Source organism: Nocardiopsis sp. FR4 (genome assembly GCF_009830945.1).
Classification (GTDB): domain Bacteria; phylum Actinomycetota; class Actinomycetes; order Streptosporangiales; family Streptosporangiaceae; genus Nocardiopsis.
The window spans coordinates 1-56,457 of record NZ_VWVV01000014.1; the positions used below are offsets into that span (position 1 = coordinate 1).

Annotated in this window: 56 protein-coding genes (1 of these 56 only partly in view); 37 read left to right on the forward strand and 19 right to left on the reverse strand. The window is 73.3% G+C overall.

The window, feature by feature from the left end; genetic code table 11:
• Positions 1–39: 39 nt before the first annotated feature.
• Entirely contained in the window at positions 40–2,232 is a 2,193-nt protein-coding gene (locus FYW95_RS14765) for a S9 family peptidase (RefSeq protein ID WP_160050427.1), read from the reverse strand.
• 150 nt (positions 2,233–2,382) lie between these two features.
• Here FYW95_RS14765 and mshB point away from each other — a divergent pair, with 150 nt between their 5' ends.
• A complete protein-coding gene (gene mshB / locus FYW95_RS14770; protein WP_201294874.1) occupies positions 2,383–3,249 on the forward strand; it encodes an N-acetyl-1-D-myo-inositol-2-amino-2-deoxy-alpha-D-glucopyranoside deacetylase in 867 nt (288 codons plus the stop codon).
• Positions 3,250–3,285: 36 nt separating this feature from the next.
• The gene (locus FYW95_RS14775) at positions 3,286–3,783 is read left to right on the forward strand and encodes a hypothetical protein (RefSeq protein ID WP_201294875.1); all 498 of its coding nucleotides are present in this window, start codon (positions 3,286–3,288) and stop codon (positions 3,781–3,783) included.
• Here the strand turns inward: FYW95_RS14775 and FYW95_RS14780 are convergent.
• The 3 genes from FYW95_RS14780 to FYW95_RS28230 all read right to left on the reverse strand — a co-directional run bounded on the left by FYW95_RS14780 (position 3,750) and on the right by FYW95_RS28230 (position 6,722).
• Positions 3,750–4,784, reverse strand: coding sequence for a site-2 protease family protein (locus FYW95_RS14780; protein ID WP_159945579.1), 1,035 nt, complete (start codon positions 4,782–4,784; stop codon positions 3,750–3,752). The two genes, FYW95_RS14775 and FYW95_RS14780, sit on opposite strands and share 34 nt — an antisense overlap.
• Before the next feature lie 93 nt (positions 4,785–4,877).
• The gene (locus FYW95_RS14785) at positions 4,878–6,239 is read right to left on the reverse strand and encodes a hypothetical protein (RefSeq protein ID WP_159945578.1); all 1,362 of its coding nucleotides are present in this window, start codon (positions 6,237–6,239) and stop codon (positions 4,878–4,880) included.
• 225 nt (positions 6,240–6,464) lie between these two features.
• Positions 6,465–6,722 (reverse strand): putative acetyltransferase, encoded by a 258-nt coding sequence (locus FYW95_RS28230; protein ID WP_159945577.1) that lies wholly within the window; start codon positions 6,720–6,722, stop codon positions 6,465–6,467.
• Positions 6,723–6,905: 183 nt separating this feature from the next.
• Here FYW95_RS28230 and fdxA point away from each other — a divergent pair, with 183 nt between their 5' ends.
• Both fdxA and dapC read left to right on the forward strand, forming a co-directional pair.
• Positions 6,906–7,226: a ferredoxin gene (fdxA, locus tag FYW95_RS14795; RefSeq protein ID WP_159945576.1), complete on the forward strand. Its 321-nt coding sequence runs from the start codon at positions 6,906–6,908 to the stop codon at positions 7,224–7,226.
• A gap of 155 nt (positions 7,227–7,381) precedes the next feature.
• Complete coding sequence (gene dapC / locus FYW95_RS14800) at positions 7,382–8,488, forward strand: succinyldiaminopimelate transaminase (protein ID WP_159945575.1); 1,107 nt, start codon at positions 7,382–7,384, stop codon at positions 8,486–8,488.
• 83 nt (positions 8,489–8,571) lie between these two features.
• Here the strand turns inward: dapC and FYW95_RS14805 are convergent, their stop codons facing one another.
• Entirely contained in the window at positions 8,572–9,453 is an 882-nt protein-coding gene (locus FYW95_RS14805; protein WP_159945574.1) for a hypothetical protein, read from the reverse strand.
• 202 nt (positions 9,454–9,655) lie between these two features.
• Between FYW95_RS14805 and FYW95_RS14810 the strand changes: the two genes are divergently transcribed.
• From FYW95_RS14810 to FYW95_RS14840, 7 genes are all read left to right on the forward strand, one after another.
• Positions 9,656–10,492: a 2,3,4,5-tetrahydropyridine-2,6-dicarboxylate N-succinyltransferase gene (locus FYW95_RS14810; protein WP_159940356.1), complete on the forward strand. Its 837-nt coding sequence runs from the start codon at positions 9,656–9,658 to the stop codon at positions 10,490–10,492.
• A 238-nt stretch (positions 10,493–10,730) separates the two neighbouring features.
• Positions 10,731–11,795, forward strand: a complete 1,065-nt coding sequence (gene dapE / locus FYW95_RS14815) for a succinyl-diaminopimelate desuccinylase (protein ID WP_159940358.1) — start codon at positions 10,731–10,733, stop codon at positions 11,793–11,795.
• A 123-nt stretch (positions 11,796–11,918) separates the two neighbouring features.
• Positions 11,919–12,704 carry an LOG family protein gene (locus FYW95_RS14820; protein ID WP_159940360.1) on the forward strand — a complete coding sequence of 262 codons (786 nt, stop codon included), beginning with the start codon at positions 11,919–11,921 and terminating at the stop codon, positions 12,702–12,704.
• 99 nt (positions 12,705–12,803) lie between these two features.
• Positions 12,804–13,355, forward strand: a complete 552-nt coding sequence (locus tag FYW95_RS28235; protein ID WP_236567600.1) for a hypothetical protein — start codon at positions 12,804–12,806, stop codon at positions 13,353–13,355.
• A gap of 209 nt (positions 13,356–13,564) precedes the next feature.
• Complete coding sequence (locus tag FYW95_RS14830; RefSeq protein ID WP_159940362.1) at positions 13,565–14,161, forward strand: hypothetical protein; 597 nt, start codon at positions 13,565–13,567, stop codon at positions 14,159–14,161.
• A gap of 477 nt (positions 14,162–14,638) precedes the next feature.
• On the forward strand, positions 14,639–14,806 hold the full coding sequence (locus FYW95_RS14835; protein ID WP_017570816.1) for a DUF3117 domain-containing protein: 168 nt from the start codon (positions 14,639–14,641) through the stop codon (positions 14,804–14,806).
• Positions 14,807–14,899: 93 nt separating this feature from the next.
• A complete protein-coding gene (locus FYW95_RS14840; protein ID WP_159940364.1) occupies positions 14,900–16,384 on the forward strand; it encodes a leucyl aminopeptidase in 1,485 nt (494 codons plus the stop codon).
• Between the two features lie 109 nt (positions 16,385–16,493).
• Here the strand turns inward: FYW95_RS14840 and FYW95_RS14845 are convergent, their stop codons facing one another.
• Positions 16,494–17,081, reverse strand: coding sequence for an O-methyltransferase (locus tag FYW95_RS14845; RefSeq protein ID WP_159940863.1), 588 nt, complete (start codon positions 17,079–17,081; stop codon positions 16,494–16,496).
• A gap of 326 nt (positions 17,082–17,407) precedes the next feature.
• On the opposite strand from FYW95_RS14845, the gene sigE reads away from it, so the two are divergent.
• The 4 genes from sigE (at position 17,408) to FYW95_RS14865 (ending at position 21,263) form a co-directional block, all read left to right on the forward strand.
• Complete coding sequence (sigE, locus tag FYW95_RS14850) at positions 17,408–18,007, forward strand: RNA polymerase sigma factor SigE (RefSeq protein ID WP_159940366.1); 600 nt, start codon at positions 17,408–17,410, stop codon at positions 18,005–18,007.
• Positions 18,004–18,660, forward strand: a complete 657-nt coding sequence (locus FYW95_RS14855; protein WP_159940368.1) for an anti-sigma factor family protein — start codon at positions 18,004–18,006, stop codon at positions 18,658–18,660. The genes sigE and FYW95_RS14855 overlap by 4 nt, the downstream gene beginning before the upstream one ends.
• Positions 18,657–19,724: a LolA-like protein gene (locus tag FYW95_RS14860; protein ID WP_159940370.1), complete on the forward strand. Its 1,068-nt coding sequence runs from the start codon at positions 18,657–18,659 to the stop codon at positions 19,722–19,724. The genes FYW95_RS14855 and FYW95_RS14860 overlap by 4 nt, the downstream gene beginning before the upstream one ends.
• Positions 19,725–20,198: 474 nt before the next feature.
• On the forward strand, positions 20,199–21,263 hold the full coding sequence (locus tag FYW95_RS14865; protein ID WP_236567601.1) for a S1C family serine protease: 1,065 nt from the start codon (positions 20,199–20,201) through the stop codon (positions 21,261–21,263).
• Positions 21,264–21,350: 87 nt separating this feature from the next.
• Here FYW95_RS14865 and FYW95_RS14870 read toward each other — a convergent pair whose 3' ends face one another.
• A complete protein-coding gene (locus tag FYW95_RS14870; protein WP_159940372.1) occupies positions 21,351–22,490 on the reverse strand; it encodes an Mrp/NBP35 family ATP-binding protein in 1,140 nt (379 codons plus the stop codon).
• A 340-nt stretch (positions 22,491–22,830) separates the two neighbouring features.
• Here FYW95_RS14870 and FYW95_RS14875 point away from each other — a divergent pair, with 340 nt between their 5' ends.
• Entirely contained in the window at positions 22,831–23,898 is a 1,068-nt protein-coding gene (locus FYW95_RS14875) for a CPBP family intramembrane glutamic endopeptidase (protein ID WP_201294876.1), read from the forward strand.
• A gap of 32 nt (positions 23,899–23,930) precedes the next feature.
• On the opposite strand, the gene FYW95_RS14880 is transcribed toward FYW95_RS14875, so the two are convergent.
• The gene (locus tag FYW95_RS14880) at positions 23,931–24,395 is read right to left on the reverse strand and encodes a GtrA family protein (protein ID WP_159940374.1); all 465 of its coding nucleotides are present in this window, start codon (positions 24,393–24,395) and stop codon (positions 23,931–23,933) included.
• 227 nt (positions 24,396–24,622) lie between these two features.
• On the opposite strand from FYW95_RS14880, the gene FYW95_RS14885 reads away from it, so the two are divergent.
• Together FYW95_RS14885 and purE are read left to right on the forward strand one after the other, a co-directional pair.
• Positions 24,623–25,783: a 5-(carboxyamino)imidazole ribonucleotide synthase gene (locus FYW95_RS14885; protein WP_159940376.1), complete on the forward strand. Its 1,161-nt coding sequence runs from the start codon at positions 24,623–24,625 to the stop codon at positions 25,781–25,783.
• On the forward strand, positions 25,780–26,349 hold the full coding sequence (gene purE, locus FYW95_RS14890; protein ID WP_370462346.1) for a 5-(carboxyamino)imidazole ribonucleotide mutase: 570 nt from the start codon (positions 25,780–25,782) through the stop codon (positions 26,347–26,349). The genes FYW95_RS14885 and purE overlap by 4 nt, the downstream gene beginning before the upstream one ends.
• A 7-nt stretch (positions 26,350–26,356) precedes the next feature.
• Here purE and FYW95_RS14895 read toward each other — a convergent pair whose 3' ends face one another.
• The 4 genes from FYW95_RS14895 to FYW95_RS14910 form a co-directional block, all read right to left on the reverse strand.
• Positions 26,357–26,962, reverse strand: a complete 606-nt coding sequence (locus FYW95_RS14895; protein WP_159940378.1) for a TNT domain-containing protein — start codon at positions 26,960–26,962, stop codon at positions 26,357–26,359.
• A gap of 160 nt (positions 26,963–27,122) precedes the next feature.
• Positions 27,123–28,454: a UDP-glucose dehydrogenase family protein gene (locus FYW95_RS14900; protein WP_159940380.1), complete on the reverse strand. Its 1,332-nt coding sequence runs from the start codon at positions 28,452–28,454 to the stop codon at positions 27,123–27,125.
• 231 nt (positions 28,455–28,685) lie between these two features.
• On the reverse strand, positions 28,686–29,351 hold the full coding sequence (locus FYW95_RS14905) for a YIP1 family protein (protein ID WP_160050446.1): 666 nt from the start codon (positions 29,349–29,351) through the stop codon (positions 28,686–28,688).
• A 15-nt stretch (positions 29,352–29,366) separates the two neighbouring features.
• On the reverse strand, positions 29,367–30,851 hold the full coding sequence (locus FYW95_RS14910) for an LCP family protein (RefSeq protein ID WP_160050428.1): 1,485 nt from the start codon (positions 30,849–30,851) through the stop codon (positions 29,367–29,369).
• A 349-nt stretch (positions 30,852–31,200) separates the two neighbouring features.
• On the opposite strand from FYW95_RS14910, the gene FYW95_RS14915 reads away from it, so the two are divergent.
• From FYW95_RS14915 to FYW95_RS14925, 3 genes are all read left to right on the forward strand, one after another.
• Positions 31,201–31,440 (forward strand): TM2 domain-containing protein, encoded by a 240-nt coding sequence (locus FYW95_RS14915; RefSeq protein WP_159940384.1) that lies wholly within the window; start codon positions 31,201–31,203, stop codon positions 31,438–31,440.
• A 118-nt stretch (positions 31,441–31,558) separates the two neighbouring features.
• Positions 31,559–32,554, forward strand: coding sequence for a glycosyltransferase family 2 protein (locus tag FYW95_RS14920; protein ID WP_159940386.1), 996 nt, complete (start codon positions 31,559–31,561; stop codon positions 32,552–32,554).
• Positions 32,555–32,631: 77 nt separating this feature from the next.
• Positions 32,632–33,552 carry a DUF4429 domain-containing protein gene (locus FYW95_RS14925; protein ID WP_159940388.1) on the forward strand — a complete coding sequence of 307 codons (921 nt, stop codon included), beginning with the start codon at positions 32,632–32,634 and terminating at the stop codon, positions 33,550–33,552.
• Positions 33,553–33,574: 22 nt separating this feature from the next.
• Here the strand turns inward: FYW95_RS14925 and FYW95_RS14930 are convergent, their stop codons facing one another.
• Complete coding sequence (locus tag FYW95_RS14930) at positions 33,575–34,384, reverse strand: glycerophosphodiester phosphodiesterase (RefSeq protein ID WP_160050429.1); 810 nt, start codon at positions 34,382–34,384, stop codon at positions 33,575–33,577.
• The gene (locus tag FYW95_RS14935) at positions 34,381–35,130 is read right to left on the reverse strand and encodes an IspD/TarI family cytidylyltransferase (RefSeq protein ID WP_160050430.1); all 750 of its coding nucleotides are present in this window, start codon (positions 35,128–35,130) and stop codon (positions 34,381–34,383) included. Before FYW95_RS14935 ends, FYW95_RS14930 begins: the two co-directional genes overlap by 4 nt.
• Positions 35,131–35,588: 458 nt before the next feature.
• On the opposite strand from FYW95_RS14935, the gene FYW95_RS14940 reads away from it, so the two are divergent.
• From FYW95_RS14940 to FYW95_RS14980, 9 genes are all read left to right on the forward strand, one after another.
• Complete coding sequence (locus FYW95_RS14940; RefSeq protein ID WP_159940394.1) at positions 35,589–36,437, forward strand: ABC transporter permease; 849 nt, start codon at positions 35,589–35,591, stop codon at positions 36,435–36,437.
• Positions 36,437–37,291 (forward strand): ABC transporter ATP-binding protein, encoded by an 855-nt coding sequence (locus FYW95_RS14945; RefSeq protein WP_160050431.1) that lies wholly within the window; start codon positions 36,437–36,439, stop codon positions 37,289–37,291. Before FYW95_RS14940 ends, FYW95_RS14945 begins: the two co-directional genes overlap by 1 nt.
• Before the next feature lie 218 nt (positions 37,292–37,509).
• Positions 37,510–38,364, forward strand: a complete 855-nt coding sequence (locus FYW95_RS14950) for a hypothetical protein (RefSeq protein ID WP_160050432.1) — start codon at positions 37,510–37,512, stop codon at positions 38,362–38,364.
• Positions 38,361–39,104 (forward strand): DUF5941 domain-containing protein, encoded by a 744-nt coding sequence (locus FYW95_RS14955; protein ID WP_201294877.1) that lies wholly within the window; start codon positions 38,361–38,363, stop codon positions 39,102–39,104. Before FYW95_RS14950 ends, FYW95_RS14955 begins: the two co-directional genes overlap by 4 nt.
• Before the next feature lie 33 nt (positions 39,105–39,137).
• The gene (locus FYW95_RS14960) at positions 39,138–39,869 is read left to right on the forward strand and encodes a phosphocholine cytidylyltransferase family protein (protein ID WP_159940400.1); all 732 of its coding nucleotides are present in this window, start codon (positions 39,138–39,140) and stop codon (positions 39,867–39,869) included.
• A gap of 5 nt (positions 39,870–39,874) precedes the next feature.
• The gene (locus FYW95_RS14965) at positions 39,875–40,924 is read left to right on the forward strand and encodes an iron-containing alcohol dehydrogenase family protein (protein WP_159940402.1); all 1,050 of its coding nucleotides are present in this window, start codon (positions 39,875–39,877) and stop codon (positions 40,922–40,924) included.
• Positions 40,902–41,672: a CDP-alcohol phosphatidyltransferase family protein gene (locus tag FYW95_RS14970; RefSeq protein WP_159940404.1), complete on the forward strand. Its 771-nt coding sequence runs from the start codon at positions 40,902–40,904 to the stop codon at positions 41,670–41,672. The genes FYW95_RS14965 and FYW95_RS14970 overlap by 23 nt, the downstream gene beginning before the upstream one ends.
• 322 nt (positions 41,673–41,994) lie before the next feature.
• The gene (locus FYW95_RS14975; RefSeq protein ID WP_159940406.1) at positions 41,995–42,861 is read left to right on the forward strand and encodes a glycosyltransferase family 2 protein; all 867 of its coding nucleotides are present in this window, start codon (positions 41,995–41,997) and stop codon (positions 42,859–42,861) included.
• 174 nt (positions 42,862–43,035) lie between these two features.
• A complete protein-coding gene (locus FYW95_RS14980; protein ID WP_159940408.1) occupies positions 43,036–43,395 on the forward strand; it encodes a hypothetical protein in 360 nt (119 codons plus the stop codon).
• A gap of 366 nt (positions 43,396–43,761) precedes the next feature.
• Here FYW95_RS14980 and FYW95_RS14985 read toward each other — a convergent pair whose 3' ends face one another.
• Positions 43,762–44,187 carry a MarR family winged helix-turn-helix transcriptional regulator gene (locus FYW95_RS14985; RefSeq protein ID WP_159940410.1) on the reverse strand — a complete coding sequence of 142 codons (426 nt, stop codon included), beginning with the start codon at positions 44,185–44,187 and terminating at the stop codon, positions 43,762–43,764.
• 285 nt (positions 44,188–44,472) lie between these two features.
• Between FYW95_RS14985 and FYW95_RS14990 the strand changes: the two genes are divergently transcribed.
• The 6 genes from FYW95_RS14990 (at position 44,473) to FYW95_RS15015 (ending at position 50,327) form a co-directional block, all read left to right on the forward strand.
• Positions 44,473–45,588: a PP2C family protein-serine/threonine phosphatase gene (locus FYW95_RS14990; RefSeq protein WP_236567602.1), complete on the forward strand. Its 1,116-nt coding sequence runs from the start codon at positions 44,473–44,475 to the stop codon at positions 45,586–45,588.
• Positions 45,589–45,876: 288 nt separating this feature from the next.
• The gene (locus tag FYW95_RS14995) at positions 45,877–46,764 is read left to right on the forward strand and encodes an STAS domain-containing protein (RefSeq protein WP_159940414.1); all 888 of its coding nucleotides are present in this window, start codon (positions 45,877–45,879) and stop codon (positions 46,762–46,764) included.
• A complete protein-coding gene (locus FYW95_RS15000; protein WP_236567603.1) occupies positions 46,761–47,177 on the forward strand; it encodes an STAS domain-containing protein in 417 nt (138 codons plus the stop codon). The genes FYW95_RS14995 and FYW95_RS15000 overlap by 4 nt, the downstream gene beginning before the upstream one ends.
• A complete protein-coding gene (locus tag FYW95_RS15005; protein ID WP_159940416.1) occupies positions 47,174–47,608 on the forward strand; it encodes an anti-sigma regulatory factor in 435 nt (144 codons plus the stop codon). Before FYW95_RS15000 ends, FYW95_RS15005 begins: the two co-directional genes overlap by 4 nt.
• The gene (locus FYW95_RS15010; protein WP_159940418.1) at positions 47,605–48,654 is read left to right on the forward strand and encodes an ATP-binding SpoIIE family protein phosphatase; all 1,050 of its coding nucleotides are present in this window, start codon (positions 47,605–47,607) and stop codon (positions 48,652–48,654) included. The genes FYW95_RS15005 and FYW95_RS15010 overlap by 4 nt, the downstream gene beginning before the upstream one ends.
• Entirely contained in the window at positions 48,651–50,327 is a 1,677-nt protein-coding gene (locus tag FYW95_RS15015) for a PP2C family protein-serine/threonine phosphatase (RefSeq protein ID WP_159940420.1), read from the forward strand. The genes FYW95_RS15010 and FYW95_RS15015 overlap by 4 nt, the downstream gene beginning before the upstream one ends.
• Positions 50,328–50,411: 84 nt before the next feature.
• Here the strand turns inward: FYW95_RS15015 and FYW95_RS15020 are convergent, their stop codons facing one another.
• The 4 genes from FYW95_RS15020 to FYW95_RS15035 all read right to left on the reverse strand — a co-directional run bounded on the left by FYW95_RS15020 (position 50,412) and on the right by FYW95_RS15035 (position 55,832).
• Positions 50,412–51,017, reverse strand: a complete 606-nt coding sequence (locus FYW95_RS15020) for a malonic semialdehyde reductase (RefSeq protein ID WP_159940422.1) — start codon at positions 51,015–51,017, stop codon at positions 50,412–50,414.
• A gap of 106 nt (positions 51,018–51,123) precedes the next feature.
• Entirely contained in the window at positions 51,124–52,293 is a 1,170-nt protein-coding gene (locus tag FYW95_RS15025; protein ID WP_160050433.1) for a glycosyltransferase, read from the reverse strand.
• A gap of 290 nt (positions 52,294–52,583) precedes the next feature.
• Positions 52,584–53,954, reverse strand: coding sequence for a nucleotide sugar dehydrogenase (locus tag FYW95_RS15030; RefSeq protein WP_159940426.1), 1,371 nt, complete (start codon positions 53,952–53,954; stop codon positions 52,584–52,586).
• Between the two features lie 126 nt (positions 53,955–54,080).
• Positions 54,081–55,832, reverse strand: coding sequence for a glycosyltransferase family 4 protein (locus FYW95_RS15035; RefSeq protein ID WP_236572192.1), 1,752 nt, complete (start codon positions 55,830–55,832; stop codon positions 54,081–54,083).
• A 287-nt stretch (positions 55,833–56,119) separates the two neighbouring features.
• Between FYW95_RS15035 and wecB the strand changes: the two genes are divergently transcribed.
• Positions 56,120–56,457, forward strand: partial view of a non-hydrolyzing UDP-N-acetylglucosamine 2-epimerase gene (gene wecB / locus FYW95_RS15040; protein ID WP_159940428.1) — the beginning only. It continues 775 nt past the right edge of the window; only the first 338 of its 1,113 coding nucleotides appear in the window; its start codon is at positions 56,120–56,122; its stop codon lies beyond the right edge, outside the window.

The window sequence follows — 56,457 nt, forward strand, 5'->3', positions numbered from 1 at the left end:
GCGCGGTCCACCGCGCACGGCACCGGTCGCGGGAGCGGGTCACTCGCCCCGGAGGTTGTCCTTGAGGAACCGCACCTGCAACAGCATGAGGTTCTCCGCCACGGTCGGGTCCGAGGGGGAGTGCGTCACCCCCGACAGCGGCAGCACCGTGTGCGGGCGGCCCGCCGCCATCAGCGCCGACGACATCCGCTGCGTGTGCGCGAAGGCCACGTTGTCGTCCGCCAGACCGTGGATCATCATCAGGGGCCGTTCCAGCCCGGCCGCGTCCTCCAGCAGGGAACTGCGCTCGTAGGCCTTCGGCTCGGCCTCGGGCGTGCCCAGGTAGCGCTCGGTGTAGTGGGTGTCGTACAGCGCCCAGTCGATCACCGGCGCCCCCGCCACGGCCGCGTGGAACACGTCCGGGCGGCGCAGCACGGCCAGCGCCGCGAGGTACCCGCCGAACGACCAGCCCTGGACGCCCACGCGCGACAGGTCCAGGCAGCCGAACCGCTCCGCCGCGTCGCGCAGGGCCGTCACCTGGTCCTCCAGGACCGGCCCGGCCAGGTCCAGGTGCACGCTCCGCTCCCACTCCACGCCGATCCCCGGGGTGCCCCGGCCGTCGGCGATGAGCACCGCGAACCCCTGCTCCGCGTACCACTGGGAGGTCAGGTAGGCGCCGCGCGCGTGCAGCACCCGCTGCGCGTGCGGGCCGCCGTAGGGGGCCACCAGCACCGGCAGCGGGCGCTGCTCGGGCCGGTACCAGGACGGCAGCACCAGCGCGGCCGGGATCCCCCGCTCGCCCGCGCGCCAGAACTCCACCCGGGGCTCGGGCAGGTCCGGCGCCTCGGCCAGGCTCTCGATCTCGGTGCAGGCGCGGCGGGTCTCGGTGCTCGCCCCGCGCAGCACCAGCGTGCGCACGCCCGCGAAGTCCATCGACCGGTGCTGCACCACCAGGGTGTCGCCGCGCAGGCGCCCCGAGCGCACACCGCTGTGCGCGCCCGCGTCCGTGGCGGTCGAGCACCCGTGGCCGGGCACCTCCACCGGCGCGGACAGGCCCGTGTCCAGCTCGACCAGCCACAGCGACACGTCGCCCGGGCTCGCGGCGGGCGAACCCGAGTACAGGATCCGGTCGCCGTCCACGTCCACCACGCCGCGCACGTACACGTCGGCCGGGCTGACCGGGTCGTCGCCCACGTAGACGCGGCGCTCACCGCCCGCCTCGCGGCCGATCCACACCAGGTCGCCCGCCCTGGTGTAGGCGGGCACCCCCGGCATGATCTCGACCCACACGTCGTCGGACTCGGTGCGCACCGGCGCGACCAGGCCGGTCGCCGGGTCGGCGCTGAACAGGGTGAGGGTGCGCTGGTCGCGGCTCTGCGCGGTGAACACCAGGGTCGGCGTCCCGTCGGGGCCGCTCGTCCAGCCCACGGTCGCCAGGTAGGGCAGCCCGTCGCGGTCCCACTCCACCCAGGAGGGCTCGGGGCGCTCCCCGCTCCCCGAACCCACCGGGAGGACCGCCAGGCTCACGTCGGCGTTGGTCCCGCCCGCGGGCGGGTAGCGCAGCGCGGCGGGCTCCTGTCCGGGGCGGCCGGGGTCGGAGACGTACCAGGTGTTGACCTGCGACTCGTCCACCCGGGTGACGGCCAGGGCGGAGCCGTCCGGGGCCCACCAGAAGCCCCGGTAGCGCCCCATCTCCTCGGCGGCCACGAGTTCGGCCAGGCCCCAGGAGACGTTCGGGCCGTCCGGTTCGACGACCGCCCGGTCGCCGTGGCCGGGCCGGGCGTCGGAGACCTCGATGACGCGGACGGCGCCGCCGCTGACGTAGGCGACGCGGTCGCCCGCCGGGCTGATCCGCGGGTCCACGACGGGGGTGGCGGCGGGCAGCTCGCGTGGCGCGGTGTCGTCGCCGACCAGGTCGACGTAGAACAGCCGCCCGGACAGCGTGAACACGGCCCGGGTGAACGCGTCGTCCACCGAGTAGGACACGATGCCGCCGCCGCTCTCGCGCAGCCGCTCGCGGCGGGCCCGCTCCTCGGGGGGCAGGTTCTCGTCGTCGGCGCCCAGCGCCCGGGGGTCGGCGAGCACCGTGGCGGTCCCCGACTCCGCCTCGTGGACCCACAGGCAGGTGGCGGTGTCCACCCCGTCGCGTCCCCGGAGGAAGGCGACGCGGCCTCCGTCCGGCGAGATCTCGAACGCGCGCGGGACGCCGATCGTGAAGCGTTGGGTACGGGCCTGTTGGCGAGGAAAGCTCATAGGGCGATTGTGGCCCATGTCGCGTCCGACCGGGGCGGGTGCGGGAGCCGGGGCCGTGGACGGGGGGAGCCGGGGCCGTGAACGGAGGGGACCGATCCGCATGTCCGATCCGGGAGGTGGCGCGCGGCCGCGGCCGGTATCGTTCACCGGGTGACTGACAGGCGACTGATGATGGTGCACGCGCACCCTGACGACGAGAGCATCGTCACCGGGGCCACCCTGGCCAAGTACGCGGCGGAGGGGGCCGGTGTCACCCTGGTGACCTGCACGCTGGGCGAGGAGGGCGAGGTCATCCCGCCCGAGCTGGCGCACCTGGCCTCCGACCGCGAGGACACTCTGGGCGAGTACCGGATCGGTGAGCTCGACAAGGCCTGCCTGGCCTTGGGCGTACGCGATCACCGCTTCCTGGGCGGCCCCGGCCACTACCGGGACTCGGGGATGATGGGCTCGCCCACCAACGAGCACCCGGACGCCTTCTGGGGCGCGGACGTGGAGGATGCCGCCACGCGGCTGGCCGAGATCATCCGCGAGGTGCGCCCGCACGTGCTGGTCAGCTACGACGAGTACGGGGGCTACGGCCACCCCGACCACATCCAGGCGCACCGGGTCACCCGCCGGGCCTTCCTGCGCGCCGCCGAGCGGTCCCTGCCCGGCACGCCCTGGCGGGTGAGCAAGCTCTACGCCGTGGCCCAGCCCGTCTCGCGCATCGAGGAGTCCATCGCGCGGCTGCGGGAGGAACCCGGCCCCTTCACCCCGCCCACCCGGGTGTCCGACATCGCCCGGGGCACCCCCGACACGGCGGTGACCACCCGGGTGGACGCCACCGACCACTGGGCGGCCAAGGCGCTGGCGATGCGCTCCCACGCCACGCAGATCACCGTGGACGGCGAGCGGTTCGCGCTGTCCAACGGCATCGCCCAGGAGATCGACGCGGTCGAGCACTTCACCCTGCTGGTGGGCTCCGCCCCGCGCACCGCCCCCGGCGAGTACGAGACCGACCTCTTCGCGGGGCTTTGACGGGAGTCGTGGGGGAAGCGTCTAACCTCGTTGCCTGTGAGCACTCCTGAGCCCCTCGCGCCGGCCGAGAAGGACCCCTCCGCGGCACTGTCACCTCTGCTGACCGCGGCCACCCTCGTGGTGGTGCTGGCGCTCGGCGTCCTGGCGGGGCTGCTCTCCACCACGGGCGCGGGCTGGCTGACCCGCTACTGGGGCGCGGGACAGCCGGTCCCGGCGCTGGCGGTCGCCGCCCTGCTGGTCTTCCTGGCCCTGCTGTACACGGGGTGCCGTCTGTGCGCGTGGGGCAGCCGCCGCCCCTCCGCCGCGGTGTTCTTCGCGGTGGGTTTCCTGGCCTCGGTCATCGCCCTGGTCGGCTACGTCCCCGGCGGTGACCTGGTGCTCACCAACCACCTGATGCACAACGCCTACCTGTTCGGGTCGATGCTGGTGCTGGTGCTCGCGGTCATCCGCAGCCGGGTGTTCCTCCCCGCCTCGGCGCTTCCCCGCCCGGAGCCCGCCGGTCAGGCCCAGAACTGGAGCAGCAGCTCGCCGTAGAAGACGATCCCGGGGAACACCGGGTTGGGCAGGACCAGGCCGAACAGGCCGTAGACCAGCTCGACGAGCGCGTCGTTGAGGCCGGGGAACCACAGGACGGCGAACACGGCCACCGAGCCGAACAGCGCGTTGGCCCGCGCGGCCGGGACCCAGGAGGCGCGGGTCAGCGCGGCCAGCACCTCGAAGCCGTCCAGGCCCGGCACCGGCAGCAGGTTGACCAGGGCGGCGGTCAGGTTGGCGAAGCACAGGAACGCCATCGCCGAGATCGCCCAGTTGGTGGTGTCGTTGCCCGGGGGCACCAGGACCGACACGGCGGCGGCCAGCGCGGCGGCCAGCAGGAGGCTGGCCAGGGGTCCGGCGAGCGCCACCAGGACGCGGCGGCCCCGGGACGGGATCCGCTCCCAGTCCACCTGGGCGGGCGGCCCGGTCATGCCGAAGGGGCCCAGGCACAGGTAGGCCGAGGACAGCACCAGGCCCGCGAAGGCGTGGCGGTAGGCGAACGGGTTCAGCCGCAGGTAGGCGCTGCCGCGCAGCGAGCGGTCACCCGACAGGTAGGCGGCGAGCGCGTGCGCGAACTCGTGCACGGCCAGCGAGACGATCCAGCCGAGCAGGATGAGCAGCGGTGGGATGAGCGGGGTGACGGTGGTGCCCTCGGCGGCCCAGTCCAGCTCCACGGCCCGCCAGGACAGCCAGCCCGCGAACCCGGTCAGGCCCAGCAGCAGGACGAACACCGGGCTGGGCAGGAAGTCGGCCCAGCCCTGAGCGGGCGCCTCCCCGGGCGCCCCGCCGGACTCCGCGTCCCCGCCGTCGGCCCTCTCGTCCGCGGGCGCACCGGCGTCCTCCACGACCCTCCCGGGGGCGGCGGTGTCGGGCCGGTCCTGCCCGAGGCCGGGCCGGTTGAGGGCGTCCTCGGGCATCTGCTCCCACGGGTCGGGGCCGACCGCCCCGGCGGACTCGGGCGCGTTGGTCGTCTCCGCCTTCTGCGGATCGGGCGTGGGCATGGTGCTCCTGCTGCTCGCGGCTGGTTCCCGCTCCAGGTTAGGCCCTGTCCGGTACCCCCGCGCAGCGGGTGCCTGGCACCGGCCCGCACCCTCCTAGACCACGGCGCGGGGCGCCACCGCGGACTGGTGCAGGCAGGCGATCGCGAAGGCCCGGCCCGAGGGCGTGAGCTCCCGGTGCCCGGAGCCGTCGTCGTCGGTGAGCAGCCCCAGGGCCTCCAGCAGCCAGCCCACCGCCATCACCACGGCGCGCACCTGGTCCGAGGCGGTCTCCGCGGTCCGCCGGTGCGAGGCCGCGTGCCGACCGGCGGCCACCGGGGGCTCCACCGGCACCCACCCGGACTCGGTCAGCGCCCGCTCGGCCGCCGCCACGTCCGACTCGCCGCGGCGCGCGTGCGAGCCGGTGCCCTGGGGGGTGCGCGCCAACAGGATCCCGAGCAGCGTCTCGGCGGCGGCCTGCTCCAGCCCCCCGACGCGGCACAGCGCCTCGGCGGCCGAACGCCACAGCGCCTCGGGGTCCTCGCGCAGCTGGCGGCCGCGCCGGGTCAGCACCAGGCGCCGCGCCGACCGGCGCACCGCCCGCATGCCGCGCAGCGCCTGGTGCAGCGCGATCAGGTGGGTGGCGTCGGTCTCGCTGCGCGGCGGCTCGGGCGTGGTCCGCCAGCCGAAGTCCTCGCACATCTGCCGCACCACCGCCGGCGCGATGTAGCCGATCTGGGTGAGCGCGATGCCGTCCGCCGCCAGGTCCAGCAGCCGCTGGAGCGGGGCCATCGCAGAGTCCGCGGCGCGCGGCACGTCCGCGCCCGCGATGATCTGCCCCACGAGCGGCCACAGGCGCTGGCGGTGCGGGTGCGCCGACGAGCCCAGCCAGGCGCGCACGCGCTCCTCGCGGATCCGGTCCAGGTGGCTGAGCCCGCGGTTGTCCGGCTGGGTGAGGAACGCGCGGGTGAACCGCTCCTGCGCCGGGCGCCAGCCGCGCTTGCCCGGGCGCACGTCGTGCAGGGAGATCGCCAGTTCCAGGGCGGAGGCGGTCTCGTGGCGGGCCCGGAGCTCGGCGTCGCCCACCGCCGTGCCCCAGGTGAGTTCGGGCAGGTCGGGCGGTTCCACCCCCGACTCCCACATGAGCCGTTCGTACATGGCGAGCCCGGCGGCGTGGTCCTCGGCGTAGACGGCGAGCAGCGCGGCGGTCTCGGTGGACGAGCAGATCTGCGAGTACCGGTACAGCTGGAGGAGGCTGAAGAGGGTGCCCAGGGAGCGCACGGCGAACAGCTGGTCGTCGGTGGAGTCCTGGTAGCGGACCGGGAGCTCGAACCAGCAGAACCGCTGGACGGCGTGCTGGTTGAGCCGCTCGATCTCCTGGCCGGGGGCCAGCGTCTCCAACGCCGACCGGGCCACGTCGGCCGCCCGCCCGTCCCGCCGGGCCAGCTCGGCGAGGGCGGACGCTACTGCTTCACGCATGTGGGCGCTCACCACCTCCCCGCGTACCGGGCGCCCGTTCCGCGTGGATGTGCCGCCGGGGGGCGCGATGCTTCGTCGTGGGTCCCGAGCGCTGGCTGGGGGCCTGTTCGGGACTGTGCGTCTTCTACCCCGCGCGGGGGAGAAGAATGCCTCTGTTCAGGCGTGACATGCGCGCCGACCGCCGGGCGGGCGGCGCCTGTGCGTGGGTCGGGGCGCGGTGGGTGTTCAGGGCGCCTGCGGAGGGCGCCCGCCGCGACGGCGGGGGGGAACGGGGGGAACGACACGGCTCGCGGCGACGGTCGCCTCGGCGACCTCCACCGCGGAACCGTCGCGTCGGCGCACGGTGAGGACACCGTCGTCCCACGACTCCACGACACCGACGATATCGGTGAACCCGCCCTCGGGGAGGCGGATTCGCAGAGAGACACGGCGGCCGGTGTCCCGCGGGGTGATCCGGTGCACGAGACGTCCCCTGATGTGCATGGAAGTGCCCCCCGATTGTGCGCTGCGTGTTCCTGAGCGCCATACTAGGAGTACGACATCTGTGCCAATCGCTTGCAGAGCCCGAGAGCGGGGCGGAGCGCCCGCACGCCTCCCCCGCCCCGAGCCTCTGAAAGGTCCCCGCCCTCCCCCGTGGGAAAGCGGGGGTGAGACAAGGAGTACGACGTGACCTACGTCATCGCGCAGCCCTGTGTTGATGTGCTGGACAAGGCGTGCATTGACGAGTGCCCCGTGGACTGCATCTACGAGGGCGAGCGCATGCTCTATATCCACCCGGACGAGTGCGTTGACTGCGGTGCGTGTGAGCCGGTCTGCCCGGTGGAGGCCATCTACTACGAGGACGACCTGCCCGAGCAGTGGTCCGACTTCTACAAGGCCAACGTCGACTTCTTCGACGACCTGGGCTCCCCGGGCGGCGCCTCCAAGGTCGGCAAGATCGACCGGGACCACCCGCTCGTGGCCAAGCTGCCCCCGCAGGCGGAGTAGCACGGCGGCGCCGGGCGCGTCCCGGCGGCCGTGAACCGCGCGCGCCCACCCGGCGCAGAGGGTGCGCGCCCCAGAGGCGACGTGTCGCGCCGGTCCCGCGTGGCGGGACCGGCGCGATTCCTGTGGCGACCCCGAACCGGATGGAGTGTGCACCGATGGCCGAACGGCGACCCGTGGCGGACCGGCTTCCGACCTTCCCGTGGGACCGGCTGGCGCCGTACAAGCACAGGGCCGCGGAGCACCCCGACGGCATCGCCGACCTGTCCGTGGGCACCCCGGTCGACCCGGTGCCGCCCCTCCTGCGCAAGGCCGTCGCCGACGCCGCCGACGCGCCCGGGTACCCGGCGACCTGGGGCACGCCTGAGCTGCGCGCCTCCGTCCGGGGCTGGCTGGAGCGCCGCCACGGCGTGCGCGTGGCCGAGGGCGCGGTCCTTCCCACCGTGGGCTCCAAGGAGCTCGTGGCCTGGCTGCCCACCCTCCTGGGGCTGGGGCCGGGCGACACGGTCGTGCACCCCGAGCTGGCCTACCCCACCTACGACATCGGCGCGCGGATCGCGGGCGCCACCCCGGTGGCCTCCGACGGCCTCACCTCCCTCGGTCCGGCCCCGGCGGGCCTGGTGTGGGTCAACTCCCCGAGCAACCCGACCGGCCGGGTGCTGGGCGTTCCGCACCTGCGCAAGGTCGTGGAGTGGGCCCGCCAGCGCGGCGCCGTCGTCGCCTCCGACGAGTGCTACCTGGATCTGGGCTGGGACGGCACCGAGCCGGTGTCCATCCTGCACCCGGACGTGTGCGGCGGCTCCCACGACAACCTCCTGGCCGTGCACTCGCTCTCCAAGCGCTCCAACCTCGCCGGGTACCGCGCGGCCTTCGTCGCAGGGGACCCCGCACTGGTCGAGGAGCTGCTGGCGGTGCGCAAGCACGCCGGGATGATCGTCCCCGCGCCGGTCCAGGCCGCCATGGGCGCCGCCCTGGACGACGACGCGCACGCCGCCGAGCAGAAGGAGCGCTACCGCTTCCGGCGCGCCCGGCTCCGCGAGGCCTTCGAAGGGGCGGGCTGGCGGATCGAGCACTCCGAGGCCGGGCTCTACCTGTGGGCCAGCCACCCCGACCACGACGCCTGGGGCGCGGTCGCCCACCTCGCCGAACGCGGCGTCCTGGTCGCCCCGGGCGACTTCTACGGCCCCGCCGGGGCCGGCCACGTGCGGGTGGCGTTCACCGCCACCGACGAGCGCGTGGAGGCCGCGGCCAAGCGCCTGGCCTGACGCCCCCGGCCCGGCGGCTTCCGCGCCTCCGGGGCGGTCAGCGCGGCCCCGGGGCCCGCCCGGGCGCGTCCGCCGGAGGCCCCCTACCGCAGGACGAGGCTCCCGGCGGTGTCGGCGTCCTGGATCCCGGTCCAGGCCTCGGCGCCGTCCACCCCGTCCGAGACGCTCCAGCGCTGGTCGCCGTAGGACACCGAGGTCAGCCCGTACTCCTCGGCGTGGGCCACCGCCCACAGGGCCATCGCCCAGCCGAGGTCGCCGGTCCGCGGCTCCTGCTCCCCGTCCAGCGGCAGGGATGACGGATCGGTGCCGAACACCCTGGCCATCTCCTCCTCGGCGCCGACCACGTCCGCCTGGCCCGACCGCAGCGACTCCACCGTCTCGGCGTCGTACCAGCAGGTCATGGCGGGCCCGAGGGCTCCGGTGAACACGTCGGCCATCCGCGCGGACAGCTGCTCGTGCTGGTCGTAGGCGTAGCCGTCCGCGCTGTGCTGCACGGCCTGGGCCGCCTCGAAGACCGGGATGGTGTCCCAGCCGTTCACCTCCACCAGCTCGTCGTAGAACGCGCCGCTGGCGTAGACCGGGTCGAGGATGTCCTGCGGGTCGCCCCACTCCTGGGAGGGCCGCTGCTGGAACAGGCCCAGGGAGTCCCGGTCGCCGTACTCCAGGTTGTAGAAGGCCGACTCCTGCCACACCGTGGCGTAGGCGATGGTCACCGCCTCGGGGGGCAGGTCCCGGCTGAAGGCCACACCGCCGACGGTCGCCGCGCTCACCGCCTGGCGGGGGTCCATCGCGTACGTGTCGTCGGCCATGTCCAGGCGGCAGCCCGGTTCGGGCGGGGGAGTGGTGTCGAGCGGTTCGAACGTGGTCAGCACGTAGTAGGCCCCGGCGACGAGCGAACCGCACACGAGGACCAGGGCGATCAGGATCTTGGCGAAGGCGGAGAGCCTACGGCGCTTACTGGGCACAGGCGAACCAAGGGTCGGCGACAGAAGGAGCGCGCTGCCGGGGAGAGAGGGCTCCCCCGGGCCGCGCGGGGTGCGCACGCGGCGCCATGACCGCAGTGTAGTCGGCTCGGCGTGAAGCGACAGAGCGCCCGTACGGCGGCGATCGGTACATCCCGGACGGCGGTGCCCGCGCACCCGCCGCGAGCGGCTAACGTGTGTGCACATGACCAGCTCGTACTCCAGCCCACTGCCCGACCAGATCGACGAACTCTGGGAGCGGCGCACCGAACTCACCCCCGCCCACACCGAGGCGCGTGAGGTCATCACCGGCGCGATCGACCAGATCGACGAGGGCAAGGCCCGCGTGGCCTTCGTCGACCCCTCCACCGACGAGGTCGTCGTCGACGAGCGCGCCAAGCGCTCCATCCTGCTCGGCTTCAAGGTCCTGGACATGAAGGAGTCGCAGGTCGGCGACTTCTACCACCACGACCGCATGCCGCTCAAGACCCGCTTCGACGGCGTCCGCGTCGTCGCGGGAGCGATCGCCCGCTGGGGCTCCTACCTCGCCCCCGGCGTCGTCCTCATGCCGTCCTTCACCAACATCGGCGCCTACGTCGGCTCCGGCACGATGGTGGACACCTGGGCCACGGTCGGCTCCTGCGCCCAGGTGGGCGAGAACGTCCACCTGTCCGGCGGCGTCGGCGTCGGCGGCGTCCTGGAGCCCCCGCAGGCCTCCCCGGTCGTCATCGAGGACGAGGCCTTCCTCGGCTCCCGCAGCATGGTCGTCGAGGGCGCGCGCGTGCGCCGGGGCGCCAAGCTCGGGGCGGGCACCATCCTGACCTCCTCCACCCGCGTGTTCGACGCCGAGACCGGCGAGGAGCTCGCGCGCGGCGAGGCCCCGGCCTGGTCGGTGTGCGTCACCGCCAACCGCGTCAAGAGCTTCCCCGGCGGCGACTTCGGCATGCCGGTCCTGCTGGTGCTCAAGCGCCTGGCCGAGGGCCAGGAGCACGACAAGCTCGCGCTGAACGACCTGCTCCGCGAGCACGGCGTCAACGCCTGACCCGGCCCCGCTACACCACCGGGGCGCCCCCCTCCGCGCGAAGGGGGGCGCCCCGGCGCGTTCGGGGGCCGGGACCCCGCGGCGCCCCGCCGATCCGCCGCCTCCGGCTCCGCGCCCGCGGCTGACCACGGGCCCCGGCGGCCGTAGCCGGTCGGCCGCCGGCGCCGGGGCGGACGCCTCCGGCCGCGGCACTAGGGTGGTCTGCGCGATCCACCGACTTCCCGAAGCGAGGCGACACATGCTGGACCTGACCTCGGACGCCGCGGCCCTGACCGCCTCCCTCGTGGACATCCGCTCCGAGAGCGGCGACGAGAAGGTCCTCGCCGACGCGATCGAGGACGCCCTGTCGGGCCTGGACCACCTCACGGTCACCCGCGACGGCGACGCCGTCGTCGCCCGCACCGACCTCGGCCGTCCGCGCCGCGTGGTCATCTCCGGCCACATCGACACCGTCCCCATCGTCGACAACGTCCCCTCCCGCGTCGCCGACGGACGCCTCTACGGGTGCGGCACCTCCGACATGAAGGCCGGGGTCGCGGTCCAGCTGCGGCTGGCGGCGCTGGTCACCGAGCCCGTGCACGACCTCACCTACGTGTTCTACGACAACGAGGAGGTCGACGCCTCCCGCAACGGCCTGCTGCGCCTGGCCCGCAACCACCCCGAGTGGCTGGCCGGGGACTTCGCGATCCTCATGGAGCCGACCGACGGCGTCATCGAGGGCGGCTGCCAGGGCACCATGCGGGTGGAGGTCACAGCCCGGGGCAGGCGGGCGCACAGCGCCCGCTCCTGGATGGGGGAGAACGCCATCCACGGCGCCGGGGCGATCCTGGACGTCCTGCGCGCTTACACCCCGCGCGAACCCGAGGTCGAGGGCCTGCGCTTCCACGAGGGCCTCAACGCCGTGTTCATCGAGGGCGGCGTGGCGGGCAACGTCATCCCCGACGAGTGCGTGGTCAAGGTCAACTACCGCTTCGCCCCCGACCTGTCGGTGGCCGACGCCGAGGCGCACCTGCGCGAGGTCTTCGCCGGGTTCGAGGTGCGGGTGGTGGACGCCGCCGCCCCGGCCCGCCCGGGGCTGGACGACCCGGCGGCAGCCGCGTTCGTCGCCGCCGTGGGGGAGGGGAGGGCCCGGGCCAAGCTCGGCTGGACCGACGTGTCCCGCTTCTCCGAGCTGGGCGTCCCCGCCGTCAACTACGGACCCGGGGACCCCCTGCTGGCCCACACCAGGGACGAGTACGCCGAGCTCGCCCGGATCCACGAGGCCGAGGAGCGCATGGTCGCCTGGCTCACCGGCGAGCGCTGAGGCTCCCACCGGGCCGCAGGGCGGTCCGACCGGGTCTTTCACGGCGGATCGGCCGTTTCCGGCCACCGCTGGGACACGTGTGGTTCAGGTGTGAGCGGGTTCTGCACGGATAGCTTGTACGGCATGACGGAAGCACACGAGCAGGTACGACGGGCGGGCCCCCTCACCTACCGGGGCACCTCCATCCCCAACACCACCACAGACCAGCGCCTCCTGGACCAGCGGGGGCCCACGGACTGGGTGCACACCGACCCCTGGCGGGTGCTGCGCATCCAGTCGGAGTTCGTGGAGGGTTTCGGCCTACTGTCGGAGCTGCCCTCGGCGGTGAGCGTGTTCGGCTCGGCCAGGATCCGGCCCGGGGACCGCTACTACGACCTGGGCGTCGAGGTGGGCGCCAAGCTCGCGCGGGCCGGGTACGCGACCATCACCGGGGGCGGTCCCGGCATGATGGAGGCCGCCAACAAGGGCGCCCAGGAGGCGGGCGGGCTGTCCGTGGGCCTGGGCATCGAGCTGCCCTTCGAGCAGACGCTCAACGACTACATCGACATGGGCATGACCTTCCGGTACTTCTTCGTGCGCAAGACGATGTTCGTCAAGTACTCGCAGGCCTTCGTGGTGCTGCCCGGCGGGTTCGGAACCCTGGACGAGCTCTTCGAGGCGGCCACCCTCGTGCAGACCAGGAAGGTCACCCGGTTCCCCATCGTGCTGGTCGGCACGGAGTTCTGGGGCGGGATGCGGGACTGGATCCGCGGCAGCCTCATGGAGAACGGGCTGATCAAGGAGGAGGACATGGAGCTGGTCCAGGCGGTGGACGACCCCGACGAGGTCATCGACATCATCGGCAAGGCCCACCTGGACATCGCCCGCCAGCACGAGGAGTCGGAGGTCAGGCCCGGCCCCGAGCAGTAGCGGGGCGCCGGCCTCCCGCGGGCACGGGCCGTCGCGCGGCCGACGGCCCGTGCCCGACGCCACCCCTGGCGGCCGACCGGGTATGGCACGATCGTGTCCGTGCCTGTTCTCATCATGGTCCTCCTCGCCGCCGCCGCCCTGGCCGTGCTCGTCGGCGTCGTGTACGTCGTACTGGGCAAGGGCGGCCAACTCGCCCGCTTCGAGGCCGACTACCCCCCGCTGAACCTGCCCGACGACCGCCCCGTCCGGGCCTTCGACCTGGGCCGCCTGCTGCTGCCCCTGGCCCTGTGGGGCTACCACGTGCGCGCCGTGGACGAACTGCTGCTGCGCCTGACCGCCACGCTGCGCGAGCGCGAGGAGCGGATCCAGGACCTGGAGTGGCGCCTGTCCCGCCTCGACCCCTCCTACGTCCCGGAGGGGACCGGCCCGGTGCCCGGGGCGCACCTGCCCAGCGACGCCGGGAACGCCGGGGACACCGCCGCGGAGTCGGAGGAGGCCGACGGCGCCGCCGGGACCGGGGCCGTGCGGGCCGGTGGTGACACCGGGTCCGGTGGGGACGAGGACGGTGCCGGGGACGGGGGCACCGGCGACGACGCCGGGAGCCCGGCCGACGCGGACACCGGGGGCGAGCCGGCCGACCGCGGCCGCTGACCCGGCCCGCACCGCGCCCGTGTCCCGTCCGGGAGGGCCCCCACCGGGGTCCCGCCCTGAGCTGGCCGTTTCCCGGCACTATGCCGTGCATCACGGTGACAGGTCCGGACATGGGCGGATCGGTGCCCCCGGGTGCTCTATTCTCGTTCGCTGTACCCGCGTACCCCCGCTCCGCCGGAGCGGGTGCAGCACCGTTGAGGATGGCGAGGATGCACACAGCAGCCGAACTGGAGTCGGGAGCTGAGGACAGGCGCGAAGGACCCGCCTCCTCCGCCACCGCGGCCGCCCCCGTACAGCTGTCCCTGTGGCCGCCGCCCAGGTCGACCCGGCACAGCGGCAGGCGCCGCCGTCAGATCGCCGTGCTGGCCGCGGTCGCGCTGACCGTCGTCGTGGTCGGTGGCGGGGCCACCGCCTGGGCCCTGCTCTCCGACGGTGCGGAGGAGGCGGCGGACGAGGGCGGTGCCCCGGCCGACGTCTTCGTCGGCTCCTGGTCCGGGGAGATGGTGCAGGTGGACACCGAGGGCGAGCACGTCGCCGACTGGCACGCCGAGGTGCGCATCGAGGAGGGCGCCGAACGCGGCAGCACCGCCTGGACGACCTTCTCCTGCTCGGGCACGCTCGTGCTGTCCGCCGCCGACAACGACCGGCGCGTCTACGCCTACACCGAGACCGCCGACCCCGAGGAGCGCTGCGTCGAGGACGCGGAGCTGACCGTGTGGCCCGACGCGGACGGCGGCCTCAAGGCCGAGTGGTCCTCGATCACGCGCGAGGGCACCCGCATGATCTCCACGGGCGACCTGAACTGACCCCCGCCGGAGCATCCCGGTCGGCCCGCCCGCCTTCCCCGGCCGGTGCGCCCGGTTCCGGCCGACCCGGTGTCGGCGCGCGGTGGAACGGTGGCCGCCGGAGGGACGAAAGTCCAGCTCGGAGCGGTTACGGGAGTAGTGGCGGCCCGCACGGTTCAACCCGCCGCCGCGGGGCAGGGATCCGTGCGGCCGCTCGCGCTCCCACCGGGTTTCGGTCAGGACCGATATAACCTTACTGACCGACGATTCCTCGTCAGCGGTGGTCGTCGGCGGCGGTCCGGCCGCTGTCCGGCGCACACACGGGGGAGAACCTCCGAGATAATGGTTGAAGAGTGATGCACGTCCCCTGAGCCACAGGGGCACGAGTCGCGCGGAACCGGCCCATGCCTCCGGAGCCGAGCCGGACCAACCGGAACGGCGCCGGTGCTGTGGGTCGGCCCCGGTCACCCGCGAGGAACACCTAGAAAGGGGAATGGCATGGCGGCGATGAAGCCGAGGACCAGCGACGGGCCGATGGAGGTCACCAAGGAGGGTCGCGGCATCATCATGCGGGTCCCGCTGGAGGGCGGCGGACGCCTGGTCGTCGAACTGACGCCGGACGAGGCCACCGAGCTCCGGGACGCGCTCAAGGGTGTCGTCGGCTAGTACCGGCACCACGTTCTTCCCCCACCAGGGCCGGAACGCCCGACGACCCCCGAGGTCGGAACCCCCATGACAGCGAACGATTGTGAGCGGCCTGTGCCATTCGCCACGGAGATCCACCCCCGGTCGGGGAGCCTCGCCGAATCCACCGCGGACCTGCTGGTCATTCCCGTGCTCGCCGGGGACGGCGGGCCCACGGAGGCCGAAGGGGTCGCCGACGGCGGCCTGACACAGGCGCTTCCGGCTCCGCTCACCGATCTGTTCGCGCACTACGCGCTCGCCGGGAAACCCGGTGAGCTGGCCCAGTTCCCGGTGCCCCGGGACCAGGGGCTGGTGCGTCTGGCGCTTCTGGGGGTCGGTGCGGGCTCGCCCGACGACCTCCGGAAGGCCGGCGCCGCCCTGTCCCGGGCAGCCCGGGGGAACGGGCACGTGGCCCTCGCCTGGCCGGGCGCGGACGGCGACGCCGCCACCGCCTTCGCCGAGGGCGCCCTCCTGGCCTCCTACACCTTCAGCCTCAAGAGCGCCGAACCCCCGGCCGACCAGCGCCCGGCTCCGGTGATCGACGTGCTCGGCGCCGAGGGCCTCGCCGACGCCCTGGACCGCGGGACCCGGCTGGCCGAGGCCACCGCCCTGGCCCGCGACCTCATCAACACCCCGTCCATGACCAAGAACCCCGAGTGGATGGCCGCCCGCGCCCGCGAGGCGGCCGACCGCGCCGGGCTGGAGGTGCGCGTCTGGGACGAGAAGGACCTGGAGAACGACGGCTTCGGCGCCATCCTCGCCGTGGGCCAGGGCTCGTCGAGCCCGCCGCGGCTGGTCCAGCTCTCCTACACCCCCGAGAACCCCACCGCGCACGTCGTACTGGTCGGCAAGGGCATCACCTTCGACACCGGCGGCCTCTCGCTCAAGCCCAACGACAACATGTCGCTGATGAAGACCGACATGAGCGGTTCGGCGATCGTCCTCGCGGTGCTCTCGGCGCTGCCGCGCCTGGGCGCCCGGATCCGGGTGACCGGCCTGCTGGCCCTGGCCGAGAACGCCTTCTCCGGTGACGCCACCCGCATCGGCGACGTGCTCACCACCTACTCCGGCACGACGGTGGAGGTGCTCAACTCCGACGCCGAGGGCCGCCTGGTCCTGGCCGACGCCATGGGCTACGCCGTCGACCGGCTGGAACCGGACGTACTGGTGGACGTCGCCACCCTGACCGGCGCGGCCAAGGTCGCGCTCGGCACCGGCACGGGCGCGCTCTACAGCACCGACGACGCGCTCGCCGCCGCGCTGGAGCGCGCGGGCGAGGCCGCGGGCGAGCCGCTGTGGCGGATGCCGCTCACCGAGGAGTACACCGAGACGACCCGGTCCCAGGTGGCCGACCTGGCCAACATCGGCACCCGCAAGGACTTCGGCCCGGCCGGGGCCACCGACGCGGCCCTGTTCCTGCGCGCCTTCACCGGGGACGTCCCCTGGGCCCACCTGGACATCGCCGGGCCCGGACGTTCGATGAAGGAGAGCGGCCTGCTCACCAAGGGCGGCACGGCCTTCGCCACGCGCACCCTGCTGCGCTGGGCCGCCGACCAGTAGCCGCACGGCCCCGCCCGACCGACGCGGGAGGCCGGCGCCCCGCCCGGGGCGCCGGCCTCCCGCGCGTCCGGGCTGTGCGCCGGGTCCGCTCGCCCGGGCCGGGACGCGGTCAGCGGATGGCGGCCAGCAGACCCTCGCCGACGGGCATCAGCATGGGGATGAACCCCTCCTCGTCGCGCACCCGTCCGATCACCTCGCGCACGGCCGCCTCGCGCGGGTCGGGGGCGCGCAGCGGCCCGTCGGGCTCGGCGGAGGTCACCATGGCGCCGTTGAACACGACCATCCCGCCGGGCCGGAGCAGCCGCAGCGCCTCACTCAGGTACAGGGGGTAGGACACCGCGTCGGCGTCCACGAACACCAGGTCGTACCCGCCGTCGGTCAGCCGGGGCAGGACCTCCAGGGCCGTGCCCCGGATCAGCCGGGCGCGCCCGGGGCCGAAACCGGAGCGGGTGAACACCGAGCGCGCGAAGTCCTGGTAGGCGGCGTTGGTGTCCACCGTCGTCAGGATCCCGTCCGGCGCCATCCCGCGCAGCAGCCAGATCCCCGACGAGCCGCACCCGGTGCCGATCTCCACCACCGACCGTGCCCCGATGGAGGCGGCCAGGAAGCGCAGCGCGGTCCCCGTCGCGGTGTCCACGGGCGGAGCGGCCGAGCGGCTCCCCGCCTCGTAGGCGTCCGCGAGGGGCTCGTCCTCCAGGGCGCTGCGCTCGAAGCGTGCCTGTTCGGCGCGGACCCAGGTGATCCGTGCCGCTGTGTCCTCGGGGCTGGCGATGGCGGTCTCCCACAGCGTCGCGTGTCGGGTGGGTTCTGACCAGCGGATGGTCACCCAACGTAGGATGACGGTCGCGGCCGGGTCATGTCCCTGGCAAAAGACTAGCCTGATCCGGGCGCAACTCCGAGCGTGGCGGCGGGAACTTAATAGACGTCCTCCGGCGTTGAACCGGGATGAACGTACGTTGACCGCCACGAAGCGTCTCCCCCCGACCAGCCTGTGGGCGGATCAACGGGAGGAAGGGAGCAGCGGTGCCAGAGTCCGGCCCTGCCGTCGAATTCGAGGCGTGGGAGCCCCCGAGCTGGGACGAGGTCGTACGGACCCACTCCCCGCGCGTGTATCGGCTCGCCTACAGGTTGACCGGCAACAAGCACGACGCCGAGGACCTCACGCAGGAGGTCTTCATCCGGGTCTTCCGCTCCCTGGCCAACTACACCCCCGGGACCTTCGAGGGGTGGCTGCACCGCATCACCACCAACCTCTTCCTCGACATGGCGCGCCGCCGGGCACGCATCCGCTTCGAGGGCCTGGCCGACAACGCCGACGAACGCCTGGAGGGCCGCGAGCCCTCCCCGGCACAGCGCTACGACGACCGGCACTTCGACGCCGACATCCAGTCCGCCCTGGACGCGCTGCCCGCCGAGTTCCGGGCCCCCGTCGTCCTCTGTGACATCGAGGGGCTCTCCTACGAGGAGATCGCCGCGACGCTCGACGTCAAGCTCGGCACCGTCCGCAGCCGCATCCACCGGGGCCGCGCCCAACTGCGCCGCGCCCTGGAGCACCGCCGGTCCCTGGCCGCGGAGGACGGGGCGCGCGGCGCCGGACACGTGATCAACGGGGAGGCGGAGTGAGCAGCGAACACCTCGGAGAGCGTCTCTCCGCGCTCGTCGACGGGGAACTGGGCCCGGCCGAACACGAGAGCGCCCTCATCCACCTGGCCAGGTGCGAGTCGTGCCGCTTCGAGGCCGACCTGATGCGCCGCCTCAAACGCCGCCTGCACGGCCTGTGCGAGCCCGAGCCGGACGCCGACTTCATGGGACGGCTGGCGGGGCTGTCCCGCGACCCCGCGACCGCGGGCCGGGGGCCCACCGAGCCGCCGCCCGGCGGCGCGGGCTTCGGGGCGGGTCCGCCGCTGGGCCTCTCCCGCCCCCTGGGCGGTTTCCCCGGCGGCCACCACCCGGCCTCCGCGCCCCCGGAGAGCGGTGCGGCGCCGCACCGGCCGCAGCGCGCGGCGCGGCCCGAACGCCACCGCCCGGAACGCCTCGCGCACCTGCTCCCGGCCTTCCCCGGCGGTCGTTACGCCGTCGCGGGCTTCGCCGTGGCCTCGGTCCTGATCGGCAGCGCCTTCGTGGCCGGAGGGGACACCGAGGAGACCCCGGTGGTCCAGCCCCGTCTGTCCGACTACGCGGTCGAGCACGCGGTGACCAGCCGCCACCTGCCGGTGGCGCACCCCCAGCCCAAGGCCACCGAGCTTCCGTACGGCACCACCGAAGCCAACCGGTGAGCGCGCGGGGACACTCCTGCCCGCACTCCGGCCCGGTCACCCTCCTCGCGGTGGCCCTGTTGTGCGTGCTCCTGCTCACCGCCGCCACCAGCCCCGAGGCCGCCGCGGTGCCCGCGGACGGCTCCGACGACGGGATGCCGGTCCTGCGCCGCGCCGCCGCCGCGGAGAACCAGGTCGCCTACTCCGCCGTGCGGGAGATGACCGGGCCGCACGGGCCCGGGGGCCACGTACTGCGTGTGCGGGTGGTGAACCGGCCCGGGGACGGCATCGCCCTGGCGCCCCTGGGCGAGGAGGAGGACGCCCTCGTGGTGCGCTCCTCCTCCGCGCTGGAGTCGCTCGACGAACGCCTGCTGCACATGCTCCAGGACACCTACTCCGTCTCCGACGCCGGGCTCGCCGACCTGGACGGCCGGGAGGCCCGGGTGGTGGAGGCGGCGCGCGCCGACGGCACCCTCGCCGGGCGGTTCTGGGTCGACACCGACACCGGTCTGCTCCTGGGCCGGACCGTCTACGAGGCCACCGGGGCCCCCGCGTTCAGCGTCCGCCTCAGCGATCTCGCCCTGGGCGAGGGCTCCTGGCCCGAGGGCCGTGTGGGCGACGAGCCCTGGGGGGACGCCCTCACGGGGACCGAGCGCGCCGAGCTGCGCGACGGCGGCTGGCCGCTGCCCGAGCACCTCACCTGGAACCTGCGCCTGGTCGACGCGCGGTCCACGAAACTGGCCGGAAACCGCGTCGTGCACGCGGTCTACTCGGACGGTCTGTCCCAGGTGTCGGTTTTCACCCAGCGTGGGAAGCTGGATACCAAGCATTCCCCCGCACTCCGGAACGGATACACCGGAACCGGGGCAGGGGGAAGCGGCGTCCCAACACAACACGACACGATCTTCGGCGGCGACACGGGTCAGTACCAGAGCATGTGGCAGGCGGACGGATTCGTCTACACGGTGCTCGCCGACGCCCCCGCGGGGCTGGCCTCGTCGGCGGTGACCGCGTTGCCCGACCCCGGCGGCTCCGGTTTCTGGGCCCGGGTGCACCGCGGTCTGGCCCGGCTCGGGTTCCTCTAGGCGCCCCGCCGGGCCGGGTGTCGACCGAAAGCCAAGCGACATACGGAGCAGGTCTTGAGCGAGGAAAACGGCCGTCCGGAACACGGGCGGGCGACCCCGCCGGGTGACGTGACACCCCCCGAGCGCGCCGCGCCGGACCCGGCGCGCGCACCGGCGTCGGCCCCCCAGCCCTCCGGGTGGGCCACCGGGTCACCGCACCAGGGGCCTCCGCCCCCATCCGCCCCCACGGCCCACCCCCGGACCGGCGCGAACACCGGCCACCCCGGCCACTCCTCCCAGCCCCTGCCCCCCGGCCACCCGGGGACCCCCGGTCCGCCCGGCACCCCGGGTTCCGGTCAGCTCCCCGGCCCCTCCCCCGACCGGCAGCAGGTCCCCGCCGCTTACGCGGCGGCCCACCCGACCGGTGCCTCCGGCGCTCCGGCCCAGGGCCCCCACGCCGCCCCCCGGCCGCCACGGCGCGGCGTTCCGGCGTGGATGGCGCTGTCCGGAATGCTGGTCGTCGCCCTGATCGCCGGTGGCGCGGGCGGCGTCGCGGGCACCTTCCTCAGCGGCTCCGGCACCCCCGAGGCGGCCGAGGAGGAGGGCCCGGTCATGAACGAGCCGCCGCCCGAGGCGCCCCAGCGCGACCCCGGCACCGTGGCGGGCGTGGCGCAGCGGGTCAGCCCCAGCGTGGTCTCGATCCAGAGCGCCAGCCCCCTGGTCCAGGGCGGCGGCTCCGGCTTCGTCATCGAGGGCGACTACGTGGTGACCAACGACCACGTCTCCTCGGAGCTGGAGTCGGACGGCATCGTCGTGCAGTACAGCGACGGCAGCCGCTCCGACGCCTCCGTGGTCGGGGCCGACCCCAGCTCCGACCTCGCCGTGCTGTCGCTGGAGGACCCCGTCGACGTCGAACCCCTGGAGTTCGGCGACTCCGAACAGGTCATCGTCGGCGACGAGGTGATCGCCATCGGCGCGCCCCTGGGACTGGACGGAACCGTCACCCAGGGCATCATCAGCGCCGTCAACCGGCCGGTCAGCTCGGGGGAGGGCGAGAACGCCAGCCGCTTCTACGCCCTCCAGACCGACGCCGCCATCAACCCGGGCAACTCCGGCGGCCCGCTGGTGGACCTGCGCGGCCGGGTCATCGGGGTCAACTCGATGATCGTGACCATGGGGTACATGGGCGAGCCCGCGGGCAACATCGGCCTGGGCTTCGCGATCCCGTCCAGCGAGGCCGAGCGCGTCGTGCAGCGCCTCATCGAGTACGGGGAAACCACCTACGCCGACATCGGGGCCGGGATCGACCTGGACAGCCCGATCGCGGGCGCGGTCATCGCCGACGGGCCCGGCGCGGTGGAGCGGGGCGGGCCCGCGGACGAGGCGGGACTGCGCTCCGGCGACGTGATCCTCTCCCTGGCCGGGCGCCGGGTGAACTCGGGCCAGGAACTGCTCGCGATGCTGCGCGCCCTCAGCCCGGGCGACGAGGTGGAGATCGAGTACGAGCGCGACGGCGAGCGCGACACCGCCACGGTCACCCTGGGCTCCTCGGACGACTGACGGCCCCCGGACCGCCCGGGCACGGCTGGGCCCCCGAGCGGTGCTCGGGGGCCCAGCCGTGTGGGACAGACCTCGGGGACGGGCCTCTCAGCGGCCGGCCGGGGAGATGCCCAGCTGCATCCCGGCCAGTCCGCGCGGCTTGCCGACCAGCGTCTCGGCCACGCCGGAGATCACCTTGCTGGCCTCGGCCTCGGGCTCGGTCAGCACGAGCGGCCTGCCCTCGTCGCCGCCCTCGCGCAGGCGGGTGTCCAACGGCACCTGGCCCAGCAGCGGGATCTCCGTGCCCAGCGTCTTGGTGAGGGCGTCGGCGACGGTCTGGCCGCCGCCCTCGCCGAACAGGTGCAGCGGCTCCCCGCCGCCCGGCGGCAGGTAGTACGACATGTTCTCGATCACGCCCGCGATCCGCTGGTGGGTCTGGGCGGTGATGGCGCCCGCGCGCTCGGCCACCTCGGCGGCGGCCTGCTGCGGCGTGGTCACCACGAGCAGCTCGGCGCCGGGCAGCAGCTGCGCGACGGAGATGGCGATGTCGCCGGTGCCCGGGGGCAGGTCCATCAGGAGCACGTCCAGGTCGCCCCAGTACACGTCCGACAGGAACTGCTGGAGCGCGCGGTGCAGCATCGGCCCGCGCCAGACCACGGGCTGGTTGCCCTGGGTGAACATGCCGACCGAGATGACCTTGATGTCGTGCGCCGTCGGCGGCAGGATCATGTCCTCGACCTTGGTCGGGAAGTCCGACGCGCCGAGCATCCGCGGCACCGAGTGGCCGTAGATGTCGGCGTCGACGACACCGACCTTGTGGCCCTGGGCGGCCATGGCCGCGGCGAGGTTGACGGTGACGGACGACTTGCCCACACCGCCCTTGCCGGAGGCGACGGCGAAGACCCGGGTGAGCGAGTTCGGCTTGGCGAAGGGGATCTCCTTCTCCGCCTGGCCGCCGCGCAGCTTGGTCTGGAGTTCCTTGCGCTGCTCGTCGCTCATCACGTCGAGCTCCACGCGCACGGAGGTGACCCCGGGGACCTTGGTCACCGCTTCGGTCACGTCCTTCTCGATACGGCCCTTCATCGGGCATCCGGCCACCGTGAGGTACACGCCGACGCGCACGGTACCGTCGTCGGCGATGTCAACGCTCTTGACCATGCCGAGGTCGGTGATGGGGCGGCGGATCTCCGGGTCTTGCACCGTGGCCAGGGCTTTGTTGACCTGCTCGGTGGATGGTGTGGAGGACATGTGCTCAATCGTAGGTCAGCGGTACGGGGTCAACGGCCTCGCCGTGCGGGTCGGCCACATGGTGCAACGGGGGCGGGGCGCCCGGCATTCCGCCCGGCCCCTCCGCGCGCCGGTCAGCGCGCACCGTGACCGGTTGATAACGGCATGGCCTTAACGCTGGCAATACACGCCCGGATAGTAGTCTCAGCGCACGATGGGAAATGTGCCGCCACCGCCTGGTTCGTCCTGGCCCGCCGCGCCTGAGGGGCCGGAGGGACGGGGTGCCGGGTCCTACACGCAGGAGCAGACCTGGGCGGGTCCCCCGGGCGGGGGAAGGCTGACGCCGCCCGGCGGTCAGCCGATGGTCAACGCGGACCCCGACGTGTGGGCCTGGCCGCCGCCGCGACCCGTGCGCACCAGCCAGTTCGCCTGTGCGGAACTTCCCGCGGGTGAGTCCTACCACAGGCTCGGACGCACCTCACGCTTTCGCTGGTGGTCCGCCCCGCTGACCCTGGTGGTTCTCGCGGTGCTGCTGTTCTTCCTGTGGATGGCATTCCTGCTTTCGGTGACCATCGTGGCGATCATCGGCGGCAGCGGACTGGCCCCGGGCTCGGTCACCGTCGGGGAGATCGCCGGACTGGCCTTCGGGCTGCTGCCCACGGCGCTGCTCCTGCCCATCGTCCTCTTCCTCGTGCGCGTCGTGCAGTGGCGCCGGATCGGTTCCGTGCTCTCGGTGGAGGGCCGGCTGCGCTGGAACTGGCTGGCGCGCTGCACCGTGGCGGCGGTCTTCCCGGTCGCCTTGGGCGTCCTGCTCTTCCTGCCCCTGGCCGAGTACCTGTGGCCGGAGCTTCTGCCCAGCCGGAACACGGGCGGCACCGAGGTGTTCGCCGCGGCGATGGCCGTCATCGTGCTGCTGGTGCCCTTCCAGTCGGCGGCCGAGGAGCTCACACTGCGCGGGCTCCTCCTCCAGCTGGTGGGAGCGATCGGCGCCCGGCCGGAGGAGCCCCGGGGCGGGTCGGCGGCCTCGCGGGTGCTGCGCTCGCCGGGCCCGGCGGTCCTGGCCAGCGGGACCCTGTTCCCCGTGCTGTACCTGGCCACGCATCCGGGCGACGTGTGGACGGCCGCGGCGCTGGCGGTCCTGGGGCTGGGGATGGCCTGGCTGACCTGGCGCACCGGCGGGCTGGAGGCCGCGATCGGCCTCCACGTGGTCAACAGCCTCGTGCAGTTCACCCTGTGCGTCTTCGAGGGCCGCATGGACCAGATCGGCACGGGCGCGGTGGTCGGCGCCGGGCTGCCCCTGGGCGCCGGGTCGCCGCCGGTCCTGATCCTGACCGCGCTCCAGGTGGGCCTGTACGTCCTGGCGGTGAGGCGGTGGGCGGACCGCCTCGGCGTGCGCCGCACCAGCCCCGCCCCCGCCTCCCGGAGCTGAGCCGGTTCCCGGCGGGGCGCGCGGAGGAGGCGCTACACCGCCGGCGCGCGGGACGGGCTCTTCGGCCGCTCGGGGAAGACCCAGGTCCGGTAGGCGAAGAACCGGAAGAGGGTGCCCAGCGCCACACCCACCAGGTTTCCCGCGATGTTGCGCGCCAGCGGCCCGTCCAGGCCCAGCACGTACACCGTCAGGCCCAGGCAGCCGAGCTGGATGAGCATGCCCACGCCGTTCATGACCAGGAACAGCGCCGTCTCCCGGCCGTACCCGGTACGGGTGCGCTCGCCGAAGGTCCAGAAGCGGTGGCCGACGAAGGCCACCGCGATGGAGCACAGCGTTCCGACCACCTGTCCGGTGAGCGGGGCCGCGCCCGCCGCGCTCCACAGCAGGTTGGTCGTGCCCAGCTGGACGGCGTAGGCCACGGCCCCCACCGAGCCGAACCGGCTCACCTCGCGGACGAGTTTGGCCAGTCGCGGGTGGCGGGAGAGGAAGTCGCGCACGGCCTGTGCCTCCTGGGATCTGGTCGGACGGCGCCCCGCGCGGCGGGTCCGCCCGGCTGGGCCGGGGCGGGAGGGCCGAGGGCCCCCGCGCGCGCACGCCCTAGACTCTAGCCCGGGGACTGCAGCAAGACCCCGGCCGCGGGTTCCGAGCCGAACCGGCCAGGTCCCGCCGCGCGCGGGACCGCCCCGTCACCGCGGTTGACGAGCAGCATGTGAGTTGAGGAACTGTGAGCGAGCGTAACCGCACCGTCCCCCGCGTGGGCATGGTCGGAGGTGGACAACTCTCCAGGATGACCCACCAGGCGGGCATCGGACTGGGCGTCGACTTCTCGGTGCTGGCGACCAGCCCCACCGACAGCGCCGCCCTGGTCTGCGGGAGCGTCACCCTGGGGGACGACCGCGGCCTGGACGACGTCCTGGCCTTCGCCAAGGCCCACGACGTGGTCACCTTCGACCACGAGCACGTGCCCGAGCCCGTCCTGCGCGCGGTCGAGGAGGCGGGCGGACTGCTGCGCCCGGGCCGCGCCGCCCTGCGCTTCGCCCAGGACAAGCTGCGCATGCGCACCCGCATGGCCGAGCTGGGCGCCCCCTCCCCGCGCTGGCGGGCGGTCACCACGCTGGAGCACGTGGCCGACTTCGCCCGGGAGGGCGGCGGCTGGCCGGTCGTGCTCAAGGCCGCCCGGGGCGGCTACGACGGCAAGGGCGTGTGGGTCGTGGCCGACGCCGACCAGGCCCGCGAGGTGGTGGACCGCGCCGCCGCCGAGGAGGTGCCGCTCCTGGTGGAGGACAAGGTCGCCTTCAGCCGGGAGCTGGCCGTACAGGTCGCCCGCTCCCCGCACGGACAGGTGGCGGTCTACCCCGTCGTGGAGACCGTGCAGCGGGACGGCATCTGCCACGAGGTGATCGCCCCGGCCCCGGGCCTGGCCGAGGACAAGGCGGTGCGCGCCCAGCAGCTGGCCATCGAGATCGCCCAGGCCCTGGACGTGACCGGCGTGCTGGCCGTGGAGCTGTTCGAGACCGCCGACGGCGTGGTCGTCAACGAGCTGGCCATGCGTCCGCACAACTCCGGGCACTGGACCATCGAGGGCGCGCGCACCTCCCAGTTCGAGCAGCACCTGCGGGCCGTGCTCAACCTGCCGCTGGGGTCGCCGCGCACCAACGCCCCCTACACCGTCATGGCCAACCTGCTCGGCGGGAGGGACCCGGAGGTCTACCGCCGCTACCTGCACGTGATGGCCAGGGACCCCGAGGTGAAGGTGCACTTCTACGGCAAGGACGTGCGTCCGGGCCGCAAGATCGGGCACGTCACCGTGACGGGCGAGGACTACCAGGACCTGCTGGAGCGCGCCCGCGACGCCGCCGCCTACCTGCGAGGAGACGACCAGTGACCGACAACGCCAACGGCAGCGGCCGGGAGGGCAGCCCGCCGGGCGACCCCGTGGTCGGCATCGTGATGGGCTCGGACTCCGACTGGCCGGTGATGCGCGAGGCCGCCGAGGCCCTGCGCGAGTTCGGCGTCCCCTTCGAGGCCGACGTGGTCTCGGCGCACCGGATGCCGAACGAGATGATCTCCTACGGCACGGAGGCCGCCGGGCGCGGGCTCAGGGTGATCATCGCCGGTGCGGGGGGCGCCGCCCACCTGCCCGGGATGCTGGCCTCGGTGACGACCCTGCCGGTGGTGGGCGTTCCGGTGCCGCTCAAGTACCTGGACGGCATGGACTCGCTGCTGTCCATCGTGCAGATGCCCGCCGGGGTGCCGGTGGCCACCGTGGCCGTGGGCGCCGCGCGCAACGCGGGGCTGCTGGCGGTGCGGATGCTGGCCGCGGGCGACCCCGGGCTCACCGAGCGCATGACCCGCTTCCAGGAGGAGCTGCGGGAGCAGGCGCACGCCAAGGGGGAGCGGCTGCGCCGCGAGGTCGCCAGCGGCGGCAGGCCGACCGGCTTCGGCCTCTAGGAGAGCCTCATTCGGACCTCCCGGGTCCGTGTCCGCCCGCCGGCACGGACCCGGGGAGGGTCCGTGCCGGCGGACCGGCCCTGGGCTTCGCGGTCCTGGGCACCGCCGCGGCCACCGCGTAGCAGTTGTAGTTGTGCTCGGGCCCGCCCGGCCAGGTGTTCAGCGAGTCGGGCGGCAGCGCCCGCCGTGCGTAGGGCGCCCCCGCCGGGGCCAGGAACGAGCCGCGCGGCGAACCGAAGCGGTCCAGCCGCTCGCCCGCGAGCAGGGTGCGCTTCTCGGTCACCGGCTCGCCGTCCTCCACGACGAACCCCATGTGGTCGGGGTAGTCCCAGCCCTCCGGGGCGGCCCAGCGGTCCAGGAACTCCACGGGGGTCAGCCCGCCGAACCGGTCGTACCCCTCCAACAGCCGGGCCACCGGCCCCTCCTCGGGCAGCTCGGCCGGTCCCAGCCGGGGGTCGCCGCACAGGTACCTCTCCCGCTCCTCCCCACCGGGCGGCGGGTCGAGCTCCGGGCAGTGGAGGGGCCCGGACTCCGGCCGTGCGGGCAGGGCGTGTGCGGGCGGTGCGGCCAGGGCCAGGGCCAGGGCCACGCCGACCGTCACGGAAAACCTCACGGACGGGACTCCGTTCGTCCTCACGGCGCCCGGTTCCAGACCGACGGTGCGCGGTCAAACACGGAGTGAAGTCAACCACGGTGTGCCGGTTGCCGAGGGGAACTCGCCCGAAAACGCGGGGCCGGCCCCGGCGGGGCCGGCCTCCGGTACCGTCCCGGGGCTACTGGCGGCCCAGCGCCCGGTAGGTCCAGCCCGAGGCGCGCCAGTACGTGGGGTCGAGCGCGTTGCGGCCGTCCACGATGCGCTTGCCGGCCACCACCTCGGCCAGCTCGTCCGGGTTGGCCTCGCGGAACTCGGCCCACTCGGTGAGCAGCAGCACCACGTCGGCGCCGCGCGCGGCATCCAGCATGGAGTCCGCGTACTCCAGCTCCGGGTGCGCCTCGCGGGCCCGCTCCAGCGCCGCCGGGTCGTACACCGTCACCCGCGCGCCCAGCGAGGCGATGGTGGCGGCCACGTCCAGCGCGGGCGAGTCGCGGATGTCGTCGGAGTTGGGTTTGAACGCCGCGCCCAGCACGGTCACCGTGCGCCCGGCGAAACTGCCGCCGATCAGCTGGCGGGCGATGTCGATGGTGCGCGCGCGGCGGCGCTGGTTGATCGCGTCCACCTCGCGCAGGAAGGACAGCGCGGGCTCCACGCCCAGCTCGTCGGCGCGCGCCATGAACGCGCGGATGTCCTTGGGCAGGCAGCCGCCGCCGAAGCCCAGGCCCGGACCGAGGAACTTGCCGCCGATGCGGTCGTCGTAGGACAGGGCCTCAGCCAGCTGGATGACGTCGGCCCCGGCCACCTCCGACACCTCCGCCATGGCGTTGATGAAGGAGATCTTCGTGGCGAGGAAGGCGTTGGCCGACACCTTGACCAGCTCGGCGGTCTGCATGTCGGTCACCATGAAGGGGGTGCCGTCGTCGATCTGGCGCTGCCACAGCGCCCGCACGGCCTTCTCCACCCGAGGCGAGTCGGTGCCGATCACGATCCGGTTCGGGTGCAGCGTGTCCTCCACACCGAAGCCCTCACGCAGGAACTCCGGGCTCCAGCCCAGCTCGGCCTCGTCGCCGGCGGGCGCCAGCGCGGACAGCCGCGCGGCCAGGGTGGCGGCGGTGCCCACCGGGACTGTGGAGCGGCCCACGACCACGGTGGGGCGGGTCAGGTGCGGGGCCAGCTGGTCCACCGCGGCGTTGACGTAGCGCAGGTCGGCCGCGCCGGAGTCGTCGCGCTGCGGCGTGCCCACGCAGATCAGGTGCAGGTCCGCGAACTCCGCCACCTCGGGGAAGGAGGTCGTGAAACGCAGCCGCCCGGCCTCCAGGTTGGCGGTGAGCAGCTCGTCGAGACCGGGCTCGTAGAAGGGCACCCGACCGGAGCGGAGCATGTCGATCTTGGCCTCGTCGACGTCGAGGCCCAGGACCTCGAACCCCATCTCGGCCAGGCAGGCCGCGGTGGTGGCACCCAGATAACCGGTACCGATGACGGAGACGCGCATACGGTCCGCTTCGACCACTGGCTTGTGTCCTTCCTCGCTTTCGTCCGCTCCCGTGCTGCTTGTTGTGCCCGCTGAAGGCGGTCAACACCCTGCTGGAGGGCAGGAAACGGACATGGTTCGGCCTACGGGTGGTGCCCGGGCGTGATGCATCACCCTACGCGCCGGGTCGTGGCGCGTGACCGAACACCGCGTGAACAGTCAGGCGCTCAGGTTACCGGTGGGTCCGGAGCGGCGGTCACGGGGCGGTGCTCAGCGCGGGCGCTCCCCCAGCCCCCCGGACTCCCCGTACCCCTCGTCCAGGGGTGTCCACACCGCGCCGTCCTCACCGCGGCGGAAGGGGATGGTGGTCTTGGTGGGATCGTCCCCGGAAACCCCGCCCTCCGGGGGCGGAGGCACGTCGGGGACCGCCTCCGGGACGGTGTCGCCGCCCCGGGCCGTGTCCGTCGGATCCGCCTCCCGGGCCGCGCGGCGGTACTCCTCCCGGTTGGCGCTGGCCACGACCCGCGGGCCCGCGCCCGCGGCGGTCCGCCAGCGCGCGGGAACCAGCGCGGAGAACAGCAGCAGCGTGCCCAGCGGCAGCGCCACCGCCAGACCCGCGCCGGACGGGTACACCCAGCTGTCCGGGTTCAGCCAGGACAGCGTCCCCTCCATGGAGGCCGGGTGCACGACGGGCCACAGGCACAGCGCCGTGAGCAGGGCCCCGCTGGCCCCGGCTGCCAGGGGCGAGACCCGGGACGCCACCAGATAGGCGCACACGGCTCCCACCAGGCACAGCACCACCACCGACGACACCGTGGCCACGGTCACGTCGCCCTCGGCGATCCGGGGCAGGAGCCCGGCGGACCAGGCGGCGGCGATCCACAGCACGGGGGACAGGGCGGCACCGGCGAGGAACCCGACCAGGTGGTGGAGCACGGTCAACCCTCCTTCTCAACGGCAGACGTTGTCCCGGGCGGTCGACACGCCCGGGGAGCTCTCGTCGGGGGAGGGGCCCTCCTCCGGCCCGGCGCCCCCGCTCCCCCCGGCCGGTGCCTCGAAGTCCGTGTAGTCGAATCCGATCACGATCTGCAGTTCGCCGTCCAGGGTGCGGTCCCGCACGGTCTCGGCGCCCGGGATCAGCGAGGCCACGTACTCCGCCTCGGCCGCGTCGTCCGGGCCGTGGCGGACCTGGCTCCGGGCGACGTCGCTGGAGCTCCAGTTCGCCGCCGGGGCGGTCACCTCGAACCCGGCGGCGGTCAGCGCGCCGTCCAGTTCCGACCCCAGCCCCGGCGTGCCGATGCCGTTGAACACCCGCACGCGGATGTCGCCGGGGTCGGGCTCGGATTCGGGGGAGGGTGAGGGCTTGGCGATCGGCCGGTCGGCCTGGATCGCGGCGAACATCTCCCGGGCCGCGGTCTCGTCCCACAGCAGGGCCACGTCCCCGCGCGGGGTCCAGTACTCCATGTCGGCGATGGGCACCTGGGTGAAGGTGACCGACCCCAGCTCCAGGTCGCGCATCTGGTAGGCGAGTTCGTTGATGGTGCGGGTGTCCAGCCCCTCGTCCACGGTCACCGAGGACAGGGCGCTGTCCAGGAACGCGGTCAGCTTGGCGGGGTCGGAGAGGGTCTCGCTGCTCATCGCCTGGTCGAGCATCGCGGACAGCACCTGCTGCTGGCGGTCGATGCGGTCCAGGTCGCCCCGGCTGGTGGCGCGGGTGCGCGCGAAGGCCAGGGCCTCGGTGCCGTCCACCCGGTGGGTCCCGGCGGCCATGTCCAGCTGCGCCTTGGGGTCCCTGATCGGCTCGGGCAGGCACACCTCGATCCCGCCCAGCGCGTCCACGACTTCCACGAAGCCGTGGAAGTCCACCTCGACGTAGTGGTCGATCCTCACGTTCGTCAGGGACTCCACGGTGCGCACGGCCAACTGCGGTCCGCCGTAGGCGTAGGCGGCGTTGACCTTGTCCTCGCCCTGGCCGGGGATGTCCACCCACAGGTCGCGGGGGATGCCGACCACGGTGACGCGGTCGCGCGCGTGGTTCAGCCGCACCAGCATCATGGAGTCGGAGCGCTGGCCCGGCGTGGACCCCACGCTCAGTTCCTCCTGGTCCTCCTGGCTCATCCCGTCGCGGTTGTCGGAGCCGATCACCAGGAAGGCCAGGCCCCCGGTCGACTCCGGCCGCTCGTCCTCGGACAGGCCGCCGAACACGTCGAACCGGTTGAGGGTCCCCGACATCCATCCGGTGAGCGCCCAGGAGGTCCCCGAGGCGAACAGGACCAGGACCGAGAGCGCGCTCATCAGCAGCAGCCCGGCCCGGCGGCGCCGTACCGCGCGGCTCGGCACGGTCACCCGCCCGGATCTGGGGGAGCGCTCGGGCGGAAGCGGCTGGGAGCGCTCGCGGCGGAACCCGTCCGCGGGCCCGTGCCTGTCGTCACTCATCGGCAGTCCCCGTCCCACCCGTCAACGGTGTCCATATCTTTAGGTTGTCACCCGTTCCGCACGAGCGCGCGGGATGTCAACCCCCGGCGTGTTGTCCTCCCCTTTGCCTGCCCGTCTTCACACGTGGGACGCTCCCCGGACGGCAGCGGTTCGGCCCGGGGGCTCCGTCCTGAGTCGAATCCGGTACCGCCGCGTGACCGCACCCCTGGTCGGACACGGCAGGATGGTCTCGCTCACAAGGCGTCGACGAGGGCCCGCCCGGTTCCACCGGAGGGCCCCGTTCGCCGTGTCCGAACCGGACCGAGCGCGTTTGCCCTTCATTCCCTGAGAAACCCCCGGAGTCTCGACCATGTACAAGCAGCCCCATCTCGAACCGGTCTCCGACAAGAACTGGCTGACCGTGCTCCTGCTGAGCCTGTTCCTCGGCGGCCTCGGCGTCCACCGCTTCTACGTCGGCAAGATCGGCACCGGCATCCTCATGCTGCTGACCTGCGGTGGTGTCGGCGTCTGGGCCCTCATCGACCTCATCATGATCATCGTGGGCTCCTTCAAGGACGCGCAGGGCCTGCCCGTCAAGAACCAGGGCTGAGAACACCTCCCGGGCCCGGCGGATCCCGCCGGGCCGCCGGGTCCGCGCGGGTGCAGTACCGTTGACCCGCGTACGCTCCTACGCAGTCCCGACACGTCTCGAAACCTGGGAAGTGCCCGTGTCCTGGCCGCCTGTCTCCGTCGTCATGCCCGTCCTCAACGAGGAACGCCACCTCGCCGCGGCGGTGGAACACGTCCTCGCCCAGGAGTACCCGGGCGAACTGGAGGTCGTGCTCGGGGTCGGGCCCTCCTCGGACCGGACCCGCGAGGTGGCCGACGCGCTCGCCGCCGCCGACCCCCGGGTCAGGGTGGTCGACAACCCCACGGGGAAGACCCCCGCCGGGCTCAACGCCGCGATCGGAGCCTCCTCCCACGACATCGTCGCCCGGATCGACGGGCACGCCATGATGCCCTCGGACTACCTGAGGGTGGCGGTGGAGACGCTCCGCGAGACCGGCGCCGACAACGTCGGCGGCATCATGGCCGCCGAGGGCACCACCCCCTGGGAGAAGGCCGTCGCCGCCGCGATGACCTCCAAGGTGGGCGTGGGCAACGCGCGCTTCCACACCGGCGGCGAGGGCGGCCCCGCCGACACCGTCTACCTGGGCGTCTTCCGGCGCTCGGCGCTGGAGCGCGTCGGCGGCTACGACGAGGCCTTCCTGCGCGCCCAGGACTGGGAGATGAACCACCGCATCCGCCAGAGCGGGGGCACCGTGTGGTTCCAGCCGCGCATGCGGGTCTCCTACCGGCCCCGCCGCAACGTGCGCCTGCTCGCCAAGCAGTACTTCCACTACGGCCGCTGGCGCCGGGTGGTCGCCCGCCAGCACAAGGGCACCATCAACCTGCGCTACCTCGCCCCTCCCGTCGCCCTGGTCGGCGTGCTCGCCGGGCTGGTCGGCGGCTTCTTCCTCTGGCCGCTGTTCCTCGTCCCCGCCGCCTACCTGGCCCTGGTCACGGCGGCCTCGGTACCGCTCGGCCGCGGCCTGCCCGCCGCCAGCCTGCCGATGATCCCGGTCGCGCTGGCCACCATGCACATGTCCTGGGGCGCGGGGTTCCTCACCAGCCCGCCCGGGCTCGGCTCGGACTCGCGCACCGCGCAGGCCGCCCGCACCTGACCGCTTCCGGCCCCCGCCCGCCCTCGTGCGGCGCCGCTCCCTCTGCTAGGCAGGAGCCGGAGGACGGAAGGGGCACCATGGACGACGTACGCGGCGACCAGGCGACGTGGCGGTTCGACGGCGAGACGGTCGCCATCACCTACCACACCCGGGGCTGGTTCAAGGACCCGCTGCTCAAGCGGATCGGCCGGCTGGAGCTCCCGGTGGGCGCCGTCGCCGAGGTGGACTTCCGGCCCGGCGGGGGCCGCGGGAGGGGCTGGCTCCTCCAGCTGCGCCTGCGCGAGCGGACGGACCCCTACGCGGCGGTCGGCGCCATGCTCCGGGAGGGGCCGCAGCCCTTCCGCCTCACCGGGCCGGCCGCCACGGAGCTGGTCACCGAGTACCTGGCGGACCAGATCCGCTTCGCCGCCGAGCGGCACACCGACCCCCCGCCCGCCGACACCGCCACCCGGCTGGTCCCGCCCCCGCCCTTCCACATCCGCACCGCCGAGGGCACCGCGACCGTCGACCGCTCCCGTGTGCTCCTGGTCTGGTCCGGGGCCGCGGCCAACGGACGCAAGCGCAAGGTGCAGCGCCGTGAGTACCCCCTGGACCGGGTCACCGGGGCGGAGTGGACGCCCGCCGACGACTGGGAGTGGGGATACCTGCGGGTGGTCACCGACACCAGCGCGAAGGAGGGCCCGGCCAAGCCCGCCAACGACCTCCACGTCCTGCGCGCCGACGAGGGCGCCGAGTCCTACGACGCGCTGCTGATGGCCGCGGCCGTCACCGCCCGCGTCTGGGCGGCGGACGAGGGTCCGGCGCAGGGGTCGCCGGCGTCACGGGTGCTGCGGGCGCTGCGGGCCGGGGCGGAGAAGCCCTCCGGCGGGGCGGAGCGGGTGCGGGACACCGACTGGATCTTCCGGCAGATCAAGCGGCTGGGCGAGTTGCACGACGAGGGCCTGCTCACCGACGAGGAGTTCACCGCCAAGAAGGCCGAGCTCCTCGACCGGATCTGAGCGGGACGCGGCCCGCTCCGCCTCAGGCCCCCGGCGGGTCGACCGCCAGCCCGGGCGCCACGGGGGTCCGGGCGCCCACCGCCGCCAGGGCGCGGACCGCGCCGGGGACGTCATCCACCACGACCGCGTCCATGCCCGCCTCGGCGAAGCGGGCCGCGTCCACCGGGTTCGGGCACCACGAGACCACCTCGATCCCCGCCCGGTGCGCCAGGTCCACGGTGTACTCCACCGTACGGCGGTCCGGGCGGGGCGCCTCCCCGGCCAGCCCGAACGAGCGCGCGTCCACGGCCACGACCGGGCAGCCCATCCCGGCCGCGCCCGCCACCGCCTGGTCCAGCGGGTTGCGCACGAAGGGCATCCACGCCGTGGGCACGCCCGGGGCCCCCTCCCGCACGCCCAGCAGGACGCCGGGGTCGAAGGAGCACACGAACACCCGCCGCCGCGCCGCCTCGCGGCGCAGGCGGGGCAGCAGGAGGGAGAGCGTCCGCCGCGCCGGGGCGTCGACCGCGTCCTCCATCACCGTCTTGACGTCCACGTCCAGCCCCACCCCGGCCGGGATCGCGGCCAGGCCCTCGTCCAGGCCGACCACACCCGCCTCGGCGCACTCGCGGACGGTCAGCTCCACGACCGGGCGCCCGTCGTCCAGGGCGGCGTTGTGATACAGGACCAGGGCGTCGTCCGCGGTGCGGCGCACGTCGATCTCGACCCAGTCCGCCCCGGCCGCCGCCGCGGCGGCGTAGGACTCGGGGGTGTTCTCCCGGGCGCCGCCCACCACGCCGCGCCCCGCGCCCCGGTGCCCGATCACCTCGGTCGCCTCGAACACCCCGCTCACGCCTCGGCCTCCGACAGGACGGCGCTCCGGCCCCTGCGGCGCAGCAGCGCCTCGGCGAGCTCGATGTCGCCCGGGTTGGTCATCTTGATGTTGTCCTCCTCACCCGGCACGGTCCGCACCTCCTCACCCGGCAGGTAGCGCAGCACCACCCCGCAGTCGTCGGTGGCCACCAGGTCCGGGTCGGCCGCCGCCAGCGCGTAGGCCCGGCGGGCCACGCCCAGCGTGAAGCCCTGGGGGGTCTGCATCCTGCGCAGTTCCGCGCGCGGGGGGACCTGCGCGATCGCCTCGCCGCCGGAGCGGCCCGGCGCCACGCGGACCACGGTGTCGGCGCTGGGTACCGCCACCCCGACCGCCCGCGCCTCCCGCAGGGCGGCCACGCACGCGCTGATCGTGGCCGGGCGCACGAGCGGGCGCGCGGCGTCGTGCAGCAGGGCCAGGTCGGTGTCGGCGGCGCTCCCCATGGCGGCCAGGGCGGCCATGGAGGTCTCGGTGCGGGTGGCCCCGCCCGGAAGCACCGCGCCGACCTTGGTGAACCCGGCCGCGGCCACGAGCTCCCGCACGCGCGGCAGGTACTCCTCCACCATGAGCACGATGATCTCGTCCACGTCCGGGCAGGCCTCGAACGCGGCGATCGTGTGCTCCAGAACGGGCCGCCCGGCCAGGGACAGCAGTTGTTTGGGGGAGGAGGCGCCCATCCGCGCGCCGACACCTCCGGCCAGAACCGCCGCGATCACGCGCGGACGCATGGCTCCACCTCTTCCGTCGGGGCCGGGGCGGTCGCGCGCCCCGGGCCCACTGGCTCTCCCGGCCGAGGCTAGCGGACCGGCGCCCGCCCGCGGCCGGTGCGGGACCCGTTCACCCACGCCCCGGAACCGGTTCACGACCCGTCCGGGGCCGGGCGGGGACCCGGGCGGGTCCCCGCGGTGAACGAGCGGACATATGACCCATTCGTGATAGGTGGGGTGGCGCGACCCGTCGTGCACAGCGGTAACCTATGGACGCCTGTAGGGCGTGCCCGGTGCAGACCTCCTCCGAGACGCGGTCGTGGAGCCGGGCGCTGTCCGTGACATCCCCCGGTCGCCCGGACACACTCCCCCGCCGCGCTCCGCCGCGCGGGGTGCGAACACGTATGTCGGCCGGTGCGCGCAGGCGAGCACGAACACGCCTGTCCGGCACACCGTGGACCGGACGAGACATTCAATCCTTGGAGGTGGCGGTGGCGTCAAGGGCGCTGGCCGTCTGGGAGCACCGGAAGGTCGTCGGCCTCCTGGTCCGGCGCGACCTGAAGGTCAAGTACCAGCAGTCCGTACTGGGATACGCCTGGACCATGTTGGAGCCGCTGGCTCTGACGATGGTCTACTTCTTCGTCTTCGGCGTCATCCTCAACGCCACCCGGGGCATGCCGGAGGACGCTCTGGCACAGGGCGGCTTCCTGCTCTTCCTGGTGGCCGGGATCCTGCCGTGGAACACCTTCGGCGCGATCCTCTCCGAGGCCCCCCGGGCGATGATCACGCACTCCAAGCTGATCACCACCATGAAGGTGCCGCGGGAGATCTTCCCCATGGCCACCGTGGGCACGAAGTTCATCGAGTACCTGCTCACCTGGCCGGTGCTCATCGTCTTCGTGGTGGTCCTCGGCGGCAGGCCCTCGTGGGAGGGCGTGCTCCTGTGGCTGCCGCTGGCCATCGTGCTGCAGTTCACGTTCGGACTCGGCCTCACCCTGTTCCTGTCCGCGGTCAACGTGCTGCTGCGCGACGTGGAGCGCCTGGTGCGCATCGCCTCGCGCCTGCTGTTCTACGGGTCGGCGATCCTGTTCCCGGCCGCCCTGGTGCTCGACGCCCAGCAGGTCCCGGACTGGGCCAAGACGGTGTTCCAGCTCAACCCGCTCCTGGGTATCTTCGAGATGCACCGCGCCGTGTGGTTCGCGAACTTCGCGGAACTCACCCCGAGCACTCTCGCGTTGGTCTCGTCGGTGGTCGGTTCGGTTCTCATACTGATCATCGGATACTGGACGTTCCGCCGCCTCGAGATGTCCGTCCTGAAGGAGTTGTGATGGCGCAGACGACCTACGGCGCCGGGCTCGCCACCGGGCCGGTCATCGAGGCCAAGGGGCTTGGCGTCAAGTTCGCCGTGAACCGCCGCCGCAAGCGCAGCCTGCGCGAGATGTTCATCCACGGCACCAAGCGCGACCCCAACGCCCAGGGCGACGAGTTCTGGCCGCTGCGCGACGTCAGCTTCGAGATCAACCGGGGTGAGTGCGTCGGCATCGTCGGCAAGAACGGCACCGGCAAGTCGACCCTGCTCAAGCTCATCGCCGGGGTCCTCATCCCCGATGAGGGCGAGGTCCACGTCCGGGGCAAGGTGGCCCCCCTCCTGGAGCTGCGGGCCGGGTTCAACGACAACCTCACCGGCCGCGAGAACGTGTACCTGGTCGGCTCCCTGCACGGGATGACCGAGAAGCAGATCGACGAGCGCTTCGACGAGATCATCGACTTCGCCGAGATCGAGTCCAAGTTCGTGGACACCCCGGTGCGCCACTACTCCAGCGGCATGAAGGTGCGCCTGGGCTTCGCGCTCATCTCCCAGCTGGAGCACCCGATCATGCTGGTCGACGAGGTGCTCGCGGTGGGCGACAAGGCCTTCAAGCGCAAGTGCTACGAGGCCATCGAGCGGATGCTGGCCAACCAGCGCACGATGGTCCTGGTCTCGCACAGTGAGAACGACCTGCGCCGCTTCTGCAACCGCGGCCTGTACGTCAAGGGCGGCGGACTGGCCCTGGACACCGACATCGACGCCGCGCTGGCCGCCTACAACGAGGACACCAAGGCCAAGATCGCCGAGCGCAAGAAGCGCGAGGCGGAGAAGAAGCGCGCCGAGGAGGCCCGGAGGGCCGAACAGGACGGGTGACGGCGGGCAGGCCGCCTGAGCGGCCGCCGGACGCACCAGGCCCCGTACCGTGCGCGCACCGTCGGCGAGTTCCGGTGGTGCGCGCATTCGCGTCCGCACGGTCCGAAAAGCGCCCCGCCCGGCGTCCGCCGCCAACCGCAACCGGCCGTGCGTGTCAGTGATTGAATGACTACAAAGCGTAAGCAACGGTGTCTCTCAGCAGAGCTGGGGGAGGATCCATGGCCGACGGCGGCACGATGGCGCGGCTGGTCGCGCGGACGCTGGAACGCAGACACGTCACCCGGGCGGGCGTGACCCGGATCAGCGTCCTGGTGGCGGTGGGCGCGGCGGTCTGGTTCTCCCGGGCCGACGCGCTCGGCGGCCTGGCCGGGTCGGCCCTCCTCGGAGCGGTGCTCTTCTGCGACGCGGTCCGCGGGCGCATGCGCGCCGACCGCCGCGACGCGCTCACCCTGTGGCTCGCCGCCATGCTGTCGCAGCTGCGCGAGTACGCGGTCTACCTCGGTCTGGCGGCCGGAGCGGTGCTGGCCGGGGTCAACGGCGCGTGGGGCTGGGCCGCGGGCGCGCTCGTCGCCCTGGCCCTGCGCGACTCGCTCCTGGCGGCCGAGACCGCCCCGGCCGCCCCCGGGGCGGGCCGGACCCCGAAAGGGCCCGTGCCCCCCTCTCAGGGCCGCCAGGGCGGTTTCCTGAGTGCTCTGACGCCACAGCCTCCCCAGGGGCCCCGAAAGAGCGACCCGGACCTGACCTCCCGCCTGTTCGGCACCACGGTGGCCACGGCCCCGGGCGGCGTCGCCACCGGGGCGTCCGGGGCCGGGGGAGGGTCCGGGGAGTCGGGGAGGGTCGGGGACGGGAGGAGCGGACCCGCACGGCGCCCGGAGGCGTCCTCCTCGCCCGTGTCCGTGTCCGCGCCGGTCCACCACCTGGTGACCTTCTCCCAGCCCGTCCGCTTCGCGGTCATCGCGGTGACCGTCACGCTGTGGGACGCGCGGGTCGCCTTCGTCACCCTCATCTTCGGCTGCGCCATCGCGGTCACCGCGCGAGTCGTCGGCCCCACCGCCCCCGGAGTCCCGCGGTGACGGCCGCCGACACCGGGCACACCGGGGCGGGGCCACGGGAACGGCTCGATCCGACCGTCCCCGACCTGCGCCTCCTCCGTGACGACAGCCACATCTGCGCCCTGCTCGGCAGGCTCGCCCCGGGGGCGGTGCCGCCCCTGCTCCCGGCGCTGACGGGGGCGCTGGTCGTGGGAACCCTCCTCGTGGCGGGCCACGGACAGCTGGCAGGCATTACCCTGTTCGCACCGGTCGCTGCCCTGTTACTGTCCGGACCGGCCTCGGGCCATCCCCACGACGGACGGTTCGACTGGCTCGTGCCACCCGTCCTGCGCGTCACCGAGTACGGATACCTGGCGGTCCTGGGGCTGGCGTCCGGCGTACCGGGGTTCCTGGTGTCCGTACTCTTGATGGCGGTCGCCTGTCACCACCGGGACGACGCGGCACGTCCGGAGGCCGGAGTGGCCAGGCCGAGCGGTGTGCGCGCGGCGGCCCTGGGCTGGGACGGGCGGATGCTCGTCGTCTCGGCCGGGGGCGCGGTCCACGCGCTCACCGCGGCTTACGGCATACTCGCCGGATACCTGGTGCTCCTGCTCGTCCGCGAGGCCGTGCGCACCTGGAGCGCGACGCCGGTGGCCGACGTCCGCGACCGCTCCGGCGGCGGGAACGCCGACGAGGCCGACGGCCCGAGGGGCCCCGGCGACGCCCCGAACGGGCAGCCGGACGGGGGCCGACCGGCCGCTGGAACGACCGGGGAGGCATGAGAGCCTCCCCGACCTAAGGAGGAACACGCCCTCATGCTCGGAATGGTTCTCGCCGCAGGCGCGGGGCGCCGGCTACGCCCCTACACCGACACGCTTCCCAAGGCCCTGGTCCCCGTCGACGGCGAGACCACCATCATGGACATCTCGCTGCGCAACCTGGCGGCCGCCGGGCTCACCGACGTCGTCGTGGTGGTCGGCTACCGCGCCGAGGCGGTCGAGGCGCGCAAGGAGGCCCTGGAGGAGCGCCACGGCGTCAAGCTCACCCTCAGCTACAACGACAAGGCCGAGGAGTGGAACAACGCCTACTCCCTGTGGACCGCGCGCGAGTTCTTCTCCGAGGGCGTCCTCCTGGTCAACGGCGACACGGTGCACCCCGTGAGTGTCGAGGAAACGCTACTCGCCGCCAGGGGGCCGGAACTCCTCCTCGCGGTGGACAACGTGAAAAGCCTTGCTGACGAGGAGATGAAGGTGACCCTCGACGAGGGGGGCCACCTGCGCCGCATCACCAAGCTCATGGACCCGGCCGCCGCCGCGGGCGAGTACATCGGCGCCACCCTCATCGAGGGCTCCCTGGACGCCCGCCTCGCCGACGCGCTCAGGGCCACCTGGGAGCGCGACCCGCAGCTGTACTACGAGGACGGCTACCAGGAGCTGGTCAACCGCGGGGAGAAGGTCTCCGTGGCGCCGATCGGCGAGGTCGACTGGGTGGAGGTCGACAACCACGACGACCTGGCCAAGGCGAGGGAGATCGCGTGCCGCTACTAGCCCGTATGCTCCCCTCCCCGCTGGCGATCGACGTCCGGCGCGGAGCCGTCGCCTCCCTGGGCTCGGTGCTCGCCGACCGGCGCATCGCCACCGAGGGGCGCATCGCCGTGGCCGTGGGCCCGGGACAGGGCGCGCAGATCGCGGCCGACCTGGACCTGCCCCACTGCGAGATCTTCCGTGTGGACGAGGGCACTGTCGACGCCGCCACCGAGCTGGGCAAGAAGCTGCGCTCGGGCGCCTACGAGGCGGTCGCCGGGATCGGCGGCGGCAAGACCATCGACGTCACCAAGTTCGCCGCCACCATGGCGGGGATCCCCATGGTGGCCGTGGCCACCAATCTCGCCCACGACGGCATCGCCTCCCCGGTCAGCTCGCTGGAGCACGAGGGGGGCAAGCCCTCCATCGGCGTGACCATGCCCATCGCCGTGGTCATCGACCTCGACTACGTGCGCTCGGCCCCCTCCCACCTGGTGCGCTCGGGCGTCGGCGACGTGGTCAGCAACATCTCCGCCATCGAGGACTGGGAACTGGCCGGCCGGGTGAACGGCGAGCCGGTGGACGGCATGTCCGTCACCTTCGCCCGGGTCGCTGCCGAGGCGGTCCTGCACCGGCCCGACTCGGTGGACTCCGACGCCTTCCTCACGGTGCTCGCCGAGGGCCTGGTGCTCTCGGGCATGGCCATGTCGGTGGCCGGGTCCAGCCGCCCGGCCAGCGGCGCGTGCCACGAGGTCCTGCACGCGGTCACCCAGCTCTACCCGGGTACCAGCAACCACGGCGAACTCGCCGGGCTGGGCGCGCTGTACGCCTCCTTCCTGCGCGTGCGGCACCTGGACTGGCCCGAGGCCCGCATGCGGGAGATCCGCGACTGCCTGGTCCGCCACGAGCTGCCCGTGGCGCCCTCCGACGTCGGCCTCGACGAGGAGGCGTTCACGCGCGCGGTGGTCCGCGCCCCCGACACCCGTCCGGGGCGGTTCACCATCCTGGAACACCTGAACCTCTCCGAGGACGAGATCGGACGGAGTGTCAAGGACTATGTCGAAGCCGTCGGTCGCTGAGGTCAGGGCAGGCGGCCAGCCCCCCGGCATCAAGGAGAGGACCAACGAGGAGCACTGGGCGGGGCGCCTCTACATGCGCGACCTCTCCCCGTACCTGAGCACCGTCTTCGTGCGGCTCGGCGTCCCCCCGAACCCGATCACCTACCTGATGATGGCCTCCGGCGTGCTGGCCGGGGTCGTGGTCGCCTTCGGCGGCCTGTGGTCGGCCCTGGCGGCCGCGCTCCTCGTGCAGGTGTACCTGCTGCTGGACTGCTCCGACGGCGAGGTCGCCCGCTACACCGGCCGCACCAGCGTGGCCGGGATCTACCTGGACCGCATCGGCCACTACGTGGCCGAGATCGCGCTCCTGGTCGGCCTGGGCGTGCGCGCCCAGGGCGCGTGGGAACCCGGCGGCTGGGTCGTGCTGGGCATGACCGCCGCCCTCGGTGTCGCGCTGATCAAGGCCGAGACCGACAACGTGGTGGTGGCGCGCGCCAAGGCGGGACTGCCCGAGAAGGTCTCCGACGAGGCGATGCGCCCGCGCTCCTCGGGCCTGAGCCTGGCCCGCCGGGCCGCCTCGGCTCTGAGGGTGCACCGGCTCATCCAGGCCGTCGAACTGTCCCTGATCGTCGTCGTGGCGGCCGTCGTGGACGCGGTCGCGGGCGACCTGGCCGCCACCCGGGTCCTGGTGGCGGCGTGCGCGGCGGTGGGGGTGCTCATGAGCGCCGCCCACTTCGTGAGCGTGCTCGCCTCACGGCGCCTCGAATGATCTCCAGATGACACGGACAACGCGCCAGTGACGTTGACGTCACAAATGGGGCCGTGCAGGTTACCCTGTTCACGGCCCCATGTACCTTCCATTTATTCTTTCGTTAGTCTGTTTCTGTGAGCGTTGGGACGAGTCCACTCTCCAGAAACGTGTCGTCCACTGAACGGTCGCAAGCATGGCCACACCCGTGACTCCGCCCTCGTCCAGCTCCGGAAACCCCGAAGTCGGGGTTTCGCCGGGAGCCCCCGAGACGCGGGAGCAGCCCCGAGTGTCTGAGGAGGAGCGCTTCCGGGCTCCCAGATCCGAACGGAGCCGCCCCCCGGTGTCCGCGCCAACCCTGTCCTGCGTCGTGCTCACGATGGGCAACCGCCCCGCCGAGCTGCGCCGGGCGATCACCAGTGTGTTCGAGCAGGAGGGCGCGGACGTCGAGGTCGTGGTGGTCGGCAACGGCGCGGACCTGCCTGAGCTGCCCGGCGGGGTCAAGCAGGTGCGCCTGCCGGAGAACGTGGGCATCCCCGAGGGGCGCAACCACGGCGTGCGGGCCACCAGCGGCGACGTGATCCTCTTCCTGGACGACGACGGCTGGTACCGCTCCACCGACCTGGCCCGCCACGTGCGCGAGCGCTTCGCCGCCGACCCCTCCCTGGGGGCCCTGTCCTTCCGGATCGCCGACCCCGACGGCGGACCCGACCAGCGCCGCCACGTGCCCCGCCTGCGCGTGGGCGACTCCCGCAGGTCGAGCGTGGTGACCACGTTCCTGGGCGGGGCGTGCGCGATCCGCCGCACGGCCTTCGAGGCCGGGGGAGGACTGCCCGGCGACTTCTTCTACGCCCACGAGGAGACCGACCTGGCCTGGCGGATCATGGACGCGGGCTACGGGATCGAGTACGACGCCGAGGCGGTGATGTACCACCCGGCGGTGGCGCCCACCCGCCACGAGAACTTCTACCGGCTCAACGCGCGCAACCGGGTGTGGCTGGCCCGGCGCAACCTGCCCTGGCTGCTCGCCCTGGTCTACCTGACCGTCTGGGTGGGGCTGACCGTGCTGCGCGAACGCGACCGGAGCGCGCTGCGCTCGTGGTTCGCCGGTTTCCGTGAGGGCTGGAGCCAGGACGCCGGGCCCCGCACCCCGATCAGCTGGGCGACCGCCTGGCGGATGACCCGGGCGGGGCGTCCGCCGATCATCTGATCCGCCCCCGCGCGGCGCGCCCGCGGGGTCCCGGCTCCGCGGGGGGTGGTCGGCGCGCCTTCCGGTTCGGCCGGTGCCGGTCGTGCGCAGGGTGTGGAAAGCCCTCCTGGGCGCGGACGCGGGAGGTAGGTTGCTGCTGAGGCGACAGCGGCTTCCAGATCCGAAGGCGGGGCGATGGCCGTGTCCGAGCGACCCCCGGTCCAGGCGTCCGAGAGCCTTCCTGTTCCTCGCCCGGCGTCCGACCCCGGGGCCCCGCGCGGGGCCCCGGCCCGGACCACCCCCTCCCGCCTGCGCGGTTCCGACCGCCGGCTCGTCGAGGCGGGCACCGATGCCCAGACCGGACAGGCCCCGGGGCCGCCGTGGCAGTTCCGCCCGTCCCGGGCTCGGTCCGCGGAGATCCGCGGGCGCCCCGATGCGGCCCGCGGACACGAGGAACTGCTGTCCGCGGTGGAACAGGGGCGCCCGGACAGCCGCCAGGCGGTCGCGGAGGTCTCCCGCGTCCCGGCCCGGGCCGACGAGCGGCTCGGCGAGTGAGCGCGTGGACCCGGTGCTTCGAACCCCCGGCCCCGCCGAGACCGGGCGGCCGGCCTCGGAGCCCGCGGCCACGGGGGCCGGGGCCGACCAGACGGGACTTCCCCGGGACCGTCCGGAGGGCCTGCGTCAGTTCCCGCCGGGCACCGGTCGTCCGGCGGGCACCGGAGCCCCCCTCGCTCGTCAGCCCTCGGAGAGGGTGGCTGTTACGGGTAGACTGTTGCCGCTTGACAATAGTTGAACCAGTCGGCATTGTGAGCACTTGGAAAGCCCGCCCGCAAGGCGGTCGCGACCCCGGGCAGTGCGGGGACGCGGAGGTTCCACCCACGGTGGCACCGGGCTGACCGTCCCGACCGCGCCCCTTCGGCCTCAGGCCGTACGGAACGCCGGTCGTTCGGGGCTGTCGGAGTGCTCACCGGAGCGGCTCGCCGCCTCGCGGAAGGACGTGAGTCCTTCCAGCAGCATCGCCCGCTTTCGCGGGGGCATGCGGGCGATGACCTCGTGGAGTTCCGCCTCCCTGCGCGCCCGGAGGTCGCGGAGGAAGGAACGGCCGCTCTCGCTCAGCCAGAGCCGCAGCTCCCGACGGCTGTTCGGACTCGGTGTCCGCTGGACGAAACCGACCGCCTGGAGGCGGTCGCACAACCTGCTCACGGACGGAGGGGTGGAGCCCAGGCGCTCGGTGACAGTACGCAGGTTCACACCGTCCTCTCCCTCCAGGATGAAGAGGACCTTGAGTTGCGGGGGGGAGACGGGTGAGGAAGCGATCTCGCGTCCGCGCCCCCAGAGCACTTCCATCAGTTCGGTGACGGCGGAGGCCGCACGGGCCGCCTCAGCCGCTTGTTCCTGCGATTCAGGACTCACTTTCCACTCTCACGAAATTACGTCTGTGAGCGGTACCCGGCCGTGCTCGGCGAGCGGGTATCTCTACGACCATAACGGAACACCCGGTTTCATGTCCGCTGACCGTGCCCGTGCCGGTACGGCGGCACCTTCTTCTGGCACAGAAAACGCAGGTCGACCACAGTGATCAGATCCGAGGCCGTTGCGCGGTCCCTTCGCAGGGCCGCTCCTCACGAGCTCGTGGCGGTACTCCGCCAGGAACTCAAGGAGCACTACGGGGCGGTGTCCGCCGAGCTCTTCCTCGCGGACTACGGACTCAAGGTACTCTGCCAGGTCTCCGAGCCCTTCGGGGAGTGCGGTGAGGAGCACTCCGTCTTCAACACTGTGCTGGGCAGGGTCTTCGGTTCGCAGGAGATCCTCGCCGAGGACGACCTCGGAAGCGAGCTCGAGGTGGTCCACCTCCCGGTGAGCGCGCGCGGCGACCGGCTGGGCGTCCTCAGCGTCGAGGTCAGGGCGAGCGAACTCTCCCAGGAGCTGCTGTCGGAGCTGGCGGAGATCGCCGACGCGCTGGCGCACGAGATCCTGGTGGCCGAGCGCGACACCGACGTCTACCGCGTTCTGCGCCGCAGGGACCGCCTCACCCTGGCCGCCGAGATGCAGTGGGACCTGCTGCCGGGCCGGGGCTATGAATGCGCCGAGTACACCATCGGGGCCCAGCTCCAACCCGCCTACTCGATACGGGGTGACAACTTCGACTGGGCCGCCGAACCGGACCGGCTCGACCTCAGCGTCACCAACGGCATGGGCGAGGGCATCGAGGCCTCGCTCCTGACCAGCCTGGCCGTCAACGCGCTGCGCAACGCCCGCCGCGGCGGCGTGGAACTGGCCGACCAGGTGGCCCTGGCCGACAAGGCGGTCTACGCCAAGTACGGCGGCGAGCGCTACCTGGACGTCCTGATGCTCCGCTTCGACCTCGACAGCGGCGAGGTGGAGGTGGTCGACGCCGGATCGCCGCGCCTGTACGTGCTGCGGGGGGACCGCGTCAACCAGTTCCCGCTCGAACCCCAGCTGCCGTTGGGCATGGCCGAGGACAGCGTGTACACCGCGCAGAGGTTCAAGGTCGAGGCCGGTGACCGGCTGGTCTTCGCCAGTGACGGCGTCTTCGACGCGCGCGGTACCTCCGAGAAGGAGACCTTCGGTGACAAGGCCCTGGCCAAGGCCGTGCTGGCCACCCGGCTGCTGCCCAGCGCCTCGGTCCCCCAGGAGGTGTTGCGCCACCTGGCCGACTACCAGAGCGGCCGGGAGTCCGTCGACGACGCGCTCGTGCTCTGCCTCGACTGGAGGGGGAGGCCCTGACCGGACGGAAAAGGCCCCGGAGACGGGCTCCCGTCCCGTGGCGGCGCGGGTAGGCTCCCTCCGGGCGCTCCCGAACGCGGACCGTGCCGCATACGGCCCCCGGGGCGGGCTGGGCCGGAGGAGAGGCGCCACGGCGCCCGGTGGCTGTTCACCGGGGGTTCAGCCGCGCAGCCGTCCCGGTCCGCCTGATTCGCCCGCTGCCGGATTCTGTCTGGTAGACAATTGTCAGGCGGCAAACGAACACCTCCTGGCCTCGACTCCCGACCATGAGTGACGATGAGGAGAAGTATGACTGACGGACCGTCCGACCCCGCCCGCGCGGGAACGGAGGCCGTGGCCGGTCTCCTGCGGCGGCGCGGCGAACAGGTCGCGCAGCGCTGGGCCGACCTCCCCCTCTTCCAGGCCGTGTTCACGGTCACCCGGGACGAGGCCGTCGAGGCCTGTCACGCGGTCGTCGACTCCCTGGCCTCCGTCGCCGAGAGCGGGCGGCTGGAGGACCTGGAGGCCCCCGGTTTCCAGCCCATCCGGCAGCAGCTCGCTGCCATGACCTCCTCGCGGGCGCGCTCGGGCCTGTCCATGAGCCAGGTCGACCGCGAGGTGGGCGCCCTGCGCGACGCCGCGCTGGACCTGCTGGAGGCCGAGACCGACGAACTCGGCGTCGAGGACACCTGCGAGGCCCGGATCCACCTCGTGACCCTCTTCGCCACCCTGCGGGTCGCGGTGATCGAGACCATGCTCCAGGAGAACCAGGAGATCATCCTGCGCCAGCGGCAGCAGCTGCTGGAGATGGCCACGCCGGTCATCAAGCTCTGGGACCGCCTCGTCGCCGTGCCCCTCATCGGCATGCTCGACAGCGCGCGCAGCCAGATCGTGATGGAGAACCTCCTGGAGGCCATCGTCGAGCACAAGGCCACCATCGCCATCCTCGACATCACCGGTGTGCCCACCGTCGACTCCCTGGTCGCGCAGCACCTCATGAAGACCGTCGCCTCGGCGCGGCTCATGGGCGCGGAGTGCGTCATCTCCGGTATCCGCCCCGCCATCGCCCAGACCATCGTCCAGCTCGGGCTCGACCTGAGCACGGTCACCACCCGCGCCACCCTCGCCGACGCTCTGCAGTGGGCACTGGGCCGTGACGACGGACGCGGGCAGCAGGCCGTGCGGGGGCAGTCGTGACCGGGGACCGGGAGGACCCCCTGCCGGGGCCGTCCATCCCCGTGCTGGACCTCGGCGGGCTGCTGTTCGTCAGCATCCAGGGGGAGCTCCCCGACGACGCGGCGGTCCAGCTCCAGGAGGACGTCACCGCCGCGATCACCCGGACCGGCTCGCGCGGCCTCATCATCGACATCAGCTCACTCGACATGGTCGACTCCTTCCTGGCCCGGGTCCTGGCCGAGGTCGCCGCCTCCTCGCGCCTGCTCGCCGCCAGGACGGTCCTGGTCGGCATGCGCCCGGCGGTGGCCATCACCCTCGTGGAACTGGGCCTGACCCTGCCCGGGATGGCCACCGCCCGCACCGTCACCGATGCGGCGGCCACCTTCGGGGTCACCATCTCCGACACGGTCCGGGAGGAACGGAACGCGACATGAGCCAGACCTCCGCGGAACCGATGCGGGTGCCCATCCGCAAGGACACCGATCTCACCGCGGTCCGCCAACAGGTACGCGCGCTCGCGCAGCGGGTCGGCTTCGGCCTCGTCCAGCAGACCAAGCTCGTGACGGCCGCCAGCGAGTTGGCCCGCAACACGCTCCTGCACGGTGGCGGGGGAGCGGCACACATCAGCGTCGTCCACGGTGAGAGGGGCCGGGGCGTGTCCGTGAGCTTCGTCGACTCCGGCCCGGGCATCCCGGACGTGGACCTGGCCCTGAGTGACGGCTACTCCACGGCGGGCGGGCTGGGCATGGGGCTGAGCGGTTCCCGGCGCCTCGTGCACGAGTTCGACATCGGGAGCGGTCCCGGGGGCGGGACCAGGGTCACCATCACCTCCTGGACCGACTCCCTCCCCGGCGGGATCCGATGACCAGGGTCTGGGAGGTGTCCGTCACCGACTCCACCCTCGTGCCCGACGCGGCCCGGGCCGCCGCCGAGGCCGCGCGCTCCCTCGGGCTCGACGGGGCCAGGACGGACGCCGCGGTCCTCACCGCCTCCGAACTGGCCACCAACATGTGCAAGTACGCGGGCGGAGGGCGCTTCGTGGCCGAGGAGGCCCGCGAACCCTGGGGGAGCGCGCGGGCCCTGCAGATGCTCGCGCTCGACCACGGGCCCGGTATCCGCGACGTGCCCGCGGCCCTGCGGGACGGCTTCTCCACCGCCGGCTCCCTGGGCACCGGCCTGGGCGCCTGCGCGCGGGCCGCCGACTTCTTCGAGCTCCAGAGCAGCCCGGGGCGCGGCACCGTGGCCGTGGCCCGCTTCGCCCGGCCCGCCGAACGCGCCCTGTTCGAGGCGCCGGCGGTGGCCGGAGGGCTGCACATACCCCTGGGCGGGTACCCCCGCTCCGGCGACGCCCTGGCCTTCCGCAGCGGTGCGGGCCGCCGTACGGTGATGCTCGCGGACGGCCTCGGGCACGGGGAGCCCGCCGCCGAGGCCTCCGACCTGGCCGCCCGCTTCGTGCTCGACAACGGGGGCACCGCTCCCGAGGTGCTGCTGCGGCGGTTGCACGAGGAACTGCGCCGTACCCGAGGGATCGCCGTCGCCCTCGCGGAGGTGGACGAGTCCCGGCACCGCCTCACCTTCTGCGGGGTCGGTAACATCGGCGCGCGCCTGTACCGCGGCGGACGCTGGGAGACACTGCTCTCCCAGCCCGGGATCGTGGGGGCCTTCTCCCTGCGCACCCCCGTCACGGCCCGGCGCGAGTGGTGGCCGGGCGACATGCTCGTCCTGCACAGCGACGGGCTGCCCAGCCGCTGGAGACCGGAGGGGATCGAGCGGCTGCGGGACCACGACGCGGCGGTGGTGGCCGCCGCGGCCTTCCGCGACTCCGGCAGCGCCGCACGGACGCCACGCGACGACACCTGTGTCGCGGTGGTCACGCACACCGTACGCTCCGGACAGGGAGGGGAGGCATGAGTCGAGTCCTGTTCGACGCGCGGGTGCGCACCGTCGTCGACGTGGCCCGGGCCCGCGCGGCCATGGCACGCGTCCTGGAGGCGGCGCCCGCCCGCCAGGAGGTCGTGCTGGAATGCCTGGACGGCGCCTGCTCACGCGCCCTGCGCGAGGTCGAGGCGGACCGGTCGGCCGTACTGGAGGTCGAGTGCGCCGAGGACGGCCGGGCCCTGAGGGCCTTGGTCCGCGACGGTTCCGGCGCCGACCCCTGGGCCCGCACCCTCGCCCTCGACGAACCCCTCGACGCGGAGGGCCGTGCGCGGCGCACCGCGGCGGCGCCCGCTGACGACGTGGAGCTGCTGGCGGCCGAGCTGCTGCGCGTCTCGGCCCAGGCCGGGGAGATGGCCGCCGTGGCGGCCGAACGCGGGCGCGACCTGGACTGGCACCAGCGCGAGTTGGAGGAGACCAACCAGGGCGTGCTCGCGCTGCACGCCGAGCTCGCCGAGGCCAGCGACGAGCAGAGGCGGCTCCTGGCCGCCGAACGGGCCGCACGCGACGAGGCGGAGGCCGCGCGGAACAGGCTGACCTTCCTGTCCACGGCCAGCGCCCGGCTGATGGCGCCCCTCAACCAGGCGGAGATCTTCACCGGCCTCCAGGAACTCCTCGTCCCCCGGCACGCCGACTCCGTGGAGGTGTGGCTGTCCGCGGAGAGCGGGGACCTGTGCGGTCCCGGCGGTCCGGACGAGCCAGCTCCGGGCACGGTCCTGCTGGCCGCCGCCCGCAGGCGGCCCACGGACGCCCTGGCACAGGAGGGGCAGCTCGCCCTGCCCCTACTCACGAGTTCCCGGCTCCTCGGCGTCATGCTGCTGCGGCGTAGGGCCGAGCTGGGCAGCGACGACGAGGTCCTGCTGATCGAACTCGCGCACCGGGTGGCGGTGGCGCTGGACAACGCCCGCCGCTTCGAGCGCGAACGCGACACGGCCGCCACCCTCCAGCGCGCCATGCTCACCGAGCTGCCCCGGACCCCGGGGATGGAGTTGACCGCCCGCTACCTCCCGGCCACCCGGGGCATGAACGTGGGCGGCGACTGGTACGACGTCTTCCCCCTGGGCGACGGCGAGTTCATCGGGGTCGTGGGCGACGTCACCGGCCACGGCATCCAGGCCGCGGTCATGATGGGCCAGCTGCGCACGGCCCTGCGCGCGTACGCCCTGGAGGAGCGCAGTCCGGCCGGGCTGCTGGAACGCCTGCACCGGTTGCTGGAGCACCTCGAACCGGACCTGTTCGCGACCGCCGTCATCGTGCGCTTCCGCCCCGGCGACCCCGAGGTGGTGATGGCCAGCGCGGGACACCCGCCGCCGCTGTGGCGGGACGGCTCCGGCCGGGCCAGGGTCGTGGAACTCCCGCACGACGGGATGCTGGGGCTGCCGGTGGCGCCCTCATACACCGACCGCACCGTCGCGCTGCCGCCCGGCTCGGCGCTGCTGCTCTACACCGACGGGCTGGTGGAACGGCGCGGCGAGCCCATCGACGACGGGATCGAGCGCCTGCTGGAGGGCTTCGGCGGACCGCCCTACTGGGATGACGGGCCCGACAGGGCGGCCGACGACCTGCTGGACGCCATGGTCAAGTACCAGGACTGCGACGACGACGTGTGCCTGCTGGTCTTCCTCGCCTCCGAGCCCGCGGCCGGGTAGCACCGGGGCCGGGTAGCACCGGGGCCGGGCACCCCACGGGTGCCCGGCCCTCCGTTCCCGCGCGGCGGGCGGACCCGCCGGCGGTCAGACCTCGGTGACGACCTCGTCGTAGTCCAGGCGGGGGAGGCGGTCGAACCACGCGTCCGGGCCCGGCCTGCCGATGTTCATGACCAGGACCGGCCGCAGCGGCGAGTCCTCGCCGAAGAACTCCCGGCGCACGGCCTCGGCGTCGAAACCGATCATCGGCCCGGCGGCCAGCCCGGCGGCGCGCACGCCCATGATGAGGTAGCCGATCTGGAGGAAGGCGTTCTGCGCGGCCGCGGTCTCGCGGGCCTCGACCGGCATCCCGGCGAAGCTCTCCCGGGCGTCGGGCATGATCGGGAAGGTCTTCGGGAACCGCTCGTGGAAGTCCGAGTCCGCGGACAGGATCAGCGTCAGCGGCGCCTTGGCGGTCTTGGGCGCGTTGTTGCCCGACATGTGCCGCACGAGGCGCTCGCGGGCCCCGGCTGAGCGCACCGCGGTGACCCGCAGCGGCTGGTTGTTCATGGAGGTGGGGCCGTACTTGACCAGGTCGTAGATCGCGCGCACCTGCTCGTCGGTCACCGGCTCGCCGGTGAAGGTGTTGGCGGTGCGGGCGTCCCGGAACAGCAGGTCCTGGGCCACCTTGTCGAGAACAAGCGCGTCAGTCATGTCTTCCTCGGTCTTGCTCGTGGTGTGACGTCTCCCGGACCGGGTCCGGTACGGGCGTCAACACTCCTTGCCGAGGAAGATATTTCCCAGGAGATCTGATGTGGGTTCAATCACTCACGGGTGTGCGCTGGCGGTCCCGTTGCGGCGGAACCGGCGGCGCCGAGAGGGCCGTCGACCCGGCCGCCTCGTCCACCCAGGACTCCAGCCGCTTGACGAACAGCCGCGCCTGTACCGGCCAGTGGAAGGACGTGCGCGCGATCTCGTGCCCGGTGCGGGCCATGTTCCGCCGCAGTTCCTCGTCCCGGCGGAGCCGCAGCACCGCCTCCGCCGCCGCGGACACGTCGCCGAACGGCACCACCAGGCCCGCGAGCCCCTCCGGGCGGCCGGTCACCAGGGCCTGCGCCAGCGGGTTGGGCGTGGTCACCACCGGCAGGCCGTGCGCCATGTACTCCACGACCTTGGTCGGCATCGAGTGGCGGTAGTTCGGGGTGTCGTGCAGCAGGCTCAGCCCCGCCGTGGCCCCCGCGCAGATCCGCAGAGCGTGGTCGTTGGGGACGAACCCGTACCAGTGCAGGTCGCCCTCGCGCTGGGCGTCGCGCAGCAGCGGGCGCACGCCGACGTCCGCGCCGCCGATCACCTCCAGGCGCACGCCGTGCGGGCGCAGCATGCGGCCCAGCTCCACCATCTCGTGCGCCCCGCGCGCCTCGGAGACCTGGCCCAGGTAGATGACCCGGTCGTTCCCCGGCTCGCGCGCCGGCGCCTCGGGCACGTCGGTGGTGTTGGGCACCACCGGGTGCTCGCGGCGGAACCGGGAGCGGTAGCCCTCCTCGGCCAGCAGCAGCCGCATCCTGCGCTCCGCGCGCCGCTCGAAGGAGCGCACCACCCCGCCCAGCGGGCGCCGCATCGGTCCGGGCACCCAGGACTTGGTCAGCAGGGCCGCCGCCGTGTCCTCGTGTACGTCCCACACGGTGACCGGGCGCCGGTGCCGGGGCGGGAGCGCCAGCAGCAGCTCGGGGTCGTGGAAGAGCAGGAGGTCGGCCAGCGGAGCCCGCTCGGCGAGCACCGCGCGCGCGGCGCGCAGCGAGGCCAGCCGTTCGCGGCCCGAGGCGCGGGGCACGTCGACCGAGCGCAGTTCCTTCCACGGGGTCACCCCGCATTCGCGGAACGGCGCCACGTAGGTCACCGTGTGCCCGGCATCCAGGAGGGCGCGGATCTGCCGGTGCAGGATCCGGGCGTCCTCGGGATGGTGCACAACCGTGGCCACAAGCGCGTGCATGGCGTTCACCTACCTGTGTCGCCGTATGGGCCCAATGTGGTGATCTGGGGCAATCATCCACTTTCGGGTATTCGTATGGGTCTTCCGACACGGTATTCAGCGGGAAAGACGCGTTGAGGAAAGCCCGGTGGCCACGCGGGGTGCAACGGGTGAACCTTCGGTCAGGGGGAGGTGAACGCGAAAAGGCGAGCCAGCGGACACCAGGGGTGTCCGCCGACTCGCCGTGTGGCATGTCGGCCCGGGTCGGACAGGGCACGGGCCCCGTGCTCAGAGCACGGGGCCCGTGCGGGTCACAGGACCTGGAGCCCCTCGCGGGGCTCGCGGCGGCGCGCCTGGCCGGGCACCGCGGAGGCGGTCTCGGCCTCGGGGTCGGGGCGGCGCAGCACGCCCCGGGTGTCCAGGAGCAGTCGCGCGTACTCCTCCAGCAGCTTGGGCCGGTACTCGCTGTGGTCGGTGAGCAGAATGGTCAGGTCGGCGTCGGCCAGCGCCTGCTCCAGGTCGGTGGAGCGCGGGATGTCCACCCCGTCGACATCCCACGACTCCACGTGCGGGTCGTGGTAGGTGAGGGTGGCGCCCTTGGCGGCCAGCTTGCGCGCGACCGGCCGGGCCGGGGACTCGCGCTGGTCCGCGATGTCGGCCTTGTAGGTCACCCCCAGCAGCAGCACCTTGGAGCGCGACAGCGCCAGCCCGGAGTCGTTGAGCAGCTCCTGCGCCCGCTGGATGACGTAGGAGGGCATCCGGCCGTTGATCTCCTGGGCCAGCTCCACGAACCGGAACGGGTACCCGAGGGTCTTGACCTTGTACGACAGGTAGTTCGGGTCGATCGGGATGCAGTGCCCGCCCACGCCCGGACCGGGGTAGAAGGCCTGGAAGCCGAACGGCTTGGTGGCCGCAGCCGCGATGGAGTCCCACAGGTCCACGCCCAGCTCCTGGCAGAAGATGGCCATCTCGTTGACCAGGGCGATGTTGACGTGCCGGTAGGTGTTCTCCAGCAGCTTGGCCATCTCCGCCTCGCGGGTGCCGCGCGCCCGCACCACGGTGTTCACGAACGCGGAGTAGAAGGAGGCCGCGGCCTCCCCGCACTCGGGGGTGAGCCCGCCGACCACCTTGGGCGTGTTGGCCACGCCGAAGGTCGGGTTGCCCGGGTCGATGCGCTCGGGCGAGAAGGCCAGGTGGAAGTCGGCGCCCGCGACCAGGCCGGACTCCTCCAGCAGCGGACGGACCACCTCCTCGGTGGTGCCCGGGTAGGTGGTGGACTCCAGGATGACCAGGGTCCCCGGCTGCAGCTGTGCGGCGATCGACCTGGCCGCCGAGGTGACCGCGCCCAGGTCCGGCCCGCCCTCGGGCGAGAGCGGCGTGGGCACGCAGATCACGATGGTGCGCGTCGTGGACAGGCACGCGGGGTCCGTGGTCGCGGTGAAGCCACGGTCCAGCATCCGGCGGACGTCCTCCGAGGAGAGGTCGTCGACGTGGGACACGGCCTTGTTGAGCCCGTCGACGACGCGACTGCTCACGTCCAGGCCGGTGACCTTCAGGCCCGCGGACACGGCCTCGGCCGCCAGCGGCAGGCCGACGTAGCCGAGACCGAGGACGACGAGGTCACTGACCGCGCCGGCGGACTGCTCGGGAACAGGTGCTGGGTTGGAGGCTGCGGCATCCACTTTGTGGTCACACTCGCATTCATTTCGTGAACGGGCGTAAATAGCGGGGAGTGCCATCGCTCAGCGCTTTGCACGTCCGAGCCCAAGTGCCTTGGACGTTCGAGTGTAGGCAGCTGGAGCCCCCGGTTACGGGTTCTGGCCTGGTTCGGTCATTTTTCGAATCAGAACCCGGTACGCCTGGTTATAGCGGTATGCGGCCTCGGTCCAGGTGCGATCGGCGACGAGGCCGCGACCCGCACTGCCGTAGGAAGCCCGCTTTTCCCGACTGTAAGCGAGCTTTGTCAGGACATCGGCGAGGCTTGCCGATTCGCCCGCAGGAATTAACTCTCCTGTCACTCCGGGTTCCACGATCTCTCGCAATGCCGGGAGGTCACTGGTCACCACCGGCAGCCCGCCCGCCATGGCCTCCACGGGCTTGAGCGGGGTGACCAGGCGGCACACCCTCTCGTCCCGCCGCGGCACCGCGAACACGTTCAGCGCGGCGTGGTGGGCGCGCACCCGGTCGGCGGGCACCCGGCCGGTGAAGTGCGCGACCCCGCGCAGTTCCAGCGACTCCGCCCGGGCGCGCAGCGCGGGCAGCTCGGGGCCGTCCCCCACGATCAGGGCGTGCGCCCGCTCGCCGCCCTCGCGCATCAGGGCCACCGCCTCCAGCAGCGTGTCCAGCCCCTCGTAGCCGAAGCAGCTGGTGGTCGTGCCCACCACGAACTCCTCCGCGCCGATGCCCAGTTCCTCGCGGACCCGGGCGCCCTCCTCCAGCGGCAGCGGCTCCAGGAAGGAGGCCTCCACCGCGTTGGGCACCACCAGCAGGCGCTCCCGGGCCACGCCCCGCGCCTCGATGTCGGCGCGCATCGCCTCGCCCAGGGTCACCACCAGGTCGGCGGACAGCATGCACTCGGTCTCGTTCGCCCGCTCGGTCCGGTAGAACGCGTCGTCCACGCTCCGGGAGGGGTCGCGGGACAGCCAGGACTCCTCCAGGAACCCCCGCACCTCGTACACCACGGGCAGCCCGAACCTGCGCCCCAGCTCCAGGGCCAGCCGGGCGTTGTGGTGGTTGCTCGCCGCGTGCAGCACGTGCGGGCGCAGCGCCTCCACCAGGGGGGCGGCCATCCGCACCCCCGCCTCCAGCTCCCCGGCCGCGTCGGCGGGGGCCGTCCACGGCAGCAGGCGGTGGTAGGAGACGCCGTCCAGGCGCACCAGCGTGCGCGGGTCCGGAACCCCCTTCGTGAGCGGATAGCCCACGCGGGTGACCACGTGCACGTCCATCCCGGCCTCGCGCTGGGCGACCGCGATCCGGTGGGTGCGCTGGGTGTACCCCGCGTTGGTGTGCGGCAGGGCGTTGGTCACCAGGTGCAGCACCCGCAGCCCCGCTCCGGGTGACGACGGATCCTCGGCCACACGCCAGCGTTCACCGGCGCGCTCCTCCGGTCGCCGAGCGTTCACCGTGTCGTCGGGTCGCGTTCGGGCACCGCGGGTTAACGTGATTCCGTGACGGTCAGGCGAAACGGACGAGGGCGGAGCGACAGCGCGTCCCGTGGCCAGGGCCGTCCGGTACTCCGCGGTCTCCCGGAGCTCACCCTCTGGGAGCTGTTCGACCAGCTCACGGGCGGTTTCCGCGTCTCCCGCCGCCAGGCAGGCCGCCACCAGGCGGCTCACCCGGCGGGGCGGGGCGCCGCTTGCCGAGGCGAGCACCGCCGCGCGGGCGTCACCGCGCCGGCCCTGGTCCCACAGGGCGTAGGCGCGGGCCCTGCCGCCCGCACGGGCGGCCAGGGCGCGCAGCGCGCGCCGCAGCGGACCGGGCGCCAGCCGCAGCGCCAGCAGCGGCAGCCGGGCCGGATCGGACCTCAGGTGTCGCCAGGCCAACGACAGGGTGAACGTCACCGCCCGCAGCCAGCGGGTGCGCGGACGCGGAACCTCGGATTGGGAAGCTTGGGTGTCATGCACGGTCAGTCACACAACCACGCCGACGTGACCATGTGGTGACACCACGGCGACATGGACGGGACGGCTGGGGCAAAGAAAGCTCCTCGCTGGAACCGGGTGCGGGGCCGAACGCCATCGGCCCGGAGCCCGAACGAGCCGGAACGCCACTGGACCGCAGTCGGACCACACCAGTCCCGCCGGTCACGGCGGGAACACCACCCCAAACAGAAGGAAACGTGAGAGCCGTGGCAACGAGCGCCCCCCTGGGGAGCCAGGACACCGGGATCGTGCACGTCGTCGGCGCGCGCCCCAACTTCGTCAAGGCCGCGCCCGTCGTCTCCGCCCTGCGCGGGCGCGGCGCCCACCAGTCGGTCGTGCACACCGGGCAGCACTACGACGACCGCATGTCCGCCGTGTTCTTCCGCGACCTGAACCTGCCGACCCCCGACGTCGACCTCGGCGTGGGCTCCGGCTCGCACGCCGCGCAGACCGCCGCCCTCATGGTGGGCCTGGAGCAGGAGTTCACCGCGCGCCAGCCCGGCATGGTGGTCGTCTACGGGGACGTCAACTCCACCGTCGCCGC

Coding starts and splice junctions, on each gene's coding strand:
- FYW95_RS14935 (WP_160050430.1), bottom strand. CDS start 35,130: ATGCGTCCGCGCGTGATCGCGGCGGTTCTGGCCGGAGGTGTCGGCGCG.
- FYW95_RS14785 (WP_159945578.1), bottom strand. CDS start 6,239: ATGCGTGAAGCAGTAGCGTCCGCCCTCGCCGAGCTGGCCCGGCGGGAC.
- FYW95_RS15025 (WP_160050433.1), bottom strand. CDS start 52,293: ATGCACGCGCTTGTGGCCACGGTTGTGCACCATCCCGAGGACGCCCGG.
- FYW95_RS15005 (WP_159940416.1), top strand. CDS start 47,174: ATGAGCCAGACCTCCGCGGAACCGATGCGGGTGCCCATCCGCAAGGAC.
- FYW95_RS15020 (WP_159940422.1), bottom strand. CDS start 51,017: ATGACTGACGCGCTTGTTCTCGACAAGGTGGCCCAGGACCTGCTGTTC.
- FYW95_RS14970 (WP_159940404.1), top strand. CDS start 40,902: ATGTCGAAGCCGTCGGTCGCTGAGGTCAGGGCAGGCGGCCAGCCCCCC.
- FYW95_RS15010 (WP_159940418.1), top strand. CDS start 47,605: ATGACCAGGGTCTGGGAGGTGTCCGTCACCGACTCCACCCTCGTGCCC.
- FYW95_RS15015 (WP_159940420.1), top strand. CDS start 48,651: ATGAGTCGAGTCCTGTTCGACGCGCGGGTGCGCACCGTCGTCGACGTG.
- dapC (WP_159945575.1), top strand. CDS start 7,382: ATGGCCGAACGGCGACCCGTGGCGGACCGGCTTCCGACCTTCCCGTGG.
- FYW95_RS14875 (WP_201294876.1), top strand. CDS start 22,831: ATGGTCAACGCGGACCCCGACGTGTGGGCCTGGCCGCCGCCGCGACCC.
- FYW95_RS14820 (WP_159940360.1), top strand. CDS start 11,919: ATGACGGAAGCACACGAGCAGGTACGACGGGCGGGCCCCCTCACCTAC.
- FYW95_RS14985 (WP_159940410.1), bottom strand. CDS start 44,187: ATGGAAGTGCTCTGGGGGCGCGGACGCGAGATCGCTTCCTCACCCGTC.
- FYW95_RS14965 (WP_159940402.1), top strand. CDS start 39,875: ATGCTCCCCTCCCCGCTGGCGATCGACGTCCGGCGCGGAGCCGTCGCC.
- FYW95_RS14910 (WP_160050428.1), bottom strand. CDS start 30,851: ATGAGTGACGACAGGCACGGGCCCGCGGACGGGTTCCGCCGCGAGCGC.
- FYW95_RS14915 (WP_159940384.1), top strand. CDS start 31,201: ATGTACAAGCAGCCCCATCTCGAACCGGTCTCCGACAAGAACTGGCTG.
- FYW95_RS14865 (WP_236567601.1), top strand. CDS start 20,199: ATGGCGCTGTCCGGAATGCTGGTCGTCGCCCTGATCGCCGGTGGCGCG.
- FYW95_RS14765 (WP_160050427.1), bottom strand. CDS start 2,232: ATGAGCTTTCCTCGCCAACAGGCCCGTACCCAACGCTTCACGATCGGC.
- FYW95_RS14980 (WP_159940408.1), top strand. CDS start 43,036: ATGGCCGTGTCCGAGCGACCCCCGGTCCAGGCGTCCGAGAGCCTTCCT.
- FYW95_RS14830 (WP_159940362.1), top strand. CDS start 13,565: ATGCACACAGCAGCCGAACTGGAGTCGGGAGCTGAGGACAGGCGCGAA.
- FYW95_RS28230 (WP_159945577.1), bottom strand. CDS start 6,722: ATGCACATCAGGGGACGTCTCGTGCACCGGATCACCCCGCGGGACACC.
- FYW95_RS14925 (WP_159940388.1), top strand. CDS start 32,632: ATGGACGACGTACGCGGCGACCAGGCGACGTGGCGGTTCGACGGCGAG.
- FYW95_RS14960 (WP_159940400.1), top strand. CDS start 39,138: ATGCTCGGAATGGTTCTCGCCGCAGGCGCGGGGCGCCGGCTACGCCCC.
- FYW95_RS14780 (WP_159945579.1), bottom strand. CDS start 4,784: ATGCCCACGCCCGATCCGCAGAAGGCGGAGACGACCAACGCGCCCGAG.
- dapE (WP_159940358.1), top strand. CDS start 10,731: ATGCTGGACCTGACCTCGGACGCCGCGGCCCTGACCGCCTCCCTCGTG.
- FYW95_RS14950 (WP_160050432.1), top strand. CDS start 37,510: ATGGCCGACGGCGGCACGATGGCGCGGCTGGTCGCGCGGACGCTGGAA.
- FYW95_RS14995 (WP_159940414.1), top strand. CDS start 45,877: ATGACTGACGGACCGTCCGACCCCGCCCGCGCGGGAACGGAGGCCGTG.
- FYW95_RS14810 (WP_159940356.1), top strand. CDS start 9,656: ATGACCAGCTCGTACTCCAGCCCACTGCCCGACCAGATCGACGAACTC.
- FYW95_RS14945 (WP_160050431.1), top strand. CDS start 36,437: ATGGCGCAGACGACCTACGGCGCCGGGCTCGCCACCGGGCCGGTCATC.
- FYW95_RS14870 (WP_159940372.1), bottom strand. CDS start 22,490: ATGTCCTCCACACCATCCACCGAGCAGGTCAACAAAGCCCTGGCCACG.
- FYW95_RS14835 (WP_017570816.1), top strand. CDS start 14,639: ATGGCGGCGATGAAGCCGAGGACCAGCGACGGGCCGATGGAGGTCACC.